Origin of the sequence: Rathayibacter sp. AY1B7 (assembly GCF_002932735.1) — a bacterium.
GTDB lineage: Bacteria > Actinomycetota > Actinomycetes > Actinomycetales > Microbacteriaceae > Rathayibacter.
This window is the reverse complement of record NZ_PSWK01000018.1, coordinates 1-56,966: the sequence shown is the minus strand read 5'-3', so window position 1 is coordinate 56,966 and position 56,966 is coordinate 1. Positions and strand designations below refer to the sequence as shown.

Sequence of the window (56,966 nt, the reverse complement as noted above, 5' to 3'; positions counted from 1 at the left end):
AGGGCACGGCCAGGTCGACGATGACGCGCGACCAGCCCTGCGACATGTTCCCGACCCGGACGATCTCGCCGTTGCGGACGAACCAGAGGGTGCCGTTGACGTCGCGGATCTGCGTCACCCGGACGCCGACCGACTCGACCACGCCCGTCGCCTGCCCGGTGTCGACGACGTCGCCGACCCCGAGCTGGTCCTCCGCGACCATGAACAGCCCGTTGAGGACGTCCTTGACGATGTTCTGCGCGCCGAAGCCGAGGCCCGCGCCGAGGGCGGCCGTCAGCAGGGCGAAGGAGCCGATGAGGTCCTTGTCGATCGTCGTCACGATCATGACCAGGGCGATGACGACGATCAGGATCGAGCTCAGGTTGTTGAGGATCGACCCGAGCGTGCGCGTGCGCTGCACCACCCGCACGGCCGCGAGCGGCGACGCGGCGATCGACTGGGTGTCCTCGACGCGCTGGCGGCGCTTCACTCCTGACACGATCTGGTCGACGACGCGGCCGATCACGAAGTGGGCGATGACGCGCACCAGCAGCGCGCCCAGCACGATCCCGAGGATCGCGACCACCTTCCAGAAGGGCTCGGACTCGAAGAAGGAGACGGTGGCGGCGACAGGGTCCGGGGTGGAGGTCTGAAGAAGCAGCATGACCGCTCCAGGCTACGGGACGCCTCCCTCCGAGACGGGTGCACGAGCCCCGAGCGCGTATAGATTCGAGGCGGGTCCGCTCGGACCCGGACACCGCCCTGGGAAGGACGCCCGATGCTCCACTCCACCCGGACTCCCGCCGAGAAGCGCCGCCTCTTCCGCGAGCGCCTCGCCTCGGGCGAGCTGCTGCAGCTGCCCGGCGCGTTCACTCCGCTCTCCGCGCGCCTCATCGAGGCGAAGGGCTTCGACGGGATCTACGTCTCGGGCGCCGTGCTCTCGGCCGAGCTGGGGCTGCCGGACATCGGGCTCACCACGCTCAGCGAGGTGGCCGGCCGCTCGCAGCAGATCGCGCGCCTGACCGACCTGCCGGTCCTCGTCGACGCGGACACCGGCTTCGGTGAGCCGCTGAACGTCGCGCGGACGGTGCAGATGCTCGAGGACGCCGGAGTCGCGGGGCTGCACATCGAGGACCAGGTGAACCCCAAGCGGTGCGGGCACCTCGACGGCAAGGCGGTCGTCGACGAGGCGACCTCGGTGCGCAGGATCGCGGCCGCCGTCGACGCGCGCCGCGACTCCGACCTGGTGATCATGGCCCGCACCGACATCCGCGCCCTCGACGGCCTGCCGGCCGCGATCGACCGCGCCAAGCGCCTCGTCGACGCCGGAGCCGACGCGGTGTTCCCCGAGGCGATGCGCGACCTGTCCGAGTTCGAGGCCGTGCGCGCCGCGATCGACGTGCCGATCCTCGCCAACATGACCGAGTTCGGCAAGAGCGAGCTGTTCACCGCGCAGCAGCTCGCCGACGTCGGCGTGAACGTCGTGATCCACCCGGTCTCGCTGCTCCGGATCGCGATGGGCGCCGCGATGCGGGCACTCGACGCCCTCAAGGCGGAGGGCTCGCTCCGCTCGGAGGTCCCGGGCATGCAGACGCGCGCCGAGCTCTACGAGCTCCTCGACTACGCCTCGTACAGCCGCTTCGACGAGGGCGTCTTCGACTTCTCGCTCGCCGACCACTACGGCGCCTGAGCGCGCCGACCCGCACGAACCGGCGGCGCTCCCCGGCGCCGCCGCCCGCCTCTCGCGAAGGAGCGAAGGATGAGCACGACCGATCAGGACATCCGCAAGGGACTCGTGGGGGTCGTCGTCGACACGACGGCCGTCTCGAAGGTCGACCCGGCGTCGAACTCGCTGCTCTACCGCGGCTACCCCGTGCAGGAGCTCGCGGCGGGGACCTCGTTCGAGGACGTGGCCTGGCTGCTCTGGCACGGCGAGCTCCCCACTGCGGAGGAGGCGGCCGGGCTGGCCGCCGTGGAGCGGGCCCACCGCGCCCTGGCCCCCGAGGTGCGCACCGTGATCGACCTGCTGCCGCTGTCGGCGCACTCGATGGACGTGGTGCGAACGGCGGTGAGCGTCCTGGGCGCGCTCGAGGAGGATCCGGACGCCGACGCCGACGCCGACGCTGCCGAGGCCGTGCTGGAGCGCTCCGTGCGGCTCTGGGCGGCACTGCCGGCGATCGTCGCCTACGCTCAGCGCCGCCTGCGCGGCCTCGAGCCGATCGATCCGCGCGACGACCTCGACTACTCCGAGAACTTCCTCTGGACGACCTTCGGCGAGGTGCCGGAGCCGGTCGTCGTCGACGCGTTCCGCGTCTCGCTGGTGCTCTACGCCGAGCACTCCTTCAACGCCTCGACCTTCACGGCCCGCGTCGTGACGTCGACGCTGTCGGACGTCCACTCCGCCGTGACCGCCGCGGTGGGAGCGCTCAAGGGACCGCTCCACGGCGGGGCGAACGAGGCCGTGCTGCACGTGCTCGACGAGGTCGGCACCGGACCGGAGGCGGACCGGCGGTCCCGCGAGTGGCTCGCCGAGGCTCTCGGACAGCGCCGGAAGGTCATGGGGTTCGGCCACCGGGTCTACAAGTCGGGCGACTCGCGGGTGCCGACCATGGACGCCGCTCTCCGGCGGCTCGCCGAGCACGAGGGGGCCGGCGAGATGATGGAGCTGTACGACGCCCTGGCCGCGGCGATGGCCGAGCGGACGGGCATCCTGCCGAACCTCGACTACCCGTCCGGCCCCGCCTACCGGCTGATGGGCTTCGACACCGGGATCTTCACTCCGCTGTTCGTCGCCGCGCGGGTGGTGGGCTGGACGGCCCACGTGATCGAGCAGCGGGGCTCGAACGCGCTCATCCGGCCGCTGTCCGCCTATGACGGGCCGGAGCGCCGCTCGGTCCCGCAGCGCTAGGCGCCGGGAGCGGGGAGAGCCGCCCGGTCCCGCAGCGCCGAGCGCCGGGGGACCGGGCGGCTCACTGTCAGCCCCGGGTGTCGCGCTCCTGGGCGCGGAGCGCACGCTCCACGCCGGCCAGGTTCTCGATCACGAGTCGGCGCAGCGCCGGGACCTCCGGGTTCGCGTCGAGCCAGGCGCGGGTGGCGTCGACGATCTCCTGCGAGGGCGTGGCGGCCGGGTAGAAGCCGACGACCAGGTACTCGGCGATCTTGTAGCTCTTCGACTCCCAGAGGGTGCGGAGGGCGTCGAAGTAGACCGGGACCATCGCGTCGAGCAGGCGCGGGTCGGCGGCGCGCTGGAAGCCCAGGCCCGTCGAGCGGACGATCGTGTTCGGTGCCGAGTCGTCGGCCGTGACGGAGTCCCACGCCGCGCGCTTCGCCTCCGCGGTCGGCAGTGCGGCACGGGCGTGCGCGGCCGACTGCTGGCCGGTCGCCGTGTTGTCCGAGGCGAGCGCCGCGTCGATGTCGTCCGCACCGGCCCGCCCACCGGCGACGAGAGCGATCAGCAGCTCCCAGCCGAGGTCGGTGTCGATGTCGAGGCCGCCGAGGGCGGTGGAGCCGTCGAGCAGCGCCTGCACGGCCTCGAGGTGCGCCGGGGTGGACGCGATCGCGGCGAAGAACTTCACGAACTGGAACTGCGCGTCGCTGCCCGGCTCGGCGCTCTGCGCGAGCGTCCACAGCTGATCGCCCGCCTCCTCGACGACCTCGGCCCGGTACTCCGGAGCGACGTACTGGGTGGCGGTGGCGACGAGCTGGTTGAGCACCGTCCGCAGGGTCGTGGACTCGGTCTCGGTCGCGACGTTGCCTAGGACGAGGCGGACGAAGTCGCGCGGCGCCGACTCGGCGTCGCGGGTCGAGTCCCAGACCGAGCCCCAGACCAGCGAGCGGGCCAGGGGGCTGTCGATGCTCGCGAGGTGCTCGACGGCCACGGCGAGCGAGGCGTCGTCGAGGCGGACCTTCGCGTAGGCGAGGTCGTCGTCGTTGAGCAGCACGAGCGCCGGACGGGTGCGGCCGATCAGCTCGGGCACCTCGGTGCGCTCCCCGTCGACGTCCAGCTCGAGGCGGTCGACGCGGACGAGGCGCTCGCCCTCGAAGTCGTACAGGCCGATCGCCAGGCGGTGCGGGCGGATCGTCGGGTACTCCTCGACCGCGGTCTGCAGGATCGCGAAGGACGCGATCGCTCCGCTCTCGTCGACCGCGATCTCGGGGCGGAGCGTGTTCACGCCGGCCGTCTCGAGCCACTGCGCCGACCACTCGGTGAGGTCGCGCCCGCTGGTGGCCTCCAGCTCGACCAGCAGGTCGCGCAGCTCCGTGTTCGAGAAGGCGTGCTTGACGAAGTACTCGTGGACGCCGGCGAGGAACTCCTTCTCGCCGACCCACGCGACGAGCTGCTTGAGCACCGAGGCGCCCTTGGCGTAGGTGATGCCGTCGAAGTTGACCTGGACGTCCTCGAGGTCGTTGATGGTCGCGACGATCGGGTGGGTCGAGGGCAGCTGGTCCTGGCGGTAGGCCCAGCTCTTCTCCATCGCGGCGAAGGTGGTCCACGCCTCGGTCCACTCCGTCGCCTCCGCGGTGGCGAGGGTGGAGGCGTACTCGGCGAACGACTCGTTGAGCCAGAGGTCGTTCCACCACTTCATCGTGACCAGGTCGCCGAACCACATGTGGGCGAGCTCGTGGAGGATCGTGACGACCCGGCGCTCCTTGATCGCGTCCGTCACCTTCGAGCGGAACACGTAGGTCTCGGTGAAGGTCACCGCTCCCGCGTTCTCCATCGCGCCGGCGTTGAACTCGGGGACGAACAGCTGGTCGTACTTCGCGAACGGGTACGGGACGCCGAACTTCTCCTCGTAGAAGGCGAAGCCCTGCTTCGTCTTCTCGAACACGTAGTCGGCGTCGAGGAAGGGCGCGAGCGAGGCCCGGGCGAAGACCCCCAGCGGGATGGTGCGGCCGTCGGAGGAGACGAGCGAGTCGGTCTCGACTACGTAGGGTCCGGCGACGAGGGCCGTGATGTAGGAGGAGATGCGCGGGGTGGGCTCGAAGCTCCAGGTCGCGATCCCCTCGCCCGCCGGGACCGGCTCGGGAGTGGGCTGGTTCGACACGACCTGCCACTGCGCGGGTGCGGTGACGGTGAAGCGGAACTCGGCCTTGAGGTCCGGCTGCTCGAACACCGCGAAGACGCGGCGGGAGTCGGGCACCTCGAACTGCGAGTACAGGTACACCTCGCCGTCGACGGGGTCGACGAAGCGGTGCAGGCCCTCGCCCGTGTTGGTGTAGAGCATGTCGGCGACGACGGTGAGCTCGTTGTCCGCAGCCAGGGAGTCGAGGCGGATCCGGACGCCGTCGGCGACGTCGGCGGGGTCGAGCTCCGCGCCGTTGAGGGTGACGGAGTGGACCGTGCCCGTGACGGCGTCGATGAAGCTCGAGGCGCCCTCGGTGGCGGAGAAGCGCACCGTGGTGGTGCTGAGGAAGGTCTCGGCTCCCCGGGTCAGGTCGAGGGCGATGTCGTAGTCGTGGACCTGGATCAGCGAGGCGCGCTCCTGCGCCTCGCTCCGGGTGAGGTTGTCTCCTGGCACGGGGGTGCTCCATCCGTTCGTCTCGGGCGCTGCCGCGGGCGCCGGGGTGCGGGCGCCGCCGATCCACCCTAGAGCTGCCGGGACCCGCCGTGGAGCCCCGTGGCGCCGATCCTGCGGAGCCGCCGGGGAGCGCGGACGCGGCCCCGGCGAGCGGCGTAGCGTGTCCCCATGACCTCTGTGGACTTCTGGTTCGACCCCTCCTGCCCGTGGGCCTGGATGACCTCGCGATTCGTGGACGAGGTGACCCCCGCGCGCGACCTCGACGTGCAGTGGCACATCATGAGCCTCGCCGTCCTCAACGAGGACAAGGACGTGGACGACTCGTACCGCGCCTTCCTCCCGCGCGCGCTGCGCTACACGCGCCTGGTCGCCGCCGTCGCCGAGCGCGAGGGCCGCGAGCACATCAAGCCGCTCTACGACGCGCTCGGCACCCGGATCCACCCGGGCGGGCGCACCGACGTCGACGCGGTGATCGCCGAGTCGCTCGCCGAGCTCGGCCTGCCCGCGGAGCTCGCCGCCCACGCCGACTCGGACGAGTACGACGAGCCGATGCGCGCCTCCCACTTCGACGGGATCGAGCGGGTCGGCCAGGACGTCGGCACCCCGGTCATCGCGATCGGCGACGTCGCCTTCTTCGGCCCCGTCATCTCGCCGATCCCGAGGGGCGAGCAGGCGCTGACCCTCTGGGACGGCATCGTCGCCGCCGCCTCCTTCGACGGCTTCTTCGAGCTCAAGCGCTCGCGGACCCGCGACCCGCAGTTCGACTGAGCCGACCCGCGGTACTCTGGCTCCCGGCCCGGGCACCGCGGGTCCCAGACGGCTCTTCCGGAGGAGTTCTCTCGTGCGCATCCACATCGCCACGGACCACGCAGGGCTGGACTTCAGCCGTCACCTGATCGAGCACCTCGGCGCCGCCGGTCATGACGTGATCGACCACGGCCCCACGTCCTACGACCCGCTGGACGACTACCCGTCCTTCTGCATCAACGCCGCCGCCGCGGTCGTCCGCGATCAGGAGGCGGGGGTCGAGGCTCTCGGCGTCGTCTTCGGCGGCTCGGGCAACGGCGAGCAGATCGCGGCGAACAAGGTCGCGGGCGTGCGCGCGGCGCTCGTGTGGAATCTGAGCACCGCCTTGCTGGCCCGCCAGCACAACGACGCGAACGTCATCTCGATCGGGGCCCGCCAGCACTCCGTCGAGGAGGCCACCGGCTTCATCGACGCGTTCGTCGCCGAGCCCTTCACCTTCGAGGAGCGGCACGTGCGCCGCATCGCGCAGCTCGCCGAGTACGAGGCCACCGGCGACATCGCCGGCCGGGTCGTCGACTCCGCCGCGAAGGAGCGCTGAGTGCCCGAGGGGCACTCCGTCCACCGGATCGCCCTGCAGTTCGAGCGCGACGTCGTCGGGCACCGCGTCGCGACCAGCAGCCCCCAGGGTCGATTCACCGAGGGAGCCGCGCTCCTCGACGGGCGCGAGGTCCTCGAGTCCACGGCCGTCGGCAAGCACCTGCTGCTGCGCTTCGAGGGCGACCTGACGTTGCACGTCCACCTCGGCCTCTACGGTGCGTGGGACTTCCTCGGGCACGTCTCGCCGCTGTTCCCGGACGGCAAGGCGGGCAGCAGCATCGGCGCTCCCCGGCGCCGCCGCGCCGTGCGCCTCTCCGAGACGGAGCACGAGACCGACTCCGATCTCGACGAGTTCCCGCCGCCGCCCGTGGGCGCGGTGCGCGTGCGCATCATGACGGAGGAGACGGTCGCCGACCTGCGCGGCCCCACCGCCTGCGAGGTGATGGATCCCGCCCAGGTGGAGGCCCTCCTCGCCCGCCTCGGTCCGGATCCGGCCGACGACGACTCCGACGAGGCGCGCGACCGCTTCGTGAACCGGCTCCGCAGGACGGCGACGCCGGTCGGGCTGGTGCTGATGGACCAGTCCGTGGTCAGTGGCATCGGCAACATCTACCGCGCGGAGCTGCTCTACCGCGCCGGCCTCGACCCGCACACTCCCGGCAAGCAGGTGCCGCTGGAGCTCGCACAGGAGCTGTGGCGGGACTGGGCGGACCTGCTCGAGGACGGCATCCGGACCGGGATGATGATCACGCGCCGCGGCCTGACGAAGACCGAGCGCTCGAAAGCCGTCCGCAGCCGCGCCGAGCGCAACTACGTCTACAAGCGCGAGGGCCTGCCCTGCCGCGTCTGCGGCACGAACGTGCTGCTCGAGGAGATCGGCGCGCGCAAGCTCTACTGGTGCCCGGTGTGCCAGTCGTGAGCGCGGGTGGAGAGCGGTCGGCCCGGTCGCGCACCCGCCGAGCCGTCCGCCCCGCGCTCCGCGAGGCCGCCCGATGACCGGCGGTCTCCTGCTCCGGGGCGCCCGCCTCCTCGGCTCGTCCCGACCCGGTGCCGTGCTCCTGCGCGACGGCCGCGTGGAAGCGGTCGGACCGGACGCCGCCGCCGCCCCGGGCGACGAGGTGCGCGACCTCGACGGGCGCTGGGTGCTCCCCGGCCTCTGGGACGAGCACGTCCACTTCTCCCAGTGGGCGATGACGGCCCCGCGCCTGGACGTCTCGTCAGCCGACTCGGCCCGCGGAACGGCGGACGCGGTCCGACGTCGCCTGGCGGAGGAGCCCGGTACCGGCACGCTGATCGGCTTCGGCTTCCGCGACGGCCTCTGGCCGGAGCCGCCGACGACCGCGCTCCTGGACGAGGTCTCTCCGGAGCGGCCCGTCGTGCTGATCAGCGGCGACCTGCACTGCGTCTGGCTGAACTCCGCCGCGTACCGGCGCTACGCCGTCGCTCCCGAGCCCGAGCTGCTGCGCGAGGACGCCTGCTTCGAGCTCGTCACCGCACTCGGCGCCCTCGGCGACGACGAGCTCGACGCACTCGCCGACGCTGCGGCGCGGCGGGCTGCGGCTCGCGGGGTGGTCGGCGTCGTCGACCTCGAGATGCGCTGGAATGTGGGGGACTGGCCCCGTCGCGTCGCTGGCGGAGCACGCTCCCTCCGCGTCGACACCGGCGTCTACCGCGACCACCTCGACCGCGCCCTCGCGGAGGGACTGCGCACGGGCGACGAACTCGACGGCGGTGACGGCCTGCTGCGGATGGGCCCGCTCAAGGTCCTGATCGACGGCTCCCTCAACACGAGGACCGCCTACTGCGCCCACCCCTACGCCGACCACGACGGCAACGGCGTCCTCACCGTGGAGCCCGCCGAGCTGGACGAGCTGCTCGCCCGCGCGGCCGCCGGGGGCATCCGCTCCACCGTGCACGCGATCGGAGACGCCGCGGCGACGCTGGCTCTGGACGCGCTCGGCCGGGTCGGCGGGGGCCGGATCGAGCACGCTCAGCTGCTCGCGGAGACCGACCTTCCGCGGTTCGCCGCGCTCGGCGTGGAGGCCGGAGTGCAGCCCGCGCACGCGCTCGACGACCGCGAGGTGGCGGAGCGGTACTGGCCGGGACGCACCGGCCGGGCGTTCCCGCTGCGCTCGCTGCTCGACTCCGGGGCCCGCGTGGTGCTCGGCTCGGACGCTCCGGTCGCTCCGCTCGACCCGTGGGTCGCGATCTCGGCCGCGGTCGCGCGGGCGCTGCCGGGCGACGAGCCCTGGCATCCGGAGCAGCGGGTGAGCGTCGAGGAGGCGATCGTCGCCTCGACCCGGGTGCGCCGGCTCACGCCCGCGGCCGGCGATCCCGCCGATCTGGTGGTGGTCGACCGCGATCCGCTCGCCGCCGATGCAGGAGCCCTCCGATCCATGCCGGTCGCCGCGACCCTCCTGGCGGGCCGCTTCACGCACGGCGGCTGACCCGCGCCCGTCGCGACTCCGGCTGCTCCGGATCGCGCGGACGGGCCGGGGAACGACGACGGCCCGCGGGATCCGAGGATCCGCGGGCCGGTCGAGGCGTGGTGCTCAGCTCTCGCTGACGTGGGCGAAGAGGAACCAGCGGTCCTTCTCGAGGCCGCGGCCGATCTCGATCGCGACGTCCTGGCTGCTCGCGTCGATCTCGGCGAGCTCGGCGATCGCCGTGTTGACGGTCGCGATGGCGACGTCCATCTGGCGGATGATCTCGACGATCGCGTTCTCGGAGCGCTGGAAGCCGGGGGTGAGGGGTTCGGACTGCGTCGCCGAGGCGACGGTCTGGATGCGGGCGTCGACCGGGAGGCCGAGGGCGACGACGCGCTCCGCGGCGAGGTCGGCCCACTCGATGGCGCGGCCGACGATCGCGTCGAGCAGCTCGTGGACGCCGATGAAGTTGGCGCCGCGGACGTGCCAGTGCGCCTGCTTGCCGTTGACGGCGAGCGCGGTCATCTCGACGACGACGGGGCTGAGGAACTGGGCGACTCCGGATGCGACATCCGGGTTCGACGAGGTGAGCGACGTGACGGACGTGGTGGACATCGTCTGGTCCTTTCGAGAGGGGGTGACTGATCGTCAACAGTACGCAGATCCCTCGGCGCCGCAAGGAAGCGCAGGCTCGGCTCAGTCCGGTGAAGGACAGGCTCACCTCGGTCGCGGAGGGGCGTCACGGGGGCTTCCCCCCGGGTGCCCGGAGCCGTGCCGCCGGTACGCTCGACCGGGTCGCGGCGGCGGCGGGAGCGGACAGGAGGCGCGGATGAGCGGAGCATCGACGGCCCTCGGCGAGGCCTCGCGCGCCTACCTCCGGCTCTGGCGCGGACTGCCCCGGGAGGTGCTCGCGCTGGTGGCCGCGATCCCGGTCGCCCTCCTCGGTGCCTTCTGCGCCGGCGTCGCGCTGGCCGTCGCGCTCGGGCTCGTCGGAGTCCTGATCGGCCTGGTGTTCCTGCCCGCCGCCCTCTACACGGCGCGCTTCTTCTCGCGGGCCGCCGTCGGCCTCGACGTGCTGGCCGGACGGCCCGCCGTCCCCCGGCCGCAGTGGCGGCGACCGCCCTCCGCCGTCACTCCCTCGACCTTCGCCCTCTACGGTCCGGTGATCGACGGGCACTACTGGCTCGCTCTCCTGCACACGCTCGTCGTGGCTCCGGTGCTCGCGCTGCTGTCCGGACTGCTCCTCGCGCTGTGGACCTGGGCGGGCCCGGGCACGGTGGCCGCCGCGCTCACGGGGGCCCCCGGTCCGGCCCGCCTGCTGGCCGAGAGCGGGGCCGCTCTGCTGGGCGCCCCGCAGCCTCCGGCGGGACTGGTCGCCGCGGCGACGGTCGCCACGACCGTCCTCTTCGTCTCGACCCTGCCGTTCGCCACCCGCGGCCTCTCCCTCCTGCACTGGCTGGTCGACCGTCTCCTGCTCGGCCCGTGGGAGTCGGAGGCGCTCCAGCGAGAGGTCGCCGAGCTGAGCGCTTCCCGCGGCGCAGCCGTCGCCGCCGAGGACCGCGCGCTGCGCCGGCTCGAGCGCGACATCCACGACGGCCCGCAGCAGCGCCTGATCCGGGTGCAGATGGACCTGGCCTCGGCCCGCAACCGACTCGCCGCCGACCCGGAGTCCGCCGCCCGCCTGGTCGACGAGGCTCGCGAGCACGTGCGCGCCGCGCTCGACGAGCTGCGCGCCCTCTCCCGCGGAGTGGCGCCGCCGATCCTGCAGGACCGGGGCTTCGAGGCGGCGGTGCACTCGCTCGCCGAGCTCAGCCCGGTGCCGGTCGAGGTCCTCACCGAGCACCCCGTGGCGGACGTGCCGCCCGAGGTCGAGCGCAGCGTCTACTTCGTCGTCGCCGAGCTGCTCGCCAACGTCTCCAAGCACTCCGGTGCCCGATCGGTGCGGGTGCATCTCGACACCCGCGACTCCGGCACTCCGGGGGAGCGCTGGCTCGACGCCTGGGTGGTCGACGACGGAGTCGGCGGGGCGTCGCCGGTCGCCGGTCACGGTCTCGAGGGGGTGGGCGGGCGCGTCCGGGGCCTGCGCGGGATCCTGAGCGTGGAGTCGCCGGTCGGCGGGCCGACCACGGTCGGGGTGCACGTCCCCTACCTCCCGGCCGTCCTATCCTGAGGGCGTGCCCGTGATCCGAGTCGCCATCGCCGAGGACTCGGTCCTCCTGCGCGAGGGCCTGGTCCGCCTCTTCGAGGACGCGGGGTTCGCCTCCGTCGGCGCCTTCGGGGACGCGGACGCCCTGCTCGCCGATCTGGCGCGGGACCCGGCCGGCGTCGACGTCGCCGTGCTCGACGTCCGGATGCCGCCGACCTTCCGCGACGAGGGCGTCCGCGGGGCGCTGGAGATCCGCCGGCGCTACCCGCAGGTGTCGGTCCTGCTGCTCAGCCAGTACGTCGAGGTCACCTACGCGCAGGAGCTGCTCGGCTCCGGCGACGGCGGACTCGGCTACCTCCTGAAGGACCGGGTCGCCTCCGTGGAGGAGCTGCGCGACGCCGTCGAGCGCGTCGCGGCGGGCGGAACCGTCCTCGACCCGCAGGTCGTCGCCTCGCTCCTGCAGCGCAACCGCGACCCGCTCGCCTCGCTGACCCCGCGGGAGCGGGAGGTGCTGGAGCAGATGGCCCAGGGGCGCACGAACGCGGGCATCGCCTCTGCTCTCTTCGTCGGCGTGGGCGCCGTGGAGAAGAACGTGACCGCGATCTTCCAGAAGCTCGGGCTCGAGGACTCGGGCTCCGACCACCGGCGGGTGCTGGCGGTCCTCGCCTTCCTGCGCGCCGGGCGCTGACCACCGGAGAAGAGGAGAACCCGATGCCGTCGAGTCCTGCGGAGGGCGCCCGCGTCCTCGCCCTGACCGGGGGACGCGCCCCGGAGATCGCCGACACCGCGTGGGTCGCTCCGGGCGCCACCGTGATCGGCTCCGTGCGCCTGGGGGAGCGGGCGAGCGTCTGGTACGGCGCCGTCCTGCGCGCGGAGCACGCGCGGATCGAGCTCGGCGCCGGCAGCAACCTCCAGGACGGCGTCGTCGTCCACGTCGACGCCGACTACGACGCGGTCATCGGCGCCGGAGTCTCGGTCGGGCACAACGCCGTGCTGCACGGCTGCACCCTCGAGGACGACGTGCTGGTCGGCATGAGCGCGACCGTCCTGAACGGGGCCGTCATCGGCACCGGCTCGCTGATCGCCGCGGGCGCCGTCGTCCTCGAGGGGACGGTCGTCCCGCCGGGCTCGCTCGTGGCGGGCGTCCCCGGGAGGGTCCGGCGGGAGCTGACGGAGGAGGAGCGCGAGGGCATCCGCCGGAACGCCGCCTCGTACCTCGCCCTGACGGAGGAGCACCGCGGCGCGGTCGGCTGAGCACGCCTGGAACGACGAAGAGCCCCGGACATCCGGGGCTCTTCGAGAGGAGAGGGGCTGACGAGAATCGAACTCGCATCATCTGTTTGGAAGACAGAGGCTTTACCACTAAGCTACAGCCCCGAATCGCTGGTCTGACGACCGCGAACCGGTGCGACCGGGTCTCTCGACCGGGCACCAGGACAGCGTAGTACATCGCGCGAGCACCGTGGACACCCCGGTCGTCCTCCGCCGCGCGGTTCCGGTCGCCGCTGCCGCGGTGCAGTACACTTGCGAAGGCCATTTCGGCGTGTCGCGCAAGCGCACGTGCGAGGACGGCTCGACGAGAGTCTCACGCACGGTGCCCAGGCCCGCGCATCCGGGGCGTAGCTCAGCTTGGCTAGAGCGCCCGCTTTGGGAGCGGGAGGTCGCAGGTTCGAATCCTGTCGCCCCGACCACGAGTACTCATCGTGACGACATCGACCCGTGACGACCGTCATCCGGCGCCGACACCAACCAGCACAGGAGATCCCCTCACGTGAAGACCACGGTAGAACAGCTGAGCCCGACCCGCGTGAAGCTCGCGATTTCGGTCACCCCGGACGAGCTCGGCCCCAGCATCACGCACGCCTACGGCCACATCGCCGAGCAGATCAACGTCCCCGGCTTCCGCAAGGGCAAGGTCCCGCCCGCCATCGTCGACCAGCGCGTCGGCAAGGCCGCGGTGCTCGAGCACGCGGTCAACGAGGGCCTCGACGGCTTCTACCGCGAGGCCGTCCGCGAGACCGAGGTCCGCCCCCTGGGCCGCCCGCAGGCCGACATCGTCGCCTGGCCGAGCGACAAGGACTTCACCGGCGACCTCGAGCTCGCCATCGAGGTCGACGTGCGCCCCGAGATCACCGTCCCGGACTACGACGGCATCGAGCTCACCGTCGAGGCGGCCGAGGTCACCGACGCCGACGTCGACGCCGAGCTGGACAAGCTCCGCAGCCGCTTCGGCACCCTGGTCACCGTGGACCGCCCGGCGAAGACCGGCGACTTCGCGCAGATCGACCTGGTCGCCTCCATCGACGGCGTCGAGGTCGACACCGCCAACGCCATCTCGTACGAGCTCGGCTCGGGCGAGCTGATCGAGGGCATCGACGAGGCGCTCGACTCGCTCACCGCGGGCGAGAGCACCACGTTCACCGCTCCGCTGCTCGGCGGCGACCACGCCGGCGAGCAGGCCGAGATCGCCGTCGCGCTCACCGCCGTCAAGGAGCGCGAGCTCCCCGAGGCCGACGACGACTTCGCGCAGATCGCCAGCGAGTTCGACACCATCGCCGAGCTGCGCGAGTCGCTCAAGGAGCAGGCCGCTCAGCAGAAGACCTTCGGCCAGGGCGGCGAGGCCCGCGAGAAGCTCGTCGAGGCGCTGCTCGCCCTCGTCGAGGTCCCCGTGCCCGCCGGTCTCGTCGAGGACGAGGTGCACCGCCACCTCGAGGGCGAGAACCGCCTCGAGGACGACGAGCACCGCGCCGAGGTCAAGGAGGCCAGCGAGAAGACCTTCAAGACGCAGATCCTCCTCGACCACGTCGTCGAGCAGGAGAAGGTCCAGGTCAGCCAGGACGAGCTCACGCAGTACCTCATCCAGGGTGCGGCGCAGTACGGCATGGAGCCGAACGAGTTCATCAAGATCCTGTCCGAGAACAACCAGATCGGCCAGATGGTCGGCGAGGTCGCCCGCAACAAGGCGCTCGCGATCGTCCTCGGCAAGGCGAAGGTCACCGACACCGAGGGCAACGCCGTCGACCTGACCGCGTTCACCGCGGTCCCCGGTGACGACGAGGCCGTCGAGGCCTCCGACGAGGCCGTCGCCTCGGACGAGACCGAGGTCGCGGAGGAGGCTCAGGCCGACGCCGACGCCGAGGACCCCGCCGAGCCCGTCGCCGAGGAGCCCGCCGCCGAGGAGGAGCCCGCCCCGGCCCCCAAGAAGAAGCGCGCGCCGGCCAAGAAGAAGGCCGCCGCTCCCGCCGAGGAGACCCCGGCCGCGGAGTAGTCGCCGCGAGCACGTCAGGAGCCGCCCCCCGATCCGTCGGAGGGCGGCTCCTCTCGTTGGGGGGGCTCCGGTCCGCCCCGGGCGAACACGGGCGACTCCCGCTCCGCCCCGGGCGAACACGGCCGGATCGGCCTGGCGGCGTCCGATAGATTCGCCTCCGAAGCGACAACTGAAACGGAGCAATACATGGCCGACATGGTTATGCCCAACAGTGTTTTCGACCGCCTGCTCAAGGACCGGATCATCTGGCTCGGTTCCGAGGTGCGCGACGAGAACGCGAACGAGATCGCCGCGAAGCTCCTGCTCCTGGCAGCCGAGGACTCCGAGCGGGACATCTACCTCTACATCAACTCGCCCGGCGGCTCCATCACCGCGGGCATGGCGATCTACGACACGATGCAGTTCGTCCCGAACGACATCGTGACCGTGGGCATCGGGATGGCGGCCTCCATGGGCCAGCTGCTCCTCACCGCCGGAACCCAGGGCAAGCGCTACATCACCCCGAACGCGCGGGTGCTCCTCCACCAGCCGCACGGCGGCTTCGGCGGCACGGCCTCCGACATCCAGACCCAGGCGCAGCTCATCCTCGACATGAAGAAGCGCCTCGCCGAGATCACCGCCAAGGCGACCGGCAAGACCGTCGAGCAGGTCAACGAGGACGGTGACCGCGACCGCTGGTTCAGCGCCGAGGAGGCCCTCGCCTACGGCTTCGTGGACCACATCCGCTCGTCGGCGACCGACGTGGCCGGCGGTGGCGGAACCGCCATCGACGAGTAGTCCAGCGAACGCGCCGAGAGATCAGGAACAGACAATGACCACACCCACCTTCGGCGGAACGGCGTTCGGCTCCGGAGCCGCACCGTCCTCGCGCTACATCCTCCCCACGTTCGAGGAGCGCACGGCCTACGGCTACAAGCGCCAGGACCCGTACGCCAAGCTCTTCGAGGACCGCATCATCTTCCTCGGAGTCCAGGTCGACGACGCCTCCGCGGACGACATCATGGCCCAGCTCCTCGTGCTCGAGAGCCAGGACCCGGACCGCGACATCGTCATGTACATCAACTCGCCCGGTGGCTCCTTCACCGCGATGACGGCGATCTACGACACGATGCAGTACATCCGCCCGCACATCCAGACGGTCGTGCTCGGCCAGGCCGCCTCGGCCGCCGCCGTGCTCACCGCCGCGGGAACGCCCGGCAAGCGCCTCGCGCTGCCGAACGCGCGCATCCTCATCCACCAGCCCGCCGTGCAGCAGGGCGGGGGCCAGGCCTCGGACATCGAGATCCAGGCCGCCGAGATCATGCGCATGCGCGAGTGGCTCGAGGAGACGCTGTCGCACCACTCGAACCGCTCGATCGAGCAGGTCAAGAAGGACATCGACCGCGACAAGATCCTCGGCGCGAGCGACGCGCTCGAGTACGGGCTGATCGACCAGGTGCTCACCAGCCGCAAGAGCCTCCCGGCTCTCACGGCGTAGGGCGTCCAGGAGGGGCCGGGTGGCGGAGCGATCCGCCGCCCGGCCCCTCTCTGCGTCCTCCGTCGCCGTAGCAAAGCGCCACACGAGGCGCAAGGCACGGCGAATCCGGCCCGCCTGCCGAGCCCTCGCGGCTCAGCGGCTAGGCTCGGAGCAGTGTCAGGGGGCTCGTCCCGCTCGCACCGGCCGGAGCTCCGGGCTCCGTTGCACGACCGACCGACGCACGACAGACGCACGACAAGGAAGTGGGGCATCCCCGTGGCACGTATTGGCGAAAGCGCCGACCTGCTGAAGTGCTCCTTCTGCGGCAAGAGCCAGAAGCAGGTCCAGCAGCTCATCGCGGGACCGGGCGTCTACATCTGCGACGAGTGCGTCGAGCTCTGCAACGAGATCATCGAGGAGCGCCTCTCCGAGTCGAGCGAGGAGACGAGCCACGAGTTCGACCTCCCGAAGCCGAAGGAGATCTTCGGCTTCCTCGAGGAGTACGTGATCGGGCAGGAGCAGGCCAAGAAGGCCCTCGCCGTCGCCGTGTACAACCACTACAAGCGCGTGCGGGCCCGCAACACCATCACCGCCGCCGACGCGATCCACGACGAGGTCGAGATCGCCAAGAGCAACATCCTGCTCATCGGCCCCACGGGCTGCGGGAAGACCTACCTCGCCCAGACCCTCGCGAAGCGCCTCAACGTGCCCTTCGCTGTCGCGGACGCCACGGCCCTCACCGAGGCGGGCTACGTCGGCGAGGACGTCGAGAACATCCTCCTCAAGCTCATCCAGGCCGCCGACTACGACGTCAAGCGTGCCGAGACCGGCATCATCTACATCGACGAGGTCGACAAGATCGCGCGGAAGGCCGAGAACCCCTCGATCACGCGCGACGTCTCGGGCGAGGGAGTGCAGCAGGCGCTGCTCAAGATCCTCGAGGGCACCGTCGCCTCCGTGCCCCCGCAGGGCGGGCGGAAGCACCCGCACCAGGAGTTCATCCAGATCGACACGACGAACGTCCTCTTCATCGTCGCCGGCGCCTTCGCCGGACTCGAGGACATCATCTCGTCGCGGGCGGGCAAGCGCGGCATCGGCTTCGGCGCCCCGCTGCACAACAAGGAAGACGAGATCAACATCTTCAGCGAGGTCCTCCCGGAGGACCTGCACAAGTTCGGGCTGATCCCCGAGTTCATCGGGCGCCTCCCCGTCGTCACGACGGTCACGCAGCTCGACCAGGACGCGCTCATGCAGATCCTCACCGAGCCGCGCAACGCGCTCGTGAAGCAGTACCAGCGGATGTTCGAGATCGACGGCGTCGAGCTCGAGTTCGACCGGGGCGCTCTCGAGGCCATCGCGGACCTGGCGGTCCTCCGCCAGACCGGAGCTCGCGGACTGCGCGCCATCCTCGAGGAGGTGCTCGGCCCGATCATGTTCGAGGTGCCCTCCTCGGACGAGGTGGCGCGCGTCGTCGTCACCCGCGCCGCGGTGCTCGACAACGCGGCCCCGACGATCGTGCCCCACGCTCCCCGTCGCCAGGAGAAGAGCGCCTAGTCGCTCCCCGCCCCGCTCTGCCAGTTCACCGCGATTGGCCCGGCGGATCGTCGGGCGATGCGCTCCCGCTTCCCTAACCTGGCGGAGCGCGCCGACGGCGCGTCCGGTCGCCTCGGTGCCGGTCGATCCTCCGGGAGGCTCCGCCATCGTCCAGCCGCTGCTCGCCGGGATCGTCGCCGCCCTGACCGGCTTCTCGAGCTCGTTCGCGATCGTGCTCGCCGGGGTGGTCGCGGTGGGCGCCACCGACGCGCAGGCCGCGTCGGGCCTCCTCGCGGTCTGCGTGCTGCAGGGGGTCCTCTGCATCGTGCTGAGCATCCGCTACCGCGTGCCGATGACCTTCGCCTGGAGCACGCCGGGCGCCGCCCTGCTGGCCGCGACCGCGGCGCTCCCCGGCGGCTTCGACCGCGCGGTCGGGGCGTTCCTGGTCGCCTCCGCTCTGCTGGTGGTCACCGGGCTGTGGCCGACGCTCGGGAGGCTGGTCGCGCGCATCCCGCGGCCGCTCGCGAACGCCATGCTCGCGGGCATCCTGTTCCCGCTCGTCCTGGCGCCGGTGCGCGCTGCGGTCGAGATCCCCGCGCTCGCGCTGCCGGTGATCCTGCTCTGGCTGCTGCTCCTGCGGCTCCTGCCCCGCTGGGCGGTGCCGGCCGCGATCGCCCTGGCGATCGTGCTGCTGATCGTGACGGACGGCGCGGCACTCGTCGGTGCGCCGCTGCTCCCCGTGCCGCAGTTCGTCGCTCCGGTGTTCGAGATCGGAGCGATGGTCGGGATCGGCCTGCCGCTCTACGTGGTCACCATGGCCGGGCAGAACATCCCGGGCATCGCGGTGCTGACGAGCTTCGGTTTCGCGGCCCACTCGCGTCCCGGGATCGTCTCGACCGGTGCTCTCTCCGGGGTCTCGGCGGTCTTCGGCGGAGTGCCGATCAACTACGCCGCGCTCAGCGCCGCGCTGACCGCGGGTCCCGAGGCCTCGCCGAGGCCGGAGCAGCGCTGGGTCGCCTCGGTCTCGGCGGGCGCCTCCTACCTCGTGCTGGGCGTGTTCGCCGGAGCGGCCGCCGCGCTGGTGTCCTCCGCGAGCCCGCTGCTGATCGAGGCGGTCGCCGGTCTGGCGCTGCTGGGGGTGTTCGTGTCGGCGGTGCAGGCCGCTGTGGAGGACGCGCGGCTGCGGCTGCCGGCGGCGGCGACGCTCCTGGTCACCGCCTCCGGCACGACCATCGCGGGGATCGGCTCGGCGTTCTGGGGCCTGGTCGTGGGACTCGTCCTCCTCGCCTGGCTCGTCCCCCGGCGCCGCTAGAGGAGGCCGCGGCGCGCGAGCAGCGGCTCGGTCCGCGCATCCCGCCCGCGGAACGCGCGGTACGCGTCGAGCGGATCGCGGGAGCCGCCGAGCTCGAGCACCCCGCGGCGGAAGCGCTCGCCCGCCGAGCGGTCGAGGCCGCCGTTCTCCTCGAACCACTCGACCGTGTCCGCGTCGAGGATCTCGCTCCAGATGTAGGAGTAGTAGCCCGCGGAGTAGCCGCCGGAGAAGACGTGCGCGAAGTACGTGCTGCGGTAGCGGGGCGGCACGGCGGGAAGGAGGAGGCCCGCGCCGTCGAGCACGTCGCGCTCGAAGGCGGCCGCGTCGCGCGGCTCGACCGGGGCCGGCAGGGAGTGCCAGGCGAGGTCGAGCAGGGCGGACGCCAGGTACTCGCTCGTCGCGAAGCCCTCGCCCCACAGCGCGGACGCCTCGAGGCGCTCGACGGTCCCCGCGGGCAGGGCTTCGCCGGTCTCGACGTGGCGGGCGTACTCGGCGAGGAGCCCGGGGCGGCGCACCCACGTCTCGTTCACCTGGCTCGGGAACTCGACGAAGTCCCGGAACACCGCGGTACCGGCGAAGCGCGGGTACCGCGTGCTCGCGAACAGGCCGTGCAGGGCGTGCCCGAACTCGTGGAACAGCGTCTCGACCTCGTCGAGGCTGAGAAGGGCGGGCTCGCCCGCGCCCGGAGCCGACAGGTTCAGGTTGTTCACGACGACGGCGGAGTCGCCGAGCAGCGAGGTGCGGCTGGACAGGGAGTTCATCCACGCCCCGCCGCGCTTCGAGTCGCGGGTGAAGGGATCGAGCAGGAACAGGCCCAGCGGCGTCCCGTCCTCCTCGTGCACCTCGAACACGCGGACGTGCTCGCTGTAGCCGGCTAGGTCGCTCCGCTCCGAGAAGCGGACGCCGTAGAGACCGGTGGCGGCGGCGAACACGCCGCGGCGGAGCACCCGCTCCAGCTCGAAGAAGGGACGCAGTGCGCTGGAGTCGACGGAGTAGCTCTCCGACCGCACGCGCTCCTCGTAGTAGGCGCGATCCCACGCCTCGATCGTGAAGCGCGGCGCTCCGGCGGCGTCCTGCTCGGCGTCGGCGGAGGCCTGCATCCGCTCGAGTTCGATCCCCGCGTTCCGGGCGGCGGGAGCGGCGAGCTCGCGCAGCAGCGACAGGACGCGCTCCGGCGAGCCCGCGGTCTGGCCCGAGATCACGAACTCGGCGTGCGAGGCCGCGCCCAGCAGAGTTGCGCGCTCGGCCCGCAGCGCGACGATCTGCTGCAGGGTCGCGGTGGTGTCGTGCGGCCCGCCCTCCGCACCGCGGCCGACAGAGGCGCGCAGGACGCGCTCGCGGACGCCGCGGTCGCGCAGACGCGCGAGCCAGGGGTGGCCGGAGTAGAGGGGCAGGGTGATCAGCCAGCCGTCGACACCGCGGTCGGCGGCGGCGCGCGCGGCGGCCGAGACGTCGGACTCGTCGAGCCCGTCGAGGCCGGCGACGTCCTCGAGGAGGACCGCCCGGTCGTTCGACTCGGCGAGCAGGTCCTTCTCGAAACGCGTGGTCAGGGTCGAGAGCTGCTCGTTCAGCTCGCCGAGCCGTGCCTTCCCCGCGTCGTCGAGGAGCGCACCGGAGCGCTCGAACCCGGTGATCCTCCGCTCGAGGAGGTAGGCCGTCTCGGCGTCGAGGTCGAGCTCCGACGACTGCTCGGCGAGGATGCGGAGCCGCGCGAAGAGGCGCGGGTCGAGGCTGATCGCATCGCTGTGGGCCGAGAGCAGCGGAGCGAGCTCGGCCTCCAGAGCGTCGGTGAGCGGAGTGCGGTCGGAGGCGGCGACGGTGAAGAAGACGGCGCTCACCCGGCTCAGCTCGCGGCCCGCCCGCTCGAGGGCGACGAGGGTGTTCTCGACGGTCGGCGGCTCGGAGGCGCCGGCGATCGCGTCGATCTCGGCGCGGTGCCGGCGGAGGGCCTCGAGGAACGCCGGGCGGTAGGCCTCGGGGTCGACGGCGGCGAAGTCGGGGAGCCCGTGGGGGAGTCCGCTCGGCTCGAGCAGGACGGCGACGGGATCGGGAGCGCTCATCCTGCGAGCCTAGAGCGCGAGCGGGGGAAAGGGCTCCGACTCAGGATCGCAGGACGCGCGCGCTCACCGGGATCGGCGACCGCGCCGCGAAGGGGCGTCAGGCCCAGTCGTCGTCGTCCTCGCCCTCCACGCGGCCCTGCGGCTGAGTGATGTAGGCAGCGTCCTCGCCGGGGCGGTAGGTGATCGTCGTGCCGTCGTCGAGTTCGAGGACGGGCCTGCCCTCGAGCCAGGTGAGCGTCCAGCGCCAGTCGGCGGTCGCCGTGCCGGCCGCGGCGAGCTCGCCCTCGACGTCGCCGATGGCGGTGACGACGATCTCGGGGAGGGTCTGCGGCGGCACTTGGCCGACCGACCAGCGGGTTCCGGGCTGCATGGGAGGGGTCCTCTCGACGGTGGGGAGGGAGGCGGGACGGTTCCCGCCTCCCGGGAGCGGCGCTACGCCTCGGTCTCGAGCTCGATGCCGACTGCGAGGGCGTCGCCCTCGGCGAAGTCGAGCGCCGCGATCCTGCCGACGGCCGCGAGGTCTCCCGCGGCGAGCCGGAGGGACGCGACGAGCTCGGCGGGCGCCGTCACCAGGGCGGAGCGGGCCGGCGTCTTCTGCGAGGCCTTCGCATCGGTCTTCGCGCGCCGGATGGCCGTGAGGACCGAGCTCGCCGCGGCCAGGACGGCGGGGTCGCCGCCCAGGCCCTCGACGGTCGGCCAGGGGCGCAGGTGCACCGAGTCGTCGTGCGACCACGACCAGGTCTCCTCCGTCGCGAACGGCAGGAACGGCGCGAACAGGCGCTGGAGGACGTCGAGCGCCCGGTGCAGGGCGGCGGCGGCGGACGCGCCGTCCTCGCTGTACGCGCGCTCCTTCACCAGCTCCAGGTAGTCGTCGCAGAACGTCCAGAAGAACGCCTCCGTCGTCTCGAGGGCGCGGGCGTGGTCGTAGTTCTCGAGCGCCGTCGTCGCGTCGGCGACCACGGTGTCGAGGGTGGCCAGCATGCTGAGGTCGAGCGGGTCGGTGACCTCGGCGCCCTCGGCGAGAGGGAAGCCGTGGATGAATTTCGCCGCGTTGAGGATCTTGATCGCCAGTCGGCGGCCGATCTTGATCTGCGTCGGGTTCTGCGGATCGAAGGCCGCGTCGGTGCCCAGGCGCGAGGAGGCGGCCCAGTAGCGGACCGCGTCCGAGCCGTGCTGCTCGAGCATCGCGGCGGGAGTGACCACGTTGCCCTTCGACTTCGACATCTTCTTGCGGTCGGGGTCGACGATGAAGCCGGACACGGTCGCCGTGCTCCACGGGGCGCGGCCGTCCTCGAGCTGCGAGCGCAGGAGGGTAGAGAAGAGCCAGGTGCGGATGATGTCCTGGCCCTGCGGGCGCAGGTCGTAGGGAGCGACCAGCTGCCAGAGCTCGTCGTCGCGCTCCCAGCCGCCCGCGAGCTGCGGGGTCAGCGAGGAGGTCGCCCAGGTGTCCATCACGTCGAGCTCGCCCTGGAAGCCGCCTGCCGCTCCGCGCTGGTCCTCCGAGTAGCCGGGGGCCGGGTCGCTGGAGGGATCCACCGGCAGCGCCGCCTCGTCCGGCACGATCGGGGAGTCGAAGACGGGGTTGCCGTCGCCGTCGAGCGGGTACCACACCGGGATCGGCACGCCGAAGAAGCGCTGGCGCGAGATCAGCCAGTCGCCGGAGAGGCCGTTCACCCAGTTCTCGTAGCGGACGCGCATGAACTCCGGCACGAAGCGCACGTCGCGGCCGAGCTCCAGCAGGCGCTCCTTGAGCACCGCGTCGCGAGCGCCGTTGCCGATGTACCACTGGCGGGTCGACACGATCTCGAGCGGCTTGTCGCCCTTCTCGAAGAACTTGACCTGGTGCGTGATGGGGCGCGGGTCGCCGACCATCTCGCCGGACTCCTTCAGCAGCGCCACGACGGCCTGCTTCGCGGAGAAGACGGTCTTGCCGGCGAGCTGCTCGTAGGCGGCGCGGCCCGCGTCGCTCGTGATCGCGGCGGGAGCCTCCGAGATCAGGCGGCCGTCGAAGCCGATGATCGCGCGGTTCGGCAGGTCGAGCTCGCGCCACCAGACCACGTCCGTGATGTCGCCGAAGGTGCAGATCATCGCGATGCCCGAGCCCTTGTCCTTCTGCGCGAGGTGGTGCGCGAGCACCGGGACCTCGACGTCGAAGAGCGGCGTGCGGACGGTGGTGCCGAACAGCGCCTGGTAGCGCTCGTCGTCGGGGTGCGCGACGAGGGCGACGCAGGCGGGCAGCAGCTCGGGACGGGTCGTCTCGATGAAGACGTCCTCGCCGCCCTCGCGGTGGAAGCCGAGGCGGTGGTAGGCGCCGGGCTGGTCCTTGTCCTCGAGCTCCGCCTGGGCGACGGCGGTCCGGAAGGTGATGTCCCAGAGCGTCGGGGCCTGCGCCTGGTAGGCCTCGCCTCGGGCGAGGTTGCGGAGGAAGGCGCGCTGCGAGGCGGCCTGCGACTCGTCGCCGATGGTCCGGTAGCTCTGCGACCAGTCGACGGACAGGCCGAGGGCCCGCCAGACGTCCTCGAACTGCTTCTCGTCCTCGACGGTGAGGCGCTCGCACAGCTCGACGAAGTTGCGGCGCGAGATCGGCTTCTGGTCGGCGGCCTTGCTGCTCTTGTTGTCGCCGCCCTCGAACGGAGGCGTGAAGCCGGGCTCGTAGGGGAGCGTCGGGTCGCAGCGCACACCGTAGTAGTTCTGCACGCGGCGCTCGGTGGGCAGGCCGTTGTCGTCCCAGCCCATCGGGTAGAAGACGCTCTTGCCGCGCATCCGCTGGAACCGCGCGACGACGTCGGTGTGCGTGTAGGAGAAGACGTGCCCGATGTGCAGCGACCCGGACGCGGTGGGCGGCGGGGTGTCGATCGAGTAGACGTCGGCGCGGGTGAGGCCGGTGCGGTCGAACCGGTAGGTCCCGTCGGTCTGCCAGCGGAGGCCCCACGTGCCCTCCAGGCCCTCGAGGGCGGGCTTCGCGGGGAGGCGGTCGGCGAGGGTCATGATGCTCCGGTTCGCTATGGGCGGCACCGTGTCGGTGGTGATGGTGCCTGGATGGGGGCTCCGGGGCGAGTCGCCCGCCGGCCGCGACGATTCTACCGGAGCGGCGGGAGCCGGGTCAGTCGACGACGGGGGTGAAGCCGGGTCAGTCGACGACGGGGGTGAAGCCGGCGCGGACGGGCGCGAGCGCCTCGTCGAGATAGGGCACGAGCTCGCCGCGGGTGGGGCCCGCCGCGGCCCACGCCTGCACGGCCGCCACCGCGGCTCCGACGCTCGCGTAGGCGATGGCGCGCGAGAGGTGCGAGGGCAGCGGGCGCGCGCTCCGCTCCTCCACGAAGCGGGCGATGACGGCCGCCTGCCGGGCGAGGCGGCCGAGGGCCGACGCCTGCAGCTCGTGGACGCTGCCGATCATCTCGGACTGGGTGAGCACCCACGGCACCGTCGCGGGTCCGAAGCCGGAGCCGATCGCGAGCAGCGCGTCGCCGAGCGCGTCCATCACCGGCGCCTCTGCCGCCGTCTCGGCCAGCGCTTCCGGGAGCTCGGCCAGCCGGTCGTCGACCAGCACCCAGAAGACGTCGCTCTTGGACTCGAAGTAGTTGAAGAAGGTGTTGCGCGAGACCCCCGCCCGCTGGGCGATCTGCTCGATCGTCGTGCCCGCGTAGCTCTGCTCGACGAAGAGGTCCAGTGCGGCGTCCTCGAGCATGGAGCGCGACGACGCGCGGGGCCGTCCGCGCTGCACTCCTCGCACCATGAACCGCTCCTGCTCCGCTTCCCCCGACGCGCTAGGATAGCGCCGGACGACTTCGACCCGGCCATCACCGGTGAGTCTCCGGAAGAACGGCGCCGGCTCCGGCCTGCGCCCAGTAGACCCGGACGGGTGCGGCCCGTGACAGCCGATCGAGTGGGAACGCGTCAGCGGGCACTCCTCCGGGAGCGACCGGCCGACCGGTCCAAGCGAGGTGGTACCGCGACCCGGCCCGGGGTCTGAGATCCGGGCGGGCCGTCCTCGTGCAGACCAGCAGCACTGCCAGGAGACCGCACGTGACCTACCCCCTGACCCCGCCCACCCCGCACGGAGCCGAGCCCGCCGAGGGCTCCGCGTTCGGCCGGGGCGTGTCCCCGTCGCCGCGCTTCCCCGAGATCGAGGAGCGCGTGCTCGCGTACTGGAAGGCGGACGACACCTTCCAGGAGTCGATCCGGCAGCGCGAGGGAGCGCCGGAGTGGGTCTTCTACGACGGCCCGCCCTTCGCCAACGGCCTGCCGCACTACGGGCACCTCCTCACCGGCTACGCCAAGGACGTCTTCCCCCGCTTCGAGACGATGCGCGGACGCCAGGTGCACCGCCGCTTCGGCTGGGACACCCACGGCCTGCCCGCCGAGCTCGAGGCGGAGCGGCAGCTCGGCATCACCGACAAGTCCCAGATCGAGGAGATGGGCGTCGCGGCCTTCAACGCCGCCGCGAAGGAGTCGGTGCTGCGCTACACCGGGGAGTGGCAGGACTACGTCACCCGCCAGGCGCGCTGGGTCGACTTCGACGACGACTACAAGACGCTCGACCCCACCTTCATGGAGTCGGTGATCTGGGCGTTCAAGCAGCTCTACGACAAGGGCCTCGCCTACGAGGGCCACCGCGTGCTGCCGTACTGCTGGCGCGACCAGACGCCGCTCTCGAACCACGAGCTGCGGATGGACGACGACGTCTACAAGATGCGCCAGGACCAGACGGTCACCGTCACCTTCCCGCTGGTCGGCGAGACGGCGGAGGCGCTCCAGCTGACGGCGGTCCGCGCTCTCGCGTGGACGACGACGCCGTGGACGCTGCCGACGAACCTCGCGCTCGCCGTCGGGCCCGACATCGAGTACGCGGTCGTCCCCGCCGGCCCGAACGGCGCGGCCGACGGCAGGGGCGAGCCCGAGGAGCGCGAGCTCTCGGCCGAGTACCTGCTCGCCATCGACCAGGTCGGCGCCTACGCGAAGGACCTCGGCTATCCGGACGCGGAGTCGGCCCTGGCCGCCGTCTCGCGCACGCACCGCGGCTCCGAGCTCGAGGGGATCAGCTACGACCGCCTCTGGGACCACTACGCGGACACCGAGGCCTGGGGCACGCAGAACGCGTGGCGCATCCTCGTCGCCGACTACGTGACGACCAGCGAGGGCACCGGCATCGTGCACCAGGCGCCCGCCTACGGCGAGGACGACCAGAAGGTCTGCGAGGCGGCGGGCATCCCCGTCATCATCTCGGTCGACGACGGCGGCCGCTTCCTGCCGCAGATCAGCGAGGTCGCCGGCCTCCAGGTCTTCGACGCGAACAAGCCCCTCACGCAGCTCCTGCGCGCGGGCCACCGGCTGCTCCGCCAGGCGAGCTACGAGCACTCGTACCCGCACTGCTGGCGCTGCCGCAACCCGCTGATCTACAAGGCGGTCTCGAGCTGGTTCGTCCGCGTCACCGCGATCCGCGACCGCATGGAGGAGCTCAACCAGGAGATCACCTGGGTCCCCGAGAACGTCAAGGACGGCCAGTTCGGCAAGTGGCTCTCGGGCGCGCGCGACTGGTCCATCAGCCGCAACCGCTACTTCGGCTCGCCGATCCCGGTGTGGAAGAGCGACGACCCGGAGTACCCGCGGATCGACGTCTACGGCTCGCTGGACGAGCTGGAGCGCGACTTCGGCGTGCGCCCGGACGACCTGCACCGGCCGTTCATCGACGAGCTGACCCGCCCGAACCCCGACGACCCGACCGGGCGCTCGACGATGCGCCGGATCAGCGACGTCCTCGACGTCTGGTTCGACTCCGGATCGATGCCCTTCGCCCAGGTGCACTACCCGTTCGAGAACGCGGACTGGTTCGACACCCACAACCCGGCGGACTTCATCGTCGAGTACATCGGGCAGACGCGCGGCTGGTTCTACACGCTGCACGTGCTCTCCACCGCGCTCTTCGACCGCCCGGCGTTCCGCAACGTGGTCAGCCACGGCATCGTGCTGGGCAACGACGGGCAGAAGATGTCCAAGTCGCTGCGCAACTACCCGGACGTGGCCGAGGTCTTCGACCGCGACGGCTCCGACGCCATGCGCTGGTTCCTGATGTCGAGCCCGGTCCTCCGGGGCGGCAACCTCGTCGTGACGGAGGAGGGCATCCGCGAGGGCGTCCGCCAGGTGCTGCTGCCGCTGTGGAGCACCTGGTACTTCTTCTCCCTCTACGCCAACGCCTCGGCGGGCGGCGGCTACGAGGCGACCAGGCGCACCGGCTCCGAGGACGTCCTCGACCGCTACCTGCTGGCCAAGACCCGCGATCTGGTCGAGACCGTGACCGGCCGGCTCGAGGCGCTGGACTCCACGCTCGCGGCCGCCGCGCTCCGCGACTTCAGCGACGTGCTCACGAACTGGTACGTGCGCCGCTCCCGCGACCGCTTCTGGCAGGGCGTCGACGAGGACGGCCGCGGATCGGAGGCGTTCGACACGCTCTACACGGTCCTCGAGACCGTGTGCCGCGTCGCCGCCCCGCTCCTGCCTCTCGTCACGGAGCAGATCTGGCAGGGCCTGACCGGCGGCCGCAGCGTCCACCTCACCGACTGGCCGGAGGCGGACGAGTTCCCCGCCGACCCGGCGCTCGTGCACGCGATGGACGCGGTCCGCGGCATCTCGTCCACCGCGCTCTCCCTCCGCAAGCAGGCCGGGCTCCGCGTCCGCCTGCCGCTCGCGCGCCTGACCGTGGTGGTCGCCGACGCCGCCGAGCTCGCGCCGTTCGAGGCGATCCTCCGCGACGAGCTGAACGTGAAGGAGGTGTCGCTGGTGCCGCTGGTCTACTCCAGCGCCGCCGACTACGGCGTCACCTCCCGTCTCGCGGTCAACGCGCGCGCCGCCGGGCCCCGGCTCGGCAAGGGCGTGCAGACCGTGATCAGGGCCGCCAAGGCCGGCGACTGGAGCGAGACGGATGGCGTCGTCACCGCCGGCGGCGTCGAGCTGGTCGAGGGCGAGTACGAGCTCACGCTCGAGGTCGGCGGCTCGGCCGGCGACGACCGCGCCATCGCCCTGCTCCCGCGCGGGGGCTTCGTGCTCCTCGACACGGCGACCACCCCCGAGCTCGAAGCGGAGGGGCTCGCCCGCGACCTCATCCGCGCGGTGCAGGACGCCCGCAAGGCGGCCGGGTTCGAGGTCAGCGACCGGATAGTCCTGGAGGTCGTGCTCGACGAGCCGAGCCTGCAGGCGCTCGAGCCGCACGCGCTCTGGATCGCGGAGGAGACCCTCGCGACCGGATGCGCGTTCACTCCGCTCACCACGGCTCTCGAGGGCGGCGAGGGCGCGATCGCCTTCGGCCCCGCGGGCACCGCCATCATCCGCGTCGAGAAGGTCGAGGCCGCCGATGTCTGATCCGTTCGAGCCGGACGACGCCGACCGCGCGGCCGCCGACGCCGTCTACGCCGCGCTGCTGGAGCGCCTGGGCGAGGCGAGCGTCCGCCCGCGCCTCGCTCCGACCCGGCGCGCCGTCGAGATCCTCGGCGACCCGCAGCGCGCCTACCCGGTGATCCAGATCGCCGGAACCAACGGCAAGACCTCGACCAGCCGGATGATCGAGAGCCTGCTGCGCGCCCACGGGCTGCGGGTGGGCCTGTTCACCAGTCCGCACCTCGAGCGCTTCAATGAGCGCATCGTCATCGACGGAGAGCCGATCTCGGACCGGAGCCTCGCCGACAACTGGCAGGACGTCGAGCCGTACCTGCGGATGACCGACGCCGAGCTGGCCGAGCAGGGCGAGGCGCCGCTGTCCTTCTTCGAGGCGATCACCGTCCTGGCCTACGCGGCCTTCGCCGACGCGCCGGTCGATGTGGCCGTCGTCGAGGTGGGGATGGGCGGCGAGTGGGACTCGACGAACGTCGCCGACGCGCAGGTCGCCGTCTTCACGCCGATCGCCCTCGACCACACCGACCGCCTCGGCTCGACGATCGAGGAGATCGCGCGCACCAAGTCGGGCATCGTCAAGCCGCTCGCCTCGGTGGTCTCCGCGAGGCAGGTCCCGGAGGCGGAGGCGGTGCTGCGGCACGCGGCCGAGGCCACCGAGTCGACGATCGTCGTCGAGGGGGCGGAGTTCGACGTCGAGTCGACGACCGTCGCCGTCGGCGGCCAGGTCGTCACCGTCCGGGGACTCGTCACCACGTACGAGCAGCTGCTGCTGCCGTTCTTCGGCGACCACCAGGCCGAGAACGCCGCCGTGGCCGTCGCCGCGGTCGAGACGTTCCTGGGAGGCGGGACGCAGGAGCTCACCGGCGACGTCCTCGACGAGGGCTTCGCCGCCGCGACCTCCCCGGGCCGCCTGCAGCTCGTCGGACTTGCTCCGCGCACCGTCGTCGACGCGGCGCACAACCCGCACGGGGCCGCGTCCCTCGCCGCCGCTCTCGGCCGCTACTTCGATTTCGACCGCGTGACGGCCGTCCTCGGTGTGCTGGCCGAGAAGGACGCCGAGGGGATCCTCCAGGAGCTCCGCCCCGTGGTGGACGAGCTGATCGTGACCACGGCGCCGAGCGATCGGGCGATGCCCGCCGAGGAGCTCGCCGCGCTCGCCCGCACCGTGTTCCCGGAGGAGGCGGTCCGCGTCGCCGACGACCCGCTGGGTGCTCTCACGGCCGGTCGCGTCCTCGCGGCGCGCACCGACAAGGGCGCCCTGCTGGTCACGGGCTCGATCACCCTCGTCGGCCGCACGATCACCGCGGCCCGCGACGAGAACTGGCTGGGCGCGTGAGGGCCGGGCGCCCGCGGCGCTCGCGGACCGTCCGGGAGAGCCTCGGCTCGATCGTGCTCGGCTTCGAGGCGGTCATCGTCTTCCTCGCCACCCTGGTGGCCTTCGGGCTGAAGGCGGCCGATCCCGTGATCGTGCTGGTCGGGGGAGCGGTGGTCTGCCTCGCGCTCGTCGCCACTCTGGGCCTGCTGAACCGGCCGGTCGGCTTCCGCATCGGCTGGGTGCTGCAGTTCGTTATCGTGGCCTCGGGCCTGCTGGTCCCGATCATGTACGTGATCGGCGCCGCCTTCGTGGCGCTGTGGACGTACTGCATGGTGACCGGCACCCGCCTCGACGCTCAGACGCGCCGGGCGGCGGAGCCCACCGACCCCACCGAAGGAGACCGCTGAACCATGGCCACTCAGGAGACCCTCGTCCTCGTCAAGCCCGACGGCGTCGCCCGCAACCTCACCGGCGAGATCCTCCGCCGCATCGAGGCGAAGGGCTACTCCCTCGTCGACGTGAAGCTCGTCGAGGCCGACCGCGAGCTGCTCGCCGCCCACTACGCCGAGCACGAGGGCAAGCCCTTCTACGAGCCGCTCGTCGAATTCATGGAGAGCGGCCCGATCGTCGCCCTGCGCATCGCGGGCGACCGCGCGATCGAGGGCTTCCGCGCCCTCGCCGGCACCACCGACCCGACCACGGCTGCTCCCGGCACCATCCGCGGCGACCTCGGCCGCGACTGGGGCCTCAAGGTCCAGCAGAACCTCGTGCACGGGTCCGACTCCGAGGAGTCGGCCGCGCGCGAGCTCGGCCTCTGGTTCGCCTGAGCCGCTCGGCCGCCTGCCTCTGACGACGTCCGTCAGAGGTAGGCGAGCACGTTCAGCCTCACCTGCGCGACCACCGCGATCAGCAGGTAGCAGAGCAGCGTGATGAACGGCACCCAGCCGTAGGCGGCACCGGCGAAGCGGCGCACCCCGGCGGGGACGGGGAACACGCCCTCACGGAGGTTGCGGAGCGTCACCAGCCAGAAGCCCGGGATGACGACGGCCCAGGTGAGCATGCACCAGGGGCAGAGCGTTCCGAGCGCGAAGACGCTCGTCGCGATGAGCCAGCCCACGAAAACCAGGGCCAGCAGGAAGCCGACGTTGAAGGCCGCCCAGAACCACCGGTCGAACCGGGCGCCTGCGAGCAGGCCCAGCCCCACCACGATCGGCGCGATCCAGGCCGCCAGGCCGATGAGAGGGTTCGGGAAGCCGAAGACCGCGCCCTGCGCCGAGTTCAGGTTCGCACTGCACTGCACGAGCAGGCTGAAGTCGCAGCCGAGGCCCGCATCCGGGTTCTCGAGAGCGGCGAACTTGTCGTTCGTGAGGGCGAAGGCGGCGGTCCAGCCGATCACGCCGAGGACGATCAGCAGGACGGCGAAGACGACGGGGCGCTGCTGGGTGGGGGCGTCGCGCACCCCGGGATCGCTGGACACCGGGGGATTATGGCACGCGCCGGATCGGCGCCTCTGGGAATGCGTGCGATAATCGGAGCCGTCGGTCCGGGGGACCCCGCATCGACGCGAAGAAGGTTTACCGGGCGAGTACCGGGCCACAGGAGATCGACAGCGTTCCGCGAATGGACGCGCCGGGTCTCCGCTCCGCCGGGAGTCGACCGCAGGTCGCACCGCGGAGGAGCGCGTGTCGGATAGTCAGTTCCGAGAGTGCAGCTGCAACCGGAGTCCCGCGCCACGAGCGCGACGGGACCGGGGGAGCGGAAGGATTCGCGGCGGGCCGAGGCCCCTCGCACGAGAGAAGCATCCGGGAAGACGACGCGGCGGACGACCCGGCCGAGGAGTGCACCAGGAATGGTGGAAGACAACAGTACGAGCGGATCCGATCCGGACCGCGACGAGCCCCGCAGCGGGGCCAGGAAGATCAGCCGCCTCTTCGGTGGCCGCCGGGCGACCCGGCGGACCGAGTCGAGCGCGCCAGCGACAGGGGAGACGATCATCGACAGCAACGAGACCGACCAGACCGGAGCCGAGGGCACCGAGCTGCCCGAGACCGGGAGCGCCGCGGAGGCGGCCGAGCCGTCGACGTCGACGGGCGCGGTGTTCTTCAACGCCCTCCCGCAGACCCCGGGCGCCGAGCAGGAGGAGCCGCGACGGCCCGCACTGCCGAGCCCGTCGCTGCTGTTCCAGGCGCCGGTCCTGCCCGACTACGTCGAGCTGGCTCCGCTGCCTCCCCGCGGTGCGCCGCTGGGCGTCCAGGAGGAGCGCGAGAGCCCGGCCGAGGAGCAGGGCTCCGTCCGCCGCCGCTCGCGCCGCCGCAGCGGCGAGAGCGAGAGGTCCGGCTCCGACGACCCCGAGAACACCGTCGTCCGGGTCCGCCAGCCGCGCGAGCAGCGCGAGGCCCGCGAGCCCGAGCTCATCACCGAGCCGCAGCGCATCAAGGGCTCGACCCGCCTCGAGGCCAAGAAGCAGCGCCGCCGCGACGGCCGCGACGCCGGCCGGCGCCGCACGGTCGTCACCGAGTCCGAGTTCCTCGCTCGCCGGGAGGCCGTCGACCGCGTCATGGTCGTCCGCTCGAAGGAGGACAGCATCCGCATCGGCGTGCTCGAGGACGGCGTCCTCGCCGAGCACTACGTCGCCCGCTCGCAGGAGGCGTCGCTCATCGGCAACGTCTACCTCGGCCGCGTGCAGAACGTCCTCCCGAGCATGGAGGCCGCCTTCGTCGACATCGGACGCGGGCGCAACGCCGTGCTCTACTCGGGCGAGGTCGACTGGGACGCCGCGAACAACGCCGGCGGCCCCCGCCGGATCGAGCTCGCGCTCAAGCCCGGCGACCGGGTCCTCGTCCAGGTCACGAAGGACCCCGTCGGCCACAAGGGCGCCCGTCTCACGAGCCAGATCTCGCTCCCCGGCCGCTACCTCGTCTACGTGCCCAACGGTTCGATGAACGGCATCTCGCGCAAGCTCCCGGACACCGAGCGCGCCCGCCTGAAGAAGATCCTCAAGGAGGTGCTGCCCGAGAACGTGGGCGTCATCGTCCGGACCGCGGCCGAGGGCGCCACGGAGGAGCAGCTGACCGTCGACGTCGAGCGCCTGACCGCGCAGTGGACGGCTCTCAGCGCGAAGGCCGCGAGCGGGCAGGCTCCCGCTCTCCTGCACAGCGAGCCGGACCTGCTGATCAAGATCGTCCGCGACGTCTTCAACGAGGACTTCGAGAAGATGGTCATCGCCGGCGACGACGCCCGCGAGACCATCGAGCTCTACCTCAGCCAGGTCGCCCCCGATCTGCTCGAGCGCGTCGAGGTCTACACGGGTGAGAAGGACGCGTTCGACGAGTTCCGCATCACGGAGCAGATCGAGAAGGCGCTGGAGCGCAAGGTGTGGCTGCCCAGCGGCGGCTCGCTCGTGATCGACCGCACCGAGGCGATGACGGTGGTCGACGTCAACACCGGCAAGTTCGTCGGCTCGGGCGGGAACCTCGAGGAGACGGTCACGAAGAACAACCTGGAGGCGGCCGAGGAGATCGTCCGCCAGCTGCGCCTGCGCGACATCGGCGGCATCATCGTCGTCGACTTCATCGACATGGTGCTCGAGTCCAACCGCGACCTCGTGCTCCGCCGCCTGGTCGAGTGCCTGAGCCGCGACCGGACGAAGCACCAGGTCGCCGAGGTCACCTCGCTCGGCCTCGTGCAGATGACCCGCAAGAAGCTGGGCCTGGGCCTGCTCGAGACCTTCAGCGAGAACTGCGAGATCTGCGCCGGGCGCGGCGTCATCGTCCACCACGACCCCGTGCTCAAGCACCGGTCGACCGCCGCTCCGCAGCAGGAGCAGCGCCGCCGGGGCAAGGGCGGCGAGCAGCAGCCCGCCGCCTCCGGGCGCTCGAACGGCGGGCAGAACGGGCAGGGCGCGCCGGCGACCAAGCCGGTCAGCACCCACGCCATCACGGACGACGCGAAGAACGCGCTCGCGCAGATCGCCGCCAGCACCATCCACCCCCAGGCCGTGCGCCAGGCGGCGGAGGAGGCGGCCGCGCTGGTCGAGGACGCCGCCGAGACCGTCGAGGCCATGGCGCCGGAGGAGTCCGCCACGGCACCCGAGGAGCAGCCGTCCGAGCCGAGCCGTCGCGGCGAGCGTCCCGCCCGGGGCGAGCGCCGTCGTCGCAGCCGCGACCGCGAGCCGCGCCAGGAGGCCGCCGAGACGGCGGCCGTCGAGTCGGCTCCCGTCGAGACCCCGGTCGAGAAGGAGATCGAGCCGGCCGCTGCCGCGCCGATCCTCGACATCCCGATCGCGCCGGTCACGCCTCCGCGCCGCGTCCGCAGCGAGGTCGCCGAGCACCTGCTCGACTCCGTGCTCGACGCTCTGCCGGCCCCGAAGCAGCCCGGCCAGGGCCGTGCGAAGAGCCGGCGCGTCACGACGGCCGCGCTCACCGGAGTCGCGGTCATCCCCGAGCAGACCCCGCGCCGCGCCGACCAGTAGCGCGACCCGGTGTCAGGAGGGCCCGGTGCCCGGCGAGAGCCGGCGCCGGGCCCTCTCGGCGTCCCGGTCGCGCCCGCGGACGCGGAGCCCGCTCCGCCTCAGCCGCTCGACCAGCTCCCGCGCGCCGACGGGGACCGCGCCCGCGGCGACGAGCTCGTCGATCCGCTCCTCGGGCACGTCGTAGTGGTCCAGGTCGAAGCCGCGCTCGGGCACGCCGAGACGGCGCGCGAAGTCGTGGAGCTCCTCGAGCGAGACGTCGCTCACGAGGTGCGCCCACAGCCGGCCGTGCGCCGGCCAGCGCGCGGCGTCGACGAGGATGGCCATTCCCCGATCGTAGGCGGCGCGCCGTCCGTCCACGCGCCTCCTCCTCGACTATCGTGACGGGGTCGCCGGTCGGGTGGACACGGCTTCGCAGTCGTGTGCGTTTGACCGTGGAGCGCGGATCCCGTACTCTTGACCGTTGGTGTGGCGCGATCCATGTGCTCACGCAGATTTCCGTTGTCGCTCCGCCCCTCACGGGGCGCGGGCCGCGGTGCCGGTTCCCTCGTGTCGTGAGGAGACGGGTAAGAACCGGAAGACCGGGGCTCAGCCCCGTCCCTACAAGCCCCGGACGAGGCCTCCGCTCCGTCCAGACGAGAAACAGGTACGAGAAGTGGTTTACGCAGTTGTGCGCGCCGGCGGTCGGCAGGAGAAGGTCGAGGTCGGCACCATCGTGACGATGGACCGCGTCAAGGCCGACGAGAACGGCACCGTGCAGCTTCCTGCCGTGCTGCTCGTCGACGGTGAGTCGATCACCTCGGACGCGGCGACCCTCGCGGGCGTCACCGTCACCGCCGAGGTGCTCGAGGACCTCCGTGGTCCGAAGATCATCATCCAGAAGTTCAAGAACAAGACCGGTTACAAGAAGCGCCAGGGGCACCGTCAGGACCTCACGCGCGTCAAGGTCACTGGCATCAAGTAGTCCTGCAAAGGAATTGAGCTGACCTGCGGAGCGAGCCATCGCCCTGCAGGGCAACAGCACGGGGCTGCGGCCCCCCGGTCTCGAGGAGATGAGAAATGGCACACAAGAAGGGCGCGAGCTCCACTCGCAATGGTCGCGACTCGAACGCGCAGCGTCTCGGCGTCAAGCGCTTCGGCGGCCAGGTCGTGAACGCGGGCGAGATCATCGTCCGCCAGCGCGGCACCCACTTCCACCCCGGCGCGAACGTCGGACGCGGTGGCGACGACACCCTGTTCGCCCTCTCGGCGGGCGCTGTCGAGTTCGGCAGCAAGGGCGGCCGCAAGGTCGTCAACATCGTGGCGGCCGCCCAGTAGGGTCGACCTCCTCGGCCGCACAGGCACAGGACGCAAGGGGCGGGCTTCGGCTCGCCCCTTGCGCGTTTACCGGGGCACAGCCCCCCGGCGCCGGCATCCCGGCGCCGCACGCACTCACGGACGGATTCACACCATGGTCACCTTCGTCGACAACGTCACGCTGCATCTGCGTGCCGGCCACGGCGGCAACGGCTGCGTCTCCGTCCGTCGCGAGAAGTTCAAGCCGCTCGCCGGCCCCGACGGCGGCAACGGCGGGCACGGGGGCGACATCGTCCTCGTCGCCGACCCGCAGACGACGACGCTGCTCGCCTACCACCGCCACCCGCACCGCAGCTCCGAGAACGGCGGTCCCGGCATGGGCGACCACCGCGCGGGCGGGAACGGCGAGCTCATGGAGCTCCCCGTCCCGGTCGGCACGGTCGTCAAGTCGCCCGACGGCGACCAGTTGATCGACATGGACGAGCCGGGCCTCCGGTTCGTCATCGCTCCGGGCGGGCAGGGCGGGCTCGGCAACGCCTCGCTCGCCACCACGAAGCGCAAGGCGCCCGGCTTCGCGCTGCTCGGCACGCCGGGCTGGGAGGGCGACGTCGTCCTCGAGCTGAAGACCGTCGCGGATGTCGCGCTCGTCGGGTTCCCCTCGGCGGGCAAGTCGAGCCTCGTCGCGGCGATCTCGGCGGCCAAGCCGAAGATCGCGGACTACCCGTTCACGACCCTCGCGCCCAACCTCGGCGTCGTGCAGGCGGGGGAGTCGCGGTTCACCGTCGCCGACGTGCCCGGTCTCATCGAGGGCGCGAGCGAGGGCAAGGGCCTGGGCCTGGAGTTCCTCCGCCACGTCGAGCGCTGCACCGCGCTCGTCCACGTGCTCGACTGCGCCACGCTCGAGCCCGGCCGCGACCCGCTGACCGACCTCGACATCATCCTCGGCGAGCTGGCGGCGTACCCCGTCGGCGACGGACAGGTGCCGCTGATCGAGCGCCCGCAGCTGATCGCGCTCAACAAGGTCGACGTGCCCGAGGCCCAGGAACTGGCCGACTTCGTCCGGGCCGACCTCGAGGGCCGCGGCTACCGCGTGTTCGAGATCTCGACGGTCAGCCACTCGGGACTCCGCCAGCTGACGTTCGCCCTCGCCGAGATCGTCGAGAAGCACCGCCTCGAGCTCGCCGCCGTGCCGCGGGTGGAGCGCATCACCATCCGCCCCCGCGCCGTGGACGAGAAGGACTTCGAGATCCGGGTCGAGGGCGGCTCGTACGGCAACGTGTACCGGGTCCTGGGCACCAAGCCCGTGCGCTGGGTCGCGCAGACCGACTTCACGAACGACGAGGCCGTCGGCTTCCTCGCCGACCGCCTGGCCAAGCTCGGAGTCGAGAACGGCCTGTTCTCGGCCGGAGCGGTCGCCGGCTCCACCGTCGTCATCGGCCCCGGCGACGGCGTCGTCTTCGACTGGGAGCCGACCCTCACCTCGACGGCCGAGCTCATCACCGCGCCCCGCGGAACGGACCTCCGCCTCGAGGACAACCGGCGCAAGACCCGCAACGAGCGTCGCGAGGACTACTTCGAGCGGATGGACGCCAAGGCCGAGGCCCGCGCGGAGCTCGAGCGCGAGCGCCAGGGCGGCGTCTGGCGCGTCGCCGACGAGGGCGACGGCACGGAGGCCGGCGAGGAGAGCTGACTCCCGCCGCCGGGGTCGTCTGCCTCTACACTGGCTGGATGCCGCAGACGACCCCCGACAGCAGTGCGCTGACCGAGCGGTTCGCCGCTTCCCGCGTCGCGTCGCGCTCCCTCCGCAGTGCGACCACCGACCTCAAGAACCGGGCTCTGCTCGCCATCGCCGACGCGGTGCGCTCGAGCGCCGAGCGCGTCGTCCCGGCGAACGAGCTCGACCTCCAGCGGGGTCGCGAGAGCGGCATGAGCGCGGGCCTGCAGGACCGCCTCCGCCTCGATGCGGCGCGCCTGGGGTCCCTCGCCGACGCCGTCGTCGCGGTCGTCGGGCTCACCGATCCGGTCGGGCAGACGGTGCGGGGATCGAACCTGCCCAACGGCGCCTCCCTCACCCAGGTGCGGGTCCCGTTCGGCGTGGTCGGAGCGATCTACGAGGCGCGCCCGAACGTCACCATCGACATCGCGGCGCTCGCCCTCAAGAGCGGGAACGCCGTGATCCTGCGCGGAGGCACGGCCGCGGAGAACACGAACCGCGTCCTGGTGGAGCTGCTGCAGGAGGCCGTCGCCTCCGTCGGCCTGCCCGCCGAGCTGGTGCAGACGGTCGACGACCACGGCCGCGAGGGCGCGAAGGCCCTCATGCGAGCGCGCGGCTACGTCGACGTCCTGGTGCCGCGAGGGAGCGCGGGCCTCATCGAGTCGGTCGTGACGGAGTCGACGGTCCCCGTGATCGAGACGGGCGCCGGAGTCGTCCACGTCTTCCTCGACGCCAGTGCCGACGAGCAGTGGGCCGTGGACATCGTCCACAACGCCAAGGTGCAGCGTCCGAGCACCTGCAACGCCCTCGAGACCCTCCTCGTCCACCGCGACGCAGCCGAGCGCCTCCTCCCGCCCGTCCTCGGCCGGCTCGCGGAAGCGGGAGTGACCGTGCACGGCGACGAGCGCGTCGCGGCGCTCTGGCCCGACGCGGTGCCCGCCACCGATGAGGACTGGTCCGCGGAGTACTACTCGCTCGACGTCGCCGTCGCTATCGTCGACGACCTCGACGCCGCGATGGCCCACATCGACCGGTACTCCACCCACCACACCGAGTCGATCGTGACGAACGACCTCCGGAGCGCCGAGCGCTTCCTCGCCGAGGTCGACTCCGCGGTCGTGATGGTCAACGCCTCCACCCGCTTCACCGACGGCGGGGAGTTCGGGTTCGGCGCCGAGGTCGGCATCTCGACGCAGAAGCTGCACGCTCGGGGCCCCATGGGCCTTCCCGAGCTGACCAGCACGAAGTGGCTGCTGCGCGGCGCGGGACAGGTCCGCGCCTAGCGCCCGGACCGGCGATCCGCCGTCGAGCGGCGTCCGGGTAGACTCGTCGGAGCCCCGCCGGGGCGACCACGACCTCCAAGGAGCACTGCATGTCCCTCGCGACGACCGTCCTCGCCGAAGCAGCGGCCCACACGGAGCTGCCGTTCCCCCCGATCGTCTTCGGCCTGATCGCCGCCGTCGCCTTCACGGCCCTCGGCTTCGTCACCTGGAGCTACCGGGACGTGGCGAACCGCCACTCGCACAAGACCGGTGCCGGCTCCCACGACCAGCACGGTCACGGACACTAGGCGGGGAGCCGAGCGATCGTGACGTCCGCCGCGAGCGGAGGCCCGCGGCGTCCGCGCATCGGCGTGATGGGCGGCACCTTCGACCCGATCCACCACGGTCACCTGGTCGCCGCCTCCGAGGTGGCCCAGTCGTTCGACCTGGACGAGGTCGTCTTCGTGCCCACCGGCCAGCCGTGGCACAAGAAGACGGTGACCTCCGCCGAGCACCGGTACCTGATGACGGTGATCGCGACGGCGTCGAACCCGCGCTTCACCGTCAGCCGCGTCGACGTGGACCGGATCGGCACGACCTACACGATCGACACCCTGCGGGACATCCACGCCGCGCACCCCGACGCCGAGCTGTTCTTCATCACCGGCGCGGACGCGGTCGCTCAGATCCTGAGCTGGAAGGACTACGACGAGCTGTGGGAGCTGGCCCACTTCGTCGCCGTCAGCCGGCCGGGGCACGTCCTCAACGTTTCGGGATTGCCGGCCCAGGACGTATCCTTGTTGGAGATTCCGGCACTGGCGATCTCCTCGACCGACTGTCGGAGCCGCGTCAACCGGGGTCATCCGGTCTGGTACCTGGTTCCCGACGGTGTCGTCCAGTACATCTCGAAGCACCACCTGTATCGGAGCACGTCATGACAGTTCAGCCCGAGGAGAAGCCGCTCACCCGGCGCGAGATCCGCGAGCGCGAGAGGCGCGAGGCCGGTGCGGCCACGACCGCCGCCGTTCCGACGACGTCCCGCCGGGCTGCCACCGCGACCGCCACCACCGCCGGCGATATGCCGGTGCTGACCCCCACCCAGGCCCTGCGGATCACCCCCGTCGAGCCGAGCCCCGCGAGCGAGCCCGACCTGCGCACCTCCTCGATGGAGATCGTCGCCACCGAGAACGCCACGGGCCGCCAGCTGACCCGTCGGGAGCTGCGCGCACTGCTGGCGCAGCAGCAGGCGGAGAAGGTCGCCGCCGCACCGGAGGCGGAGCCGCCCGCCGACGAGGAGCGGTCCGACGACGAGCGCTCCGACGACGTCGAGGGCGCCCTCGAGCGCGCCTCGGCGCTCCCGCCGACCGGGGCGGTCCCCGTGATCGAGGCGGCCGACGAGTCCCGTGATGCGGAGCCGGTGCCCGAGGGCGCAGCGGAGCAGGAGCCGGAGGGCGACGAGGACGTCGTCACCGAGGACGCCCCCGAGGCGTCCGAGGAGGAGGCGGACGAGTCCGCCACCGATGCGACCGCGGACGCCGACGCGGCCGAGGTGCACGAGGCCGAGATCGAGAGCTCCTCCTCCGACGACGAGACGCCGTCCGCGGACGCCTCCGACGAGCGGGACGCGGACGACGAGCAGCCGACGGCCGGCGAGCAGCCCGAGCAGCCGCACCTGAACACCGCGCTCTTCGCGTCGGTGGGCGGATCCCTCGACATCTCCGACGAGAAGGCCACCGAGATCACCGGGAGCTTCGAGCCGCCGATCGAGCACCTCGCCATCACCGAGGAGCTCGACAGCAAGTCGAAGGAGGAGGTGGACGCCTCGTTCGACTCCCTCATCGCGAGCGGAGTCGCCGCCACCGGTGCCGTCACCACCACCAACGCGCTGATCCTGCCGACCACGGGCCCCGGCGCGACCGTCGGCACGGACACGGGGGAGATCCTCGTCACCGGCTCGTTCGACCTCCCGCGCAGCCTCGGCTCCACGGGCCAGCACCCGAACCTCTACGACTCGCCCGATGTGGACCGCTATGTCGACCGCATCGACCGCGAGCAGCCCGCCGGCGAGTCCGAGCCGGTCCGGGCGTCCAGCGCCGTCTCCACGCACGCCGCCGGCACCTCGATGATCGCGCCGCAGAAGCGCGCCGGCGTGAGCGTCCCGGTGGTCCTCGCGATCACCGCGGCCGTCCTGCTGGTCGGCGCGATCGCGCTGTTCATCGGCGGCTTCGTGCTCAACATCTTCTGATCTCCACCACCGACACTGAAGGCTTCATGACTGCGACCGATTCCGCCCGCGCCCTGCTCCAGCTCGCGGCCACCGCCGCCGACTCCAAGGGCGGTGAGGACCTCGTCGCCCTCGACGTCTCGGGTCCGCTGCCGCTGGTCGACATCTTCCTCCTCGCCACCGGCCGCTCCGAGCGCAACGTGGTCGCGATCGCGAACGAGGTGGAGGACCGCCTGAACGACTCCGGCGCCAAGCTGCTGCGCCGCGAGGGCCGTGCGGAGGGCCGCTGGATCCTCCTCGACTTCGGCGACCTCGTCGTGCACGTCTTCCACGAGGAGGACCGCATGTACTACTCGCTCGAGCGCCTCTGGAAGGACTGCCCAACGGTGCCGTTCACCCTCGAGCAGCCTGTCGCCGTCGACTCGTCGACGTCCTCGAACTGACGAACACGCCCGGCGACAGCGCTCGATTTCACTTCACGCGAATCGTGTTGTAGTTTATTCGAGTTGCTTCCGCCGGGCGGAGACAGCGCAGGACAGCACGAAGCAAGACAGAACAGAACATGGGTCCGTGGCGCAGCTGGTAGCGCACCTGCATGGCATGCAGGGGGTCAGGGGTTCGAATCCCCTCGGATCCACCGAACAGGTCCGCACTCCTCCGGGAGTGCGGACCTTCGTCGTTCCCGGCGATACAGGGTCTGGCGTCGTCCTGTCCGGCGCCGTCCTGTCCGGCTCAGGCCGGTCAGGCCAGCCAGGACCGTGCCCGTCCGGCCACCGGGTCCCCCTGCTGGTCACGCACGGGTCGGCCCGACCGGCTCCACATGGCCGCCGCATCCGGCGAGGAATCCGGAGAGCTCGCCCCAGGCGTCCTCCCCGATCGTGGTGCCCGGGCGCCGTGCGAGATCGGCCAGAGCGTCCGTCAGCTCGTCGACTCCCGTCAGGATCCTCGTCCGTGCCGCTCCCGTGCCCTGCCATCCGGGCGCGTACGTCCTGACGTCGGGGTGGCTGTAGAGCACGGCCGTCTCGAACCACGGCGTGGGCAGACCGTTCAGGGCCAGGTGCTCCTTGAGCCTCGCGGCCTGGATCCGGACCTGCCGGGCGGGGACGTGCTGCTCGACATGCGTGCGCACCGTCCACCGCGACACCGTCCCCGGTGCGATCTGAACCGCGAAGGCCTCGGGCAGGGCGTCCTCGTCGAGGAGGACGCCGTAGGAGGGGTGGACGGTACCGGGTCGCACGCCGTCGAAGACGCCCCCCTGCCAGTACTTGGCCTCGATGATGAGCGCGCCGTGCCGGGTGAGCAGCAGATGGTCGATCTGCGCGAGGAAGCGGCGCGTCGTGCGCGCCTCGACCGGTACGAAGACGACGTTCGTGGCGAGGACGCCGGACAGCCCCGCCGAGGCGCACGCCTCCCGGATCAGGGTGTGCGAGACGGCCTCGCTGCTCCAGGTCCTGGCGAGCGCGTCACGGGTCTGCTCGACCTCCTCCTGCGCCGTCTCGAGCTCGGTCCGACTGAGGTCGCGCTCGGCGTCGCGCGCGCGCGTCAATGCCTTGAGCGCCGCCTCGTGGCTCCGGTCGCGCTCGGCGATCGTGCGCTGGTGCTCCTCCGAGGCCTCCTCCGCGGCTTGCTCCGCCGCCGCTCTCGCCGCAGTGCGCCGTCGGCGGCCGGCGACGACCGTGATGAGAAGGGCCAGGAGCAGGGCGGCCGCGACGGCCCAGGGGAGGTACTCGTTCATGGTCCCCAGGCAAGCACGGACCACCGACCGTGCGCCGCGACGGCTCCCGATCGCGCCGCTCGGCGGACCGGCCGCGGTGCGCTCGCTCGTGCCCTGTCCGGACGTCTTCGTCGGCGTCCGCCTGCGCGCGCGGTGGAGACGCCGACCCTGCGCCGGCCGATCGCGCAGGCGGAGCCCTACCGCCGCCTGGCGGACGCGATGCGCGACCAGCACGAGGTCCGGCTGACCGGCGTCGAGGGCACGCTGCTGGGCCCCGTCGGCCCGCAGCCGTTCCAGGGGATCAGCGTCGCCGGCCTGCACACGCACGTCGTCGACACCACCGGCGGGACCGGCGGCCACGTGCTCGCCGCCTCCGGAGTCGCGGGCCTGCTCGAGATCGAGCAGCACGGCGGCATCACCGTCCGCCTGCCGGAGTCGGACGACCCGCCGCGAGCCGACCTGGACGCGGCGGCCAGCGCCGAGATCCGCGCCGTGGAGACCGACCAGCCGCCCTGAGCGGCCCTACCCTGGACGCATGCCCTCACTGCGCGACGTCCATGCCGTCATCGACCGTCTCTGGCCGGAGGCGGCCGCCGAGAGCTGGGACGCGCCCGGCCTGGTCACCGGCGACCCCGACGCCGCGGTGGAGCGGATCCTGCTCACGGTCGACGTGGTCTCCGACACCGTCGCGGAGGCCGTCGACGGCGGATACCAGCTCCTGGTCGCGCACCACCCGCTGCTGCTGCGCGGCGTCACCTCGATCGCCGAGGACGGCTACAAGGGCCGCCTGCTCGCGGACCTCATCCGGGGCGGCTGCGCACTGATCTCGGCCCACACGAACGCCGACATCGTCGCGGACGGGGTCTCGGACGTGATCGCCACCCGCCTCGGCCTGACCGGCGCGACTCCGCTCGTCCCGGGCGCCGACCCGTCGGTCGGGCTCGGCCGAGTGGGGGACCTGCCCGAGGAGGTGACGCTCGGACGCCTGGCCGGAGCCGTGGCCGAGCTCCTGCCGGCCACCGCAGGGGGAGTGCGGGCCGCGGGCGCCTACGAGACGCCCGTGCGCCGCGTGTCGCTCTGCGGGGGAGCGGGGGACTCGCTCCTGGACGCCCCCGCCGTCCGCACGAGCGACGTCTTCATCACCGCCGACCTCCGGCACCACCCGGCGTCCGAGGCGCGCGAGAAGGCCCTGCACGGCACCGGCCCCGCCCTCATCGACGTCTCGCACTGGGCGAGCGAGTGGCTGTGGCTCGACGTCGCCGCGACCGCGCTGCGGGAGGCCCTGCCCACGGTCACCGTCGAGGTGAGCGAGACCCGCACCGACCCGTGGGATTTCGCGATCGTGCACTGACCCGCCGCGGGCACGGGAGAATGGACGCGGCGCGCCCGTACTGCGCGCCGGGAACGAGGACCGCCACGTGAAAGCCAGCCCCGCACACCAGCGCGAACTCCTGACTCTGGCGAGTCTGGACACGAGGGGCGCGCAGCTGCGCCACGCCCTCGCGACGCTCCCGCAGATCGCGCGGATCCAGGCGATGCAGGCCCGCGACAACGAGACCCGCCGCTCCCTCGCCGAGCGCACAGGGCGCCTCGAGGACGTGCGCACCGAGCTCGGGCGCATCGAGTCCGACGTCAGCGTGGTCGAGAAGCGGCTCACCCGCGATCGCGACCGCCTGCAGACCGCATCCGCGGCCAAGGACATCGCCGCGCTCGAGAGCGAGATCACCTCCCTCGTGAAGCGACGGGGAGACCTCGAGGATATCGAGCTGACCCTGATGGAGCGGATCGAGGGCATCGAGTCCGAGGTCGCCGCGGCTCAGGCCGAGCGCGACGAGGTCGTCGCCTCGCTCGGGACCCTCGCCGAGGAGCGCGACGCGCAGGCCGAGAAGCTCCGCGACAAGCAGGAGGCGCTCGCCCGGGACCGCGCCGACCTGGTGACGACGCTTCCGGAGGACCTGGTCGAGCTGTACGAGAAGCAGCGCGCCCGCTACGGGGTCGGCGCGGCCCTCCTCCGTGGGAAGGTGTCGGAGGGGAGCGGCGTGGCCCTCACCGAGTCGGACCTCTCCTGGATCCGCGCCTCCGCTCCCGACGAGGTCGTCCTCTGCCCCGACAGCGGCTGCATCCTGGTGCGCGGCGAGGAGTCCACCCTCGCCTGAGCCGTACACTGGACGGGCGAACGGGCCGGCAAGACGGTCGCGTCACCGCGGCGAGAGCCGTGGTGCCGAGGAACGTCCGGGCTCCGCAGAGCAGGGCGGTGGGCAACACCCACCCGGGGCGACCCGCGAGACAGTGCCACAGAGAACAGACCGCCGTCGGCTCCGGCCGGCGGTAAGGGTGAAACGGTGGTGTAAGAGACCACCAGGGGCCGGAGTGATCCGGTCCGCTCGGTAAACCTCGCCCGGAGCAAGGTCAGACAGAGGACGATGCGGCTGCTCGTCGGGTCCTCGGGTAGACCGCTGGAGGGTCACGGCGACGTGGCTCCGAGAGAGATGGCCGTCCAGCGCCCGCCGAGAGGCGCGGCGTGAACAGAACCCGGCGTATCAGCCGACCCCTTCGCCACGAGATGCCCCGCCCCGGCGGGGCATCTCGTGTCTCCGCCGGTCGCCGAGCTCGCGCTCCCGCCCGCAGGCAGCGCGACGGCCTGCCGTGGCGGTTCCGGGGTCTCGATACATCCTTGCGCGGCTACTCGTCAAGACTGGCGCAGTCCATCTCTCGCGCTGCCTCCTGCGGACGACGCGGCGCAGCACGACGTCCGGCAGGCGACGGTCCCGGAGGACGGTCCTGAGACGCCGCTGCGGATCGACGCCGAGGACCAGGTGCCCCCGCCCCCGTCCTGGCTCACCGCGACCGCTGAACCCTGAAAGTCTGATCACGTCCGTCCGCCATGGCGCCACGCACCAGGCGAACCGGCGAAACGCGTGCCAGCGTTTCGCCGTAGCCGTCCGCACCCCGCTCCCCGGATCGCGTCACCTCCCGAGGCCGACCGCGCCTCGGCGGGCGGGGACCGCCGAGGAAAAAGACTCAGCCCCGCCCTGCGAGTGCGGCCGCGCCGAGGATGCCGGCGTTGTTGCGGAGCGCCGCCGGGATGATCGGGGTGCGCAGGTCGAGCAGCGGGAGGAACTCGTCGTGGTGCTTGGAGATGCCGCCGCCGACGATGAAGAGATCGGGCCAGAGCAGCGCCTCGAGGTGGGAGTAGTAGCGCTGCAGGCGCTTCGCCCAGTGCTTGTAGTCGAGGTCGTCGCGCTCCTTGGCGGCGAACGAGGCCTTCTTCTCGTAGTCGCCGCCGTGGATCTCGAGGTGGCCGAGCTCGGCGTTGGGGATGAGGATCCCGTCGTGGATCTGCGCCGTCCCGATGCCGGTGCCGAGGGTGGTCATGATGACCAGGCCCTTCTTGTCCTTCGCCGCTCCGAAGCGCGACTCGGCGTAGCCCGCCGCGTCGGCGTCGTTGACGAAGAAGATGTTCCTGCCGATCGCGTCCTCGAAGAGCTTCTCGGCCTCGAGGCCGATCCACTCGTCCGACACGTTCGCCGCCGACATCGTCCGTCCGTGGACGACGACGGCGGGGAAGCAGATGCCGACCGGGGTGTCCGAGGGCAGGTCCGGGATCTTCTCGAGGATCTGCTGGACGGTGGCGACGATGTCCTTCGGCGTGCCTCCCGGGGGAGTGGCGAGCTTCATCCGGTCGCTGAGCAGGGTGCCCGCGGCCAGGTCCACCGAGGCCCCCTTGATGCCCGTTCCCCCGATGTCGATCCCGATGGCGGTCGCCGCAGCAGTCATAGCGGCCATGCTAGCGAAGGGCGGGGGTGCGGACCGACGCGGGCTGCGGCGTAGGATCGCGGCATGGCTGACGGCGACGCGAACTCCTGGTGGTACAACCTCAAGGCCGGCACGGTGGAGCAGGGATTCGTGTCCCCCTCCGTCGACCGGGTGGGACCCTTCTCCTCTCGCGAGGAGGCGGAGCACGCCCTCGAGCGGCTGCACGAGAACAGCCGCAAGTGGGCCGAGGAGGACGCCGCCGAGGACCGCTGACGGCGGTTACTCGTAGCTGTGCTCGGCGCCGGGGTAGGCGCCGGACTCCACGTCGTCCCGGAACGCGGTGACCGCTCCGGTGAGCACGCCGCGCAGATCCGCGTACTGCTTCACGAAGCGGGGGATGCGGCCGGTGGTGAATCCGGCGAAGTCCGTCCACACGAGCAGCTGTCCGTCGACGTGCGGTCCCGCTCCGACTCCGATCGTCGGGATGCGCAGCTCCTCCGTCACCTGATGTGCCGCGTCCGCGGGCACCATCTCGAGGACGACGGCGAACGCCCCGGCCTCCTGGACGGCGCGCGCGTCGGCGAGCAGCTGCTCGATGCCCTCGCCGCGCCCCTGGACCATGTGACCGCCGAGCCCGTGCTCGCTCTGCGGCGTGAAGCCGATGTGCGCCATCACGGGGATGCCCGCCTCGACGATGCGCCGGATCTGCTCGGCGGAGCGGACTCCGCCCTCGAGCTTCACCGCGTGCGCGTGCGTCTCCTTCATGAAGCGGAACGCCGTGTGCAGCGCGTCGTCGGCACCCGACTCGTAGGAGCCGAAGGGCATGTCGGCGACGACGAAGGCGCGCTCGACGGCTCCGGCGACGGCGCGCGCCAGCGGGATGAGCTCGTCGACGGTGACGGGCAGAGTGGTGTCGTAGCCGAGCACCGTGTTGCCGGCGGAGTCGCCCACGAGGAGGAAGTCGATCCCGGCGTCGTCGAAGATCTTCGCCGTCAGCTGGTCGTAGCTGGTCAGCCCGGTGATGCGGACACCGGAGTCCTTCGCGTTCTGGAAGTGGCGGGTTCGAACGCGTTTCACGGGCTGCGCTGACATGGGCGCCAGTCTACGGCGCACCTCGCGCGCCCCGCGGGCCCCGGTCGGAGGCAGTAGCCTGAGGGTCGAAACAGGAGGGGTCTGGATGGACAAGCAACGGGACTTCGTTCTTCGCACCATTGAAGAGCGAGGGATCAAATTCGTTCGCCTCTGGTTCACCGACGTCGTCGGCACGCTGAAGTCGGTCGCGATCGCGCCGGCCGAGGTGGAGGGCGCGTTCGCGGAGGGGCTCGGCTTCGACGGCTCCGCCATCGAGGGCCTCACCCGCTCCTTCGAGGCCGACGTCCTCGCGCATCCGGACCCGTCGACCTTCCAGATCCTCCCGTGGCGCGGAGAGATCGACCCGACGGCGCGGATGTTCTGCGACATCACGACGCCCGACGGCCAGCCCGCCGTCGCCGACCCGCGCAACGTGCTCAAGCGCACGCTGGCGAAGGCGGCCGAGCGCGGGTTCACCTTCTACACGCACCCCGAGATCGAGTTCTACCTCCTCAAGTCGTCGTCCTTCGGCGCCGAGGGTCCGGAGCCGGTCGACTCCGCCGGGTACTTCGACAACGTCCCCGGAGGCACGGCGCACGACTTCCGCCGCCGCTCCGTGCGCATGCTGGAGGATCTGGGCATCTCGGTCGAGTTCAGCCACCACGAGGCGGGCCCCGGCCAGAACGAGATCGACCTCCGCTACGCGGACGCGCTCACCACGGCCGACAACATCATGACCTTCCGCACCGTGATCAAGGAGGTGGCGATCGAGCAGGGCGTCTACGCGACGTTCATGCCGAAGCCGCTCTCCGGGCACCCCGGCTCGGGCATGCACACGCATCTCTCGCTCTTCGAGGGCGACGTGAACGTGTTCTACGAGCAGGGCGCCCAGTACCAGCTCTCGAAGCTCGGCCGTCAGTTCATCGCGGGCCTGCTCAAGCACGCCCCCGAGATCACCGCCGTGACGAACCAGTTCGTCAACTCCTACAAGCGGCTCTGGGGCGGCGACGAGGCGCCCAGCTACGTCTCGTGGGGCCACAACAACCGGTCCGCCCTCGTGCGCGTTCCGCTCTACAAGCCCAACAAGGGGCAGTCGTCGCGCATCGAGTACCGGGCGCTGGACTCCGCGGCGAACCCCTACCTGGCGTACTCGCTGCTCCTGGCGGCCGGGCTCAAGGGCATCGAGGAGGGCTACGAGCTCCCGGCCGAGGCCGAGGACAACGTGTGGGCCCTCTCGGACGCGGAGCGCCGGGCGCTCGGCTACGGCGCTCTGCCCGCCAGCCTCGACCGCGCCATCTCGCTGATGGAGGAGTCCGAGCTCGTGGCCGAGACGCTGGGCGAGCAGGTGTTCAACTTCGTGCTGCTCAACAAGCGGAAGGATTGGGCCGAGTACCGCGCCCAGGTCACGCCGTACGAGCTGCGCAGCAATCTCGAGATGCTCTGACGCCTCGGCCATGCCCCGTGAACGCTCCCTCCGCGATGTCGCACGCCTCGGCTTCGCCGCGCTCGGCGAGACCGGGGCGCGGCTGGCCGAGGCGGAGGAGCTCGCCGGGCGGCAGCTCGAGTCGGTGCTGCCCTCCTTCGCCCGGGTGGCGGACCCGGACGAGGCGCTGCTCGCTCTGATCGACCTGCTGCGGCGGCACCGCGACCGGATGGACGCGGTCCTCGCCGACGACGAGGCCCTGACCCGGCTGCTTCTGGTGGTGGGGGCCTCCTCCGGCCTCGCCGACTTCCTCCAGCGCCGGCCCGACGAGCTGGCCAGCGTGCTCGAGCCGGTGCGCACGCTCCCCGGGCGCGCCGAGATGAAGGCCGAGCTGCTCGAGTCGGTCGGCGCCGTCGACGGCTTCTCGTCGCTCCGGGAGGAGGCGGGCTGGACGGCGCTGCGCGTGCGGTACCGCCGCCTCCTCACCAGGATCGTCGTCCACGACCTGAGCCAGGCCGACCCCGTCGCGGCGATCGACCGGGTGACGAGGGCGCTGGCCGACCTCGCCGGAGCCGCGCTGGAGGCGTCCCTCGCCGTGGCGCGGACCGAGCTGGTCGAGGGCACGGGCCCGGGTCGTTTCGGCCGCGACGAGGTCGCCGCCACCCGCTTCGCCGTCATCGGCATGGGCAAGGCGGGAGCGTCCGAGCTCAACTACGTCAGCGACGTCGACGTGATCTTCGTCGCCGAGGGCGACCCGGAGAAGGAGCTGACGAACGCCCGTGCGATCGACGTGGCCACCCGGCTCGCCGTGCTCCTCATGCGCGGGACCTCCGCGCTGGCGATGGAGCCGGAGCTCTGGGAGGTCGACCCGAACCTGCGCCCGGAGGGCAAGCAGGGCGCGCTCGTGCGCACCCTCGAGTCGCACATCACCTACTACGACCGGTGGGCGAAGAGCTGGGAGTTCCAGGCGCTGCTCAAGGCGCGCCCGCTCGCCGGCGACCAGGAGCTGGGGCGGGCGTACGTCGACGCGGTCGCGCCCAAGGTCTGGTCGAGCGCCTCCCGCGAGAACTTCGTCGAGTCGGTGCAGCGGATGCGGGAGCGGGTCACCGAGAACATCCCGCAGAACGACGTCCACTACCAGATCAAGCTCGGTCCCGGCGGACTGCGCGACATCGAGTTCACGGTGCAGCTGCTCCAGCTCGTCCACGGGCAGACCGACGACGAGATCCGCATGCCCGGGACTCTGCTCGCCCTGGGCGCCCTCGCCGACCGCGGGTACATCGGCCGCTCCGCCGCGGAGGAGTTCGCGCAGGACTACCGAGCACTCCGGCTGCTCGAGCACCGCCTCCAGCTGCGGCGCCTGCGACGCACGCACCTGATGCCGCGGGACGAGCACGAGCTGCGGACCCTCGCCCGCTCCAGCGGGCTCGCCCGCACGGCGGAGGAGCTGCTGAGCGTCTGGAACGGGATCAAGCACCGCGTCCGGGGCCTGCACGAGCGCCTGTTCTACCGTCCGCTGCTCTCCGCGGTCGCCGCGCTCTCCGACGGCGGCGCCGAGCTGTCCACCGGCCAGGCGGAGGCGCGCCTCGCCGCCATCGGCTTCGCGGACGCCCGCGGGGCGCTCGGCCACATCGCCGCGATGACCTCGGGCGTCTCGCGCCGCGCGAGCATCCAGCGCCACCTCGTGCCGGTGATGCTGCAGTGGTTCGCCGACGGACCGGACCCCGACTACGGCCTGCTCGCGTTCCGGCGCCTCAGCGACGCACTGGGCGGGACGCCCTGGTTCCTCCGGATGCTGCGCGACTCGTCCGGAGCCGCCAAACGGCTCACCACGGTGCTCTCCGGATCGCGCTTCGTCGGCGAGCTGCTCGACCGCATCCCGGAGTCGGCGGCCTGGCTCGAGGACGACGACGCCCTCCGCCCCCGCAGCGCCGCCCAGCTCGCCGAGGAGGTGCGCGCCGTGCTCGCCCGGCACGAGACGCCCGACGCGGTCGCCTCGGTCCTCCGCTCGATGCGCCGGCGCGAGGTGCTGCGGACCGCCATGGGGGGCGTGCTCGGCCTCAGCTCGATCGAGGAGATCGCGACCAGCCTCACCGACATCATCAGCGCACTGCTGGGAGGTGTGCTCGCCGCCATCCGGCGCGGCAGCGCGACCCGGCCCGGCGCCGACGCGGAGTTCGCGATCATCGGCATGGGCCGGTACGGGGGAGCGGAGCTGGGCTTCGGCTCCGACGCCGACGTGATGTACGTCCAGCGCCCCGGCACCGCCGAGCCGCACCAGGCCCAGCTCTACTCGCAGTTCGTCGTCGCCGAGCTGGTCCGGCTCACGGAGGACTCCCGCCTGCCGCTCGACCTCGACGCCGACCTGCGGCCCGAGGGCAAGAACGGGCCTCTCGTGCGCTCCCTCGACTCCTACCGCGCCTACTACGCCCGCTGGTCGCTGACCTGGGAGGCTCAGGCGCTGCTCCGGGCGCGGGGAGTGGCGGGGGACCAGGCGCTCATCGAGGACTTCGAGGAGCTGGCTGACGGGGTCCGCTACCCGGGAGCGGTCTCCGACCGCGACATCCGCGAGGTGAAGCGGATCAAGGCACGGGTCGAGAGCGAGCGTCTGCCGCAGGGCGCCGACCCGCGCCGTCACCTCAAGCTCGGCCGCGGATCGCTGAGCGACGTCGAGTGGCTGGTGCAGCTCCTCCAGCTGCAGCACGCGCGGCGGACCCCGGCGCTGCGGACCACCTCGACCCTCACCGCCCTCGCGGTCGCGGAGGAGGAGGGCATGGTCGGCCCGCAGGACGCGGAGCGGCTGCGTGCCGCGTGGATCCTCGCGTCCCGTGTCCGCTCGGGCACCACGCTCTGGGGCAACCGCACCAGCGACGTCCTCCCGACCGACCGTCGGCAGCTCGAGGGCGTCGCGCGCCTGCTGGAGTACCCGGCCGGGTCCGCGACGGCGCTCGAGGACGACTACCTCGGCGTGACCCGCCGCTCCCGCGCGGTCTTCGAGCGCCTGTTCTACGGGCCGGCCGCGGGAGACGCTCCCTCCTACCGCTGACGCCCGCGCGCCGGGGACGGCGAAGGGCCGCCCCTCCGAGGAGGAACGGCCCTTCGGCAGTGCTACGGGATCAGACCCCGTAGTACAGCTCGAACTCGAACGGGTGAGGACGCTGCGCGAGGGGCTTGATCTCCTTCTCGCGCTTGTACTCGATCCAGGTGTCGATGAGCTCCTGAGTGAACACGCCGCCCTGGAGGAGGAAGTCGTGGTCGGCCTCGAGGGCGTCGAGCGCCTCGCCCAGGGTCGCGGGGACCTGCGGGATGAGCTTCGCCTCCTCGGGGGGCAGCTCGTAGAGGTCCTTGTCGACCGGCTCGTGCGGCTCGATGCGGTTCTTGATGCCGTCGAGACCCGCCATCAGCTGCGCGGCGAACGCGAGGTACGGGTTGCCGGAGGCGTCGGGCGCACGGAATTCGATGCGCTTGGCCTTCGGGTTCGTGCCGGTGATCGGGATGCGGATGGACGCGGAGCGGTTGCCGGCCGAGTAGACCAGGTTGACCGGCGCCTCGAAGCCCGGGATCAGGCGGTGGTACGAGTTGACCGTCGGGTTCGTGAACGCGAGGACGGCGGGGGCGTGCTTGAGCAGGCCGCCGATGTACCAGCGCGCGAGGTCCGAGAGACCGCCGTAGCCGTTCTCGTCGTAGAAGAGCGGCGTGCCGTCGTTCCACAGCGACTGGTGGGTGTGCATGCCCGAGCCGTTGTCGCCGAAGAGCGGCTTCGGCATGAACGTGGCGGTCTTGCCCCACTGCTCGGCCGTGTTCTTGACGATGTACTTGAACTTCAGGATGTCGTCCGCCGCGTGGACCATCGTGTCGAAGCGGTAGTTGATCTCGGCCTGGCCGCCGGTGCCCACCTCGTGGTGCGAGCGCTCGAGGATGAGGCCGGCGTCGATCAGCTTGAGGCAGATGTCGTCGCGGAGGTCGGCCTGCTTGTCGACGGGGCTCACCGGGAAGTAGCCGCCCTTGTAGGGCGTCTTGTTGCCGAGGTTGCCGCCCTCCTCGACGCGTCCCGAGTTCCAGGCGCCCTCGACCGAGTCGACGGAGTGGAACGCGGAGTTCTGCGTGATCTCGTAGCGGACGTCGTCGAAGATGTAGAACTCCGCCTCGGGGGCGAAGAACGCGGTGTCGGCGATGCCGGTCGACGCGAGGTACTTCTCGGCCTTCTTCGCGACCTGACGCGGGTCCTTGGAGTAGATCTCGCCGTTGCGCGGGTTGTAGATGTCGAAGACGAGGATCAGCGTGCGCTCGACGCGGAACGGGTCCACGTAGGCGGTGGTCACGTCAGGGATCAGCTGCATGTCCGATTCGTGGATGTTCGCGAATCCGCGGATCGAGGACCCGTCGAAGAGCTGACCAACGGAGAAGAACTCCTCATCGACAGTCGAGGCGGGGATGTTGAAGTGCTGCTGGACACCGGGGAGATCGGTGAACCGGATGTCGAGGAACTTGACGTCCGTGTCCTTGATGAACGAGAGCACCTCGGAAGAATCTTTAAACATGCAAAGGTCTCCAATGGCGTAACGGGGTGCTGCAGAGCGCAGCCGTTCCAGGGTAGTGACGGGGGGTTTCCCCACCGTGTCCCTGTTGTTTCCGACATGTTACGGGGCCCGTCCGGGGTCGGGCTCCACGTCGTCTGCCGGACCACCCGCTCCTCGGTCCGCTCCGAGACGCCGCGGATAGGATCGGAGGATGCCAGCCGCCGACCGCAGGACCTTCGCCGACGCCGCCCCGAGCTCGTACCCGGGGGAGCGTCTCGGCCTCCCCCGAGAGGGCCGCCTCTCGGTCGGACGGTCCGGCCGCCGCATCGCCGCCCTGGCCGTCGACTTCGCCGTCGCCGCTCTGCTGTCGCTCGCGTTCTTCGACTACGACCGCTGGGCGAGCCTGCTGCTGTTCGTCCTGCTGCAGGTCGTCTTCATCCCCACCATCGGCGGCAGCATCGGGCACCGCCTGCTCGGGATGCGCGTCATCCGTCTCGGCGGGGGCTGGGTCGGCGTGTGGCGCCCGATCGTGCGCTCTGTGCTGCTGGCCGTGCTGGTGCCGGCGCTCGTCTGGGACTCGGACCAGCGCGGCTTCCACGACAAGGTGGCCGGGACGGTTCTCGTCCGCTACTGACGTGCCGCAGACGAAGCAGGCCGGCCGGGAGAGATCCCGACCGGCCTGTCGCGTCGTGCGTCAGCGCGATCGCTGAGGGCGCACCTTGAAAGGGTCGACGCCCTTCGGGATGGGCAGCGACGTGTTGAGCGAGGAGAGCCGGTTCTTCACCGCGAGGACCTCGGCCTTGGTGAGGACCTTCTTCGTCTTCGAGAGGCGGCTCGGCACCTTGTGCAGCGGAGTCGCATCGGCGTCGGAGCCGACGTGCACGAAGGTGACGGGGACGTTCGGCAGGATCCGCGACACCTTGCGCCGCTCGTCCTCGAGCATGCGCTTGGTCCGGGAGGCGGGGCCCTCCGCGATCAGCACGACGCCTCCGCGGCCGACGGCGCGGTAGACGGCGTCCTGGGTCTTGCCGTTGACGGCGACGGGCATCTCGCCGCCGGTCCAGGTGCCGCGCAGTCCGCTTCGCAGGACGGCGCCGACCGCGCCGGGCTGCCCGGCGATCTGCCCGTAGGCGGCGCGCTCGGCGCGACGCGAGAGCACGGCGAGTCCGGCGACCAGGCCGGCCATCACGCCCACGATGATCCACAGCGCGATCACGAAGCCGTTGCCGTTGCCGAGCAGGATGCCGAGGAGCACGCCGAGCAGGATCGGGAGCAGGAGCGCGAGGAGGATGATCCAGACGGCGCTGCTGTCGTAGCGGCGGGTCATCTGGAACACCTGCCACATCTGCTTGAGACGTCCGGGTTCCTTGACCGCCTTCGTCGACGGTTCCGTGCTGCGTGCCATGACGTCAAGGATACCGAGCGGGAGCGCGGCGGCGGACCCCGGACGCGGATCCGACTCCTCCACAGAGGGCACGTGCGCCGATCCGTCCACCGATCGGGATCGGCGGGCGTCCTCCGCCTCGGCCTGCGGTCAGGCTCGCCTCATGACGAGCAGCGGGACGGTCCAGGGCCGGAGGATCGGCGGAGCGCGGACGGGGAGGCGGTGGACGCCTGCGCCGGACGCCGCACCGTCGGCCGAGCGGACGATGCGGCCGCGGGAGGCCGAGGCGCTGCAGGCGTCGCCGGTGGCTCGGCTCGCCGAGCACCGCCACCGCGAGCGCATCGTCCGGGTGGAGTCGTCTCCGAGGAGGCGCATCGTCTCGACCGCCCCTCCCGTCGTCGCCACACTCGAGAGGTTCCTGCGGGTCGAGCGGGGGATCGCACTCGGCGCCGCGGTCACCCTCCTCGCCCCCGTGGTGGGCGCGGTCCGGTCGGCCGCGCTCGAGGGAGCATGGCTGGCTCCGACGACGGACGACATCGGCCTGACGGAGGAGGGTCGGCCGCTGCTGCTGCTGACGACGCCCGCCGTCGACACCCCGCGTGCGGCGCGCGACGCGCTGCAGCGGGTCCTGGAGCGCCTCGGAATGCTCTGCCCGGCGCTGCCGGTCGCCGCCCTCGCGCGGCACCGCGACCTGCTGGCGCTGGAGGGCAACCTCTACGGACTCGCTGATCCGCAGGGGATAGGCGAGGCGGTGCGGGCGCTGCCGACGTCCGGCGCGGATGCACGGGGTCGGGAGGCGGTGCCCGCTCCGGCTGCCCGGCACAGGCGGGTCCATCCGCTCGACGGCTGGCAGGACCGCCTCCGGGCGTTCGTCGTCCGGCGTCGGGGACCGCTCTCCGTCGGGTCGGCGATCGTGCTGGGAGCGGTGCTCGCCGGTTCGCTCGCGGGCGGGCCCGATCGGCAGGTGCAGGATGCGGAGGCGTCGACCGCAGCCGCGCCCGTTCCGGCTCGGTCGGCTCCGCCGGCGGTGGCGACCGCGGCACCGCCGGCTCCGGTCGCGGCGACCTCACTCGACGCGGAGCAGGCGGCGGAGGTGCTGATCGACGCGGTGCGCGCGTGCGGGGACCGGGAGTGCGTCCGCGGTCTGGTCACGGCGGACTCGCCGCTCGGCGACGCAGCGGACGGCCCCGCCTCCGCTGTCCCGGCGACGGGGGAGGCGTCGGCCGTCCTCGTCGACGTGAACGGGGCATCGGCGGTCGTGCACCTCCGGACGGCCCCGGGGACGACAGCGGCCTCCGTCCTGATCATCAGGACGGAGGCCGGCTGGCTCATCCGCGACGTCTACACCGGAGCGGCCTCGTGAGAGGCGCGCTCAGGGGGAGCGTGTCAGATGCCGAGGTCGTTCTCGAACGAGCCCTCCTCGAGGCGCTCCTTGATCGCGACCAGGAAGCGCGCCGCGTCGGCTCCGTCGACCGTGCGGTGGTCGTACGAGAGCGCGAGGAAGACGGTCGAGCGGATCGCGATGGCGTCAGTACCGTCCACCTGCACGACGGCCGGCTTCTTGGTGACGATGCCGGTGCCGAGGATCGCGGTCTGCGGCAGGAACACGACGGGAGTGTCGAACAGGGCCCCGCGCGAACCGGTGTTGGTCAGCGTGAAGGTGCCGCCGGCGAGCTCGTCGGGCTTCAGCTTGTTGTTGCGGGTGCGCTCGGCCAGGTCTCCGATGGTGGAGGCGATCTGCGCGAGGTTCAGCTCGGACGCGTTCTTGAGGACCGGGGTCAGCAGGCCGCGCTCGGTGTCGACGGCGATGCTGATGTTCTCGTGGTCCGGGTAGACGATCGACTCGCCGTCGAGGGTCGAGTTGATCACCGGGTAGGCCTTGAGCGCCTCGGCCGCCGCGAGGGCGAAGAACGGGAGGAAGGACAGCTTGGCGCCGGTCTTCTCCTGGAAGCTCTTCTTGACCGAGTCGCGGAAGCGGGCGACCGCCGTGACGTCGACCTCGATGACCGAGGTGAGCTGGGCGCTCGTCTGCATCGACTCGACGGCGCGCTGCGCGAGGACCTTGCGCAGGCGCGACATCGGCTGCGTGGTGCCGCGGAGGGGCGACGTCTCGAGCGGGGTGCGCGCGGCCTTGGCGGCTGCGGCGGCGGGCGCCGAGACCGGGGCGGCCGGAGCCGACTTGGCGGCCTCGACCGCGTCGAGGACGTCCTGCTTGCGGATGCGGCCGCCGACTCCGGTTCCTGTGAGGGTGGAGAGGTCGATGCCGTTCTCGCCGGCGAGCTTGCGCACGAGCGGGGTGACGTAGCCGGGGTTGGAGTCGGTGGGCTCCGGGGAGGCGGCGGGCGCGGCGGCAGCGGGGGCCGGCGCGCCCGCCGCCTCCCCGGAGC

The 56,966-nt window shown here is 71.9% G+C and carries 50 protein-coding genes, 3 tRNA genes and 1 other RNA gene (1 of these 54 running past the window's edge); 38 read left to right on the top strand and 16 right to left on the bottom strand.

All coding sequences use genetic code 11. From position 1 onward, the window contains the following. Positions 1-643 carry the 5' portion of a mechanosensitive ion channel family protein gene (locus C5C95_RS11140; protein WP_104324447.1) on the bottom strand. It extends 446 nt beyond the left edge of the window, so only the first 643 of its 1,089 coding nucleotides appear in the window; it begins with the start codon at positions 641-643; its stop codon lies off the left edge, out of view. Positions 644-757: 114 nt separating this feature from the next. On the opposite strand from C5C95_RS11140, the gene prpB reads away from it, so the two are divergent. Together prpB and C5C95_RS11130 are read left to right on the top strand one after the other, a co-directional pair. Next, on the top strand, positions 758-1,669 hold the full coding sequence (gene prpB / locus C5C95_RS11135; protein WP_104223704.1) for a methylisocitrate lyase: 912 nt from the start codon (positions 758-760) through the stop codon (positions 1,667-1,669). Positions 1,670-1,738: 69 nt separating this feature from the next. Further along, positions 1,739-2,887 (top strand): bifunctional 2-methylcitrate synthase/citrate synthase, encoded by a 1,149-nt coding sequence (locus tag C5C95_RS11130; protein ID WP_104324446.1) that lies wholly within the window; start codon positions 1,739-1,741, stop codon positions 2,885-2,887. A 67-nt stretch (positions 2,888-2,954) separates the two neighbouring features. On the opposite strand, the gene pepN is transcribed toward C5C95_RS11130, so the two are convergent. Continuing rightward, on the bottom strand, positions 2,955-5,501 hold the full coding sequence (gene pepN / locus C5C95_RS11125) for an aminopeptidase N (protein ID WP_104261280.1): 2,547 nt from the start codon (positions 5,499-5,501) through the stop codon (positions 2,955-2,957). A 168-nt stretch (positions 5,502-5,669) separates the two neighbouring features. Between pepN and C5C95_RS11120 the strand changes: the two genes are divergently transcribed. The 4 genes from C5C95_RS11120 to C5C95_RS11105 all read left to right on the top strand — a co-directional run bounded on the left by C5C95_RS11120 (position 5,670) and on the right by C5C95_RS11105 (position 9,292). After that, on the top strand, positions 5,670-6,269 hold the full coding sequence (locus C5C95_RS11120; protein ID WP_104324445.1) for a disulfide bond formation protein DsbA: 600 nt from the start codon (positions 5,670-5,672) through the stop codon (positions 6,267-6,269). 73 nt (positions 6,270-6,342) lie between these two features. Then, positions 6,343-6,846, top strand: a complete 504-nt coding sequence (locus C5C95_RS11115) for a ribose-5-phosphate isomerase (RefSeq protein WP_104324444.1) — start codon at positions 6,343-6,345, stop codon at positions 6,844-6,846. Then, entirely contained in the window at positions 6,847-7,764 is a 918-nt protein-coding gene (locus C5C95_RS11110; RefSeq protein ID WP_104262810.1) for an Fpg/Nei family DNA glycosylase, read from the top strand. A 73-nt stretch (positions 7,765-7,837) separates the two neighbouring features. Further along, complete coding sequence (locus C5C95_RS11105; RefSeq protein ID WP_104324443.1) at positions 7,838-9,292, top strand: amidohydrolase; 1,455 nt, start codon at positions 7,838-7,840, stop codon at positions 9,290-9,292. 105 nt (positions 9,293-9,397) lie between these two features. Here the strand turns inward: C5C95_RS11105 and C5C95_RS11100 are convergent, their stop codons facing one another. Beyond that, positions 9,398-9,886: a Dps family protein gene (locus C5C95_RS11100; RefSeq protein ID WP_104226731.1), complete on the bottom strand. Its 489-nt coding sequence runs from the start codon at positions 9,884-9,886 to the stop codon at positions 9,398-9,400. 214 nt (positions 9,887-10,100) lie between these two features. Between C5C95_RS11100 and C5C95_RS11095 the strand changes: the two genes are divergently transcribed. Genes C5C95_RS11095 through C5C95_RS11085 form a run of 3 tightly spaced genes read left to right on the top strand, consistent with a single transcriptional unit; the run spans position 10,101 to position 12,671 of the window. Further along, on the top strand, positions 10,101-11,441 hold the full coding sequence (locus tag C5C95_RS11095) for a histidine kinase (protein ID WP_104288243.1): 1,341 nt from the start codon (positions 10,101-10,103) through the stop codon (positions 11,439-11,441). Positions 11,442-11,445: 4 nt separating this feature from the next. Beyond that, entirely contained in the window at positions 11,446-12,105 is a 660-nt protein-coding gene (locus tag C5C95_RS11090; RefSeq protein ID WP_104223696.1) for a response regulator transcription factor, read from the top strand. A 23-nt stretch (positions 12,106-12,128) separates the two neighbouring features. Continuing rightward, positions 12,129-12,671 carry a gamma carbonic anhydrase family protein gene (locus C5C95_RS11085; protein WP_104226728.1) on the top strand — a complete coding sequence of 181 codons (543 nt, stop codon included), beginning with the start codon at positions 12,129-12,131 and terminating at the stop codon, positions 12,669-12,671. 52 nt (positions 12,672-12,723) lie between these two features. On the opposite strand, the gene C5C95_RS11080 is transcribed toward C5C95_RS11085, so the two are convergent. Beyond that, a tRNA-Gly gene (locus C5C95_RS11080) sits at positions 12,724-12,794 on the bottom strand. A 236-nt stretch (positions 12,795-13,030) separates the two neighbouring features. Here C5C95_RS11080 and C5C95_RS11075 point away from each other — a divergent pair. The 6 genes from C5C95_RS11075 to C5C95_RS11050 all read left to right on the top strand — a co-directional run bounded on the left by C5C95_RS11075 (position 13,031) and on the right by C5C95_RS11050 (position 18,986). Continuing rightward, a tRNA-Pro gene (locus C5C95_RS11075) sits at positions 13,031-13,108 on the top strand. An 80-nt stretch (positions 13,109-13,188) separates the two neighbouring features. Beyond that, the gene (tig, locus tag C5C95_RS11070) at positions 13,189-14,685 is read left to right on the top strand and encodes a trigger factor (RefSeq protein WP_104324442.1); all 1,497 of its coding nucleotides are present in this window, start codon (positions 13,189-13,191) and stop codon (positions 14,683-14,685) included. A gap of 186 nt (positions 14,686-14,871) precedes the next feature. Next, on the top strand, positions 14,872-15,462 hold the full coding sequence (locus tag C5C95_RS11065; protein ID WP_097165884.1) for an ATP-dependent Clp protease proteolytic subunit: 591 nt from the start codon (positions 14,872-14,874) through the stop codon (positions 15,460-15,462). A gap of 34 nt (positions 15,463-15,496) precedes the next feature. Next, positions 15,497-16,162, top strand: a complete 666-nt coding sequence (locus C5C95_RS11060; RefSeq protein ID WP_068253282.1) for an ATP-dependent Clp protease proteolytic subunit — start codon at positions 15,497-15,499, stop codon at positions 16,160-16,162. A 255-nt stretch (positions 16,163-16,417) separates the two neighbouring features. Then, positions 16,418-17,695: an ATP-dependent Clp protease ATP-binding subunit ClpX gene (gene clpX / locus C5C95_RS11055; RefSeq protein ID WP_104247278.1), complete on the top strand. Its 1,278-nt coding sequence runs from the start codon at positions 16,418-16,420 to the stop codon at positions 17,693-17,695. Positions 17,696-17,810: 115 nt separating this feature from the next. Continuing rightward, a complete protein-coding gene (locus tag C5C95_RS11050) occupies positions 17,811-18,986 on the top strand; it encodes a benzoate/H(+) symporter BenE family transporter (protein WP_104324441.1) in 1,176 nt (391 codons plus the stop codon). Here the strand turns inward: C5C95_RS11050 and C5C95_RS11045 are convergent. From C5C95_RS11045 to C5C95_RS11030, 4 genes are all read right to left on the bottom strand, one after another. Then, positions 18,983-21,046: a M3 family metallopeptidase gene (locus tag C5C95_RS11045; RefSeq protein ID WP_104324440.1), complete on the bottom strand. Its 2,064-nt coding sequence runs from the start codon at positions 21,044-21,046 to the stop codon at positions 18,983-18,985. The genes C5C95_RS11050 and C5C95_RS11045 overlap by 4 nt on opposite strands. 97 nt (positions 21,047-21,143) lie before the next feature. Then, positions 21,144-21,416 carry a hypothetical protein gene (locus tag C5C95_RS11040; protein ID WP_104324439.1) on the bottom strand — a complete coding sequence of 91 codons (273 nt, stop codon included), beginning with the start codon at positions 21,414-21,416 and terminating at the stop codon, positions 21,144-21,146. A gap of 62 nt (positions 21,417-21,478) precedes the next feature. Then, on the bottom strand, positions 21,479-24,034 hold the full coding sequence (valS, locus tag C5C95_RS11035) for a valine--tRNA ligase (RefSeq protein WP_104250566.1): 2,556 nt from the start codon (positions 24,032-24,034) through the stop codon (positions 21,479-21,481). A gap of 142 nt (positions 24,035-24,176) precedes the next feature. After that, complete coding sequence (locus C5C95_RS11030) at positions 24,177-24,782, bottom strand: TetR/AcrR family transcriptional regulator (protein ID WP_104223688.1); 606 nt, start codon at positions 24,780-24,782, stop codon at positions 24,177-24,179. A gap of 290 nt (positions 24,783-25,072) precedes the next feature. Here C5C95_RS11030 and ileS point away from each other — a divergent pair, with 290 nt between their 5' ends. From ileS to ndk, 4 genes are read left to right on the top strand one after another with little or no spacing between them, the layout of a single operon-like run. Further along, positions 25,073-28,402, top strand: coding sequence for an isoleucine--tRNA ligase (ileS, locus tag C5C95_RS11025; protein WP_374954315.1), 3,330 nt, complete (start codon positions 25,073-25,075; stop codon positions 28,400-28,402). Beyond that, positions 28,395-29,768 carry a folylpolyglutamate synthase/dihydrofolate synthase family protein gene (locus tag C5C95_RS11020; RefSeq protein WP_104324438.1) on the top strand — a complete coding sequence of 458 codons (1,374 nt, stop codon included), beginning with the start codon at positions 28,395-28,397 and terminating at the stop codon, positions 29,766-29,768. Before ileS ends, C5C95_RS11020 begins: the two co-directional genes overlap by 8 nt. Then, a complete protein-coding gene (locus C5C95_RS11015; RefSeq protein ID WP_258060376.1) occupies positions 29,765-30,154 on the top strand; it encodes a DUF4233 domain-containing protein in 390 nt (129 codons plus the stop codon). Before C5C95_RS11020 ends, C5C95_RS11015 begins: the two co-directional genes overlap by 4 nt. Positions 30,155-30,157: 3 nt before the next feature. After that, positions 30,158-30,574: a nucleoside-diphosphate kinase gene (gene ndk / locus C5C95_RS11010; RefSeq protein WP_104324437.1), complete on the top strand. Its 417-nt coding sequence runs from the start codon at positions 30,158-30,160 to the stop codon at positions 30,572-30,574. A gap of 32 nt (positions 30,575-30,606) precedes the next feature. Here ndk and C5C95_RS11005 read toward each other — a convergent pair whose 3' ends face one another. Continuing rightward, positions 30,607-31,224, bottom strand: coding sequence for a vitamin K epoxide reductase family protein (locus C5C95_RS11005; RefSeq protein ID WP_258066381.1), 618 nt, complete (start codon positions 31,222-31,224; stop codon positions 30,607-30,609). Positions 31,225-31,596: 372 nt separating this feature from the next. Between C5C95_RS11005 and C5C95_RS11000 the strand changes: the two genes are divergently transcribed. Continuing rightward, positions 31,597-34,218 carry an Rne/Rng family ribonuclease gene (locus C5C95_RS11000; protein WP_104324436.1) on the top strand — a complete coding sequence of 874 codons (2,622 nt, stop codon included), beginning with the start codon at positions 31,597-31,599 and terminating at the stop codon, positions 34,216-34,218. 12 nt (positions 34,219-34,230) lie between these two features. Here C5C95_RS11000 and C5C95_RS10995 read toward each other — a convergent pair whose 3' ends face one another. Further along, positions 34,231-34,542 (bottom strand): DUF4031 domain-containing protein, encoded by a 312-nt coding sequence (locus C5C95_RS10995; protein WP_104226718.1) that lies wholly within the window; start codon positions 34,540-34,542, stop codon positions 34,231-34,233. A gap of 328 nt (positions 34,543-34,870) precedes the next feature. Between C5C95_RS10995 and rplU the strand changes: the two genes are divergently transcribed. From rplU to C5C95_RS10950, 9 genes are all read left to right on the top strand, one after another. Further along, the gene (gene rplU, locus C5C95_RS10990; protein ID WP_104223682.1) at positions 34,871-35,179 is read left to right on the top strand and encodes a 50S ribosomal protein L21; all 309 of its coding nucleotides are present in this window, start codon (positions 34,871-34,873) and stop codon (positions 35,177-35,179) included. A 95-nt stretch (positions 35,180-35,274) separates the two neighbouring features. Then, complete coding sequence (rpmA, locus tag C5C95_RS10985; RefSeq protein ID WP_068209107.1) at positions 35,275-35,532, top strand: 50S ribosomal protein L27; 258 nt, start codon at positions 35,275-35,277, stop codon at positions 35,530-35,532. A 133-nt stretch (positions 35,533-35,665) separates the two neighbouring features. Next, positions 35,666-37,201, top strand: a complete 1,536-nt coding sequence (gene obgE, locus C5C95_RS10980) for a GTPase ObgE (RefSeq protein WP_104223681.1) — start codon at positions 35,666-35,668, stop codon at positions 37,199-37,201. Positions 37,202-37,239: 38 nt separating this feature from the next. Then, positions 37,240-38,508 (top strand): glutamate-5-semialdehyde dehydrogenase, encoded by a 1,269-nt coding sequence (locus C5C95_RS10975; RefSeq protein ID WP_104324435.1) that lies wholly within the window; start codon positions 37,240-37,242, stop codon positions 38,506-38,508. A gap of 89 nt (positions 38,509-38,597) precedes the next feature. Beyond that, positions 38,598-38,795: a hypothetical protein gene (locus tag C5C95_RS10970; protein WP_104223679.1), complete on the top strand. Its 198-nt coding sequence runs from the start codon at positions 38,598-38,600 to the stop codon at positions 38,793-38,795. Positions 38,796-38,813: 18 nt separating this feature from the next. Next, entirely contained in the window at positions 38,814-39,425 is a 612-nt protein-coding gene (gene nadD / locus C5C95_RS10965; protein ID WP_104223678.1) for a nicotinate-nucleotide adenylyltransferase, read from the top strand. Continuing rightward, positions 39,422-40,732 (top strand): hypothetical protein, encoded by a 1,311-nt coding sequence (locus C5C95_RS10960; protein ID WP_104324434.1) that lies wholly within the window; start codon positions 39,422-39,424, stop codon positions 40,730-40,732. Before nadD ends, C5C95_RS10960 begins: the two co-directional genes overlap by 4 nt. A gap of 26 nt (positions 40,733-40,758) precedes the next feature. Further along, positions 40,759-41,154 (top strand): ribosome silencing factor, encoded by a 396-nt coding sequence (rsfS, locus tag C5C95_RS10955; protein WP_104223676.1) that lies wholly within the window; start codon positions 40,759-40,761, stop codon positions 41,152-41,154. A 121-nt stretch (positions 41,155-41,275) separates the two neighbouring features. After that, positions 41,276-41,348, top strand: a tRNA-Ala gene (locus tag C5C95_RS10950). Between the two features lie 153 nt (positions 41,349-41,501). On the opposite strand, the gene C5C95_RS10945 is transcribed toward C5C95_RS10950, so the two are convergent. Then, positions 41,502-42,446: a nuclease-related domain-containing protein gene (locus C5C95_RS10945; RefSeq protein ID WP_146087076.1), complete on the bottom strand. Its 945-nt coding sequence runs from the start codon at positions 42,444-42,446 to the stop codon at positions 41,502-41,504. Positions 42,447-42,578: 132 nt separating this feature from the next. Here C5C95_RS10945 and C5C95_RS17470 point away from each other — a divergent pair, with 132 nt between their 5' ends. The 4 genes from C5C95_RS17470 (at position 42,579) to rnpB (ending at position 44,981) form a co-directional block, all read left to right on the top strand. Beyond that, positions 42,579-42,941, top strand: coding sequence for an acetolactate decarboxylase (locus C5C95_RS17470; RefSeq protein WP_181125657.1), 363 nt, complete (start codon positions 42,579-42,581; stop codon positions 42,939-42,941). 19 nt (positions 42,942-42,960) lie between these two features. Then, the gene (locus C5C95_RS10940; protein ID WP_104223674.1) at positions 42,961-43,776 is read left to right on the top strand and encodes a Nif3-like dinuclear metal center hexameric protein; all 816 of its coding nucleotides are present in this window, start codon (positions 42,961-42,963) and stop codon (positions 43,774-43,776) included. Between the two features lie 67 nt (positions 43,777-43,843). After that, a complete protein-coding gene (locus C5C95_RS10935) occupies positions 43,844-44,581 on the top strand; it encodes a zinc ribbon domain-containing protein (RefSeq protein ID WP_104226713.1) in 738 nt (245 codons plus the stop codon). Between the two features lie 21 nt (positions 44,582-44,602). Further along, positions 44,603-44,981, top strand: an RNA gene (gene rnpB, locus C5C95_RS10930) — RNase P RNA component class A. Between the two features lie 465 nt (positions 44,982-45,446). Here rnpB and ppgK read toward each other — a convergent pair. Next, entirely contained in the window at positions 45,447-46,202 is a 756-nt protein-coding gene (gene ppgK, locus C5C95_RS10925; RefSeq protein ID WP_104223672.1) for a polyphosphate--glucose phosphotransferase, read from the bottom strand. Positions 46,203-46,265: 63 nt separating this feature from the next. Between ppgK and C5C95_RS10920 the strand changes: the two genes are divergently transcribed. Further along, positions 46,266-46,454, top strand: coding sequence for an SPOR domain-containing protein (locus tag C5C95_RS10920; RefSeq protein ID WP_104223671.1), 189 nt, complete (start codon positions 46,266-46,268; stop codon positions 46,452-46,454). A gap of 6 nt (positions 46,455-46,460) precedes the next feature. Here C5C95_RS10920 and panB read toward each other — a convergent pair whose 3' ends face one another. Next, positions 46,461-47,273 carry a 3-methyl-2-oxobutanoate hydroxymethyltransferase gene (gene panB / locus C5C95_RS10915; RefSeq protein ID WP_104262800.1) on the bottom strand — a complete coding sequence of 271 codons (813 nt, stop codon included), beginning with the start codon at positions 47,271-47,273 and terminating at the stop codon, positions 46,461-46,463. Positions 47,274-47,358: 85 nt separating this feature from the next. Here panB and C5C95_RS10910 point away from each other — a divergent pair, with 85 nt between their 5' ends. Next, a complete protein-coding gene (locus C5C95_RS10910; RefSeq protein WP_068253236.1) occupies positions 47,359-48,696 on the top strand; it encodes a glutamine synthetase family protein in 1,338 nt (445 codons plus the stop codon). A 10-nt stretch (positions 48,697-48,706) separates the two neighbouring features. Beyond that, positions 48,707-51,721 (top strand): bifunctional [glutamine synthetase] adenylyltransferase/[glutamine synthetase]-adenylyl-L-tyrosine phosphorylase, encoded by a 3,015-nt coding sequence (locus C5C95_RS10905; protein ID WP_104226710.1) that lies wholly within the window; start codon positions 48,707-48,709, stop codon positions 51,719-51,721. A gap of 70 nt (positions 51,722-51,791) precedes the next feature. On the opposite strand, the gene glnA is transcribed toward C5C95_RS10905, so the two are convergent. Further along, positions 51,792-53,216, bottom strand: a complete 1,425-nt coding sequence (gene glnA, locus C5C95_RS10900) for a type I glutamate--ammonia ligase (protein WP_104223668.1) — start codon at positions 53,214-53,216, stop codon at positions 51,792-51,794. A gap of 190 nt (positions 53,217-53,406) precedes the next feature. On the opposite strand from glnA, the gene C5C95_RS10895 reads away from it, so the two are divergent. Then, entirely contained in the window at positions 53,407-53,829 is a 423-nt protein-coding gene (locus C5C95_RS10895) for an RDD family protein (protein WP_104223667.1), read from the top strand. A 60-nt stretch (positions 53,830-53,889) separates the two neighbouring features. Here the strand turns inward: C5C95_RS10895 and C5C95_RS10890 are convergent, their stop codons facing one another. Continuing rightward, positions 53,890-54,600 carry a DUF4191 domain-containing protein gene (locus C5C95_RS10890; protein ID WP_104223728.1) on the bottom strand — a complete coding sequence of 237 codons (711 nt, stop codon included), beginning with the start codon at positions 54,598-54,600 and terminating at the stop codon, positions 53,890-53,892. A 142-nt stretch (positions 54,601-54,742) separates the two neighbouring features. Between C5C95_RS10890 and C5C95_RS10880 the strand changes: the two genes are divergently transcribed. Further along, entirely contained in the window at positions 54,743-55,942 is a 1,200-nt protein-coding gene (locus C5C95_RS10880; protein ID WP_146087075.1) for a hypothetical protein, read from the top strand. A gap of 23 nt (positions 55,943-55,965) precedes the next feature. Here the strand turns inward: C5C95_RS10880 and sucB are convergent. Beyond that, positions 55,966-56,966 (bottom strand): 2-oxoglutarate dehydrogenase, E2 component, dihydrolipoamide succinyltransferase (gene sucB / locus C5C95_RS10875; RefSeq protein WP_104324430.1); only part of this gene is annotated, 1,001 nt, incomplete at its 5' end.

Coding starts and splice junctions, on each gene's coding strand:
- prpB (WP_104223704.1), top strand. CDS start 758: ATGCTCCACTCCACCCGGACTCCCGCCGAGAAGCGCCGCCTCTTCCGC.
- C5C95_RS11130 (WP_104324446.1), top strand. CDS start 1,739: ATGAGCACGACCGATCAGGACATCCGCAAGGGACTCGTGGGGGTCGTC.
- C5C95_RS11120 (WP_104324445.1), top strand. CDS start 5,670: ATGACCTCTGTGGACTTCTGGTTCGACCCCTCCTGCCCGTGGGCCTGG.
- C5C95_RS11105 (WP_104324443.1), top strand. CDS start 7,838: ATGACCGGCGGTCTCCTGCTCCGGGGCGCCCGCCTCCTCGGCTCGTCC.
- C5C95_RS11100 (WP_104226731.1), bottom strand. CDS start 9,886: ATGTCCACCACGTCCGTCACGTCGCTCACCTCGTCGAACCCGGATGTC.
- C5C95_RS11095 (WP_104288243.1), top strand. CDS start 10,101: ATGAGCGGAGCATCGACGGCCCTCGGCGAGGCCTCGCGCGCCTACCTC.
- C5C95_RS11085 (WP_104226728.1), top strand. CDS start 12,129: ATGCCGTCGAGTCCTGCGGAGGGCGCCCGCGTCCTCGCCCTGACCGGG.
- C5C95_RS11065 (WP_097165884.1), top strand. CDS start 14,872: ATGGCCGACATGGTTATGCCCAACAGTGTTTTCGACCGCCTGCTCAAG.
- C5C95_RS11060 (WP_068253282.1), top strand. CDS start 15,497: ATGACCACACCCACCTTCGGCGGAACGGCGTTCGGCTCCGGAGCCGCA.
- C5C95_RS11045 (WP_104324440.1), bottom strand. CDS start 21,046: ATGAGCGCTCCCGATCCCGTCGCCGTCCTGCTCGAGCCGAGCGGACTC.
- C5C95_RS11040 (WP_104324439.1), bottom strand. CDS start 21,416: ATGCAGCCCGGAACCCGCTGGTCGGTCGGCCAAGTGCCGCCGCAGACC.
- valS (WP_104250566.1), bottom strand. CDS start 24,034: ATGACCCTCGCCGACCGCCTCCCCGCGAAGCCCGCCCTCGAGGGCCTG.
- C5C95_RS11030 (WP_104223688.1), bottom strand. CDS start 24,782: ATGGTGCGAGGAGTGCAGCGCGGACGGCCCCGCGCGTCGTCGCGCTCC.
- C5C95_RS11020 (WP_104324438.1), top strand. CDS start 28,395: ATGTCTGATCCGTTCGAGCCGGACGACGCCGACCGCGCGGCCGCCGAC.
- ndk (WP_104324437.1), top strand. CDS start 30,158: ATGGCCACTCAGGAGACCCTCGTCCTCGTCAAGCCCGACGGCGTCGCC.
- C5C95_RS11000 (WP_104324436.1), top strand. CDS start 31,597: ATGGTGGAAGACAACAGTACGAGCGGATCCGATCCGGACCGCGACGAG.
- C5C95_RS10995 (WP_104226718.1), bottom strand. CDS start 34,542: ATGGCCATCCTCGTCGACGCCGCGCGCTGGCCGGCGCACGGCCGGCTG.
- rpmA (WP_068209107.1), top strand. CDS start 35,275: ATGGCACACAAGAAGGGCGCGAGCTCCACTCGCAATGGTCGCGACTCG.
- obgE (WP_104223681.1), top strand. CDS start 35,666: ATGGTCACCTTCGTCGACAACGTCACGCTGCATCTGCGTGCCGGCCAC.
- C5C95_RS10975 (WP_104324435.1), top strand. CDS start 37,240: ATGCCGCAGACGACCCCCGACAGCAGTGCGCTGACCGAGCGGTTCGCC.
- C5C95_RS10970 (WP_104223679.1), top strand. CDS start 38,598: ATGTCCCTCGCGACGACCGTCCTCGCCGAAGCAGCGGCCCACACGGAG.
- C5C95_RS10960 (WP_104324434.1), top strand. CDS start 39,422: ATGACAGTTCAGCCCGAGGAGAAGCCGCTCACCCGGCGCGAGATCCGC.
- rsfS (WP_104223676.1), top strand. CDS start 40,759: ATGACTGCGACCGATTCCGCCCGCGCCCTGCTCCAGCTCGCGGCCACC.
- C5C95_RS10945 (WP_146087076.1), bottom strand. CDS start 42,446: ATGAACGAGTACCTCCCCTGGGCCGTCGCGGCCGCCCTGCTCCTGGCC.
- C5C95_RS10940 (WP_104223674.1), top strand. CDS start 42,961: ATGCCCTCACTGCGCGACGTCCATGCCGTCATCGACCGTCTCTGGCCG.
- ppgK (WP_104223672.1), bottom strand. CDS start 46,202: ATGACTGCTGCGGCGACCGCCATCGGGATCGACATCGGGGGAACGGGC.
- C5C95_RS10920 (WP_104223671.1), top strand. CDS start 46,266: ATGGCTGACGGCGACGCGAACTCCTGGTGGTACAACCTCAAGGCCGGC.
- panB (WP_104262800.1), bottom strand. CDS start 47,273: ATGTCAGCGCAGCCCGTGAAACGCGTTCGAACCCGCCACTTCCAGAAC.
- C5C95_RS10910 (WP_068253236.1), top strand. CDS start 47,359: ATGGACAAGCAACGGGACTTCGTTCTTCGCACCATTGAAGAGCGAGGG.
- C5C95_RS10905 (WP_104226710.1), top strand. CDS start 48,707: ATGCCCCGTGAACGCTCCCTCCGCGATGTCGCACGCCTCGGCTTCGCC.
- glnA (WP_104223668.1), bottom strand. CDS start 53,216: ATGTTTAAAGATTCTTCCGAGGTGCTCTCGTTCATCAAGGACACGGAC.
- C5C95_RS10895 (WP_104223667.1), top strand. CDS start 53,407: ATGCCAGCCGCCGACCGCAGGACCTTCGCCGACGCCGCCCCGAGCTCG.
- C5C95_RS10890 (WP_104223728.1), bottom strand. CDS start 54,600: ATGGCACGCAGCACGGAACCGTCGACGAAGGCGGTCAAGGAACCCGGA.
- C5C95_RS10880 (WP_146087075.1), top strand. CDS start 54,743: ATGACGAGCAGCGGGACGGTCCAGGGCCGGAGGATCGGCGGAGCGCGG.